We start from the raw sequence: 56,035 nt of genomic DNA on the forward strand, positions 1-56,035 counted from the left end.
GCCATGCCGAAGCGCAGCCAGGCCAGCAGCAACACCGGAAACGCCGCCAGCAGCAGCTTGCTCAGGCCCACATAGCTGCCCACCAGGGCCATGCTGGCGGCCAGGCTCAGCCAGGCCCAGGCCGGTACTTGCGACGGTGCATGGGCCGGCGCGCCGCCCTGGCCTGTGGCGTCGCTCAACGCGCGGCGGCGCCCAGGGCCAGGGCCTGGGGCGGATGGGCGATGGACTGCATGCGCATCACCGTCACCGCGTTGCGGTGTCTATGGCTCATCAGCGCCATCAGCCCGGCCTCGAGCAAGGCCTGGCCGGCCTGCTCGCCCAGGTACTGTTCGGCGCAGGCCTGCAGTTCCTGCTCGCCGTCGCGCTCGAAGGTGTAGGCCGGCAGATCGCCGATCTCGCGCTCGTCGCCCGGCTCCATGTCCCAGCCATTGAGGGTGAAGGCGCGGCCGATGAGCAGCGCCACCGCCAGCGAACCCGCACCCCACAGGAAATGGGCGTGGGTGGGCGTACCGGCAAACTCTTCGAAGGCGAAGGCGCTCACCGGGTCGCTGCGCTTGCCATAGGGCAGGCGCAGCAGCACGCGCGGCGCCGCCAGGCCCAGCCAGGGTGCGGCCTCGCTGCCGCGCAAGGCCTGCCAGCCGGCCAGCGCCGCCGGCTCGGCCAGTGCCAGAGCCGGGTCGCCGGCGGCGATGAAGGGGCCGCCGGCCTGGGATGCGATCAGGCCCAGCGCCGCGAGCAGGCCGACATCAGCATCGCCCGGTCCGAAGCCATAGAGCCCGCACAGCAGCGACCAGCCCTGGCCGCCGGGCACATTGCGCCAGCGGTCGGCCAGCGCGTGGTGCAGGCCGGTCTGGGCCAGCCGACCCTGGGCCGCCACCACATCGGCCAGCAACTCTTCACGCGTGACGTCGAAGAGGTGCAGCTCCAGTGTCTCGTCCAGCTCCAGGCCCGAGACCAGCCATTGCACGCCACGCCAATGGGCTTCAAGCGACTGGAAGTCTGGTGCATGCAGCACGGCGCGCATCTCGGCCGCGATGGCGGCGTCGACCGAGGCCACCAGCGTCTTCTGCTGTGGCGCGGTGTCGGGGACGATCTGGTGGCCGACGATGCTGCGGATGAAGGCGTCGATGCCGGTGGCTGCAGGCTTGGCGGCCGTGGGTGCCGCAGTTCCCGCGGGCTTGCCACCCAGCAGGCCGGCCAGCAGATCGCCGCCGCCACCGCCGCCGCCACCGCCACCGCTGCCGCTGGCCGCCGCGGGCGCCACGCCCAGTTCGGCCGCCGCGGCGGCGAACTGCGCCGGGTCCAGCAGGCGCTGGCGCAGCGAGCGCAGCGCGGCGAACAGCGGCACGCGGGCATAGAGCGCGTCGGGGTGGAAATCGTCGAGCTGGGTGAATGCGATTTCGGCACCGGCATGGCTGCAGCGTGGCGCCAGGCGGGCGAGTTGCTCGTCGAAGTTGTCGAGGTCGACCTTGAAGGTCTTGCGGCTGGCCAGCGGCGGCCTCTCGGTGGCCGGCCGGGCGCTGAAATCGCCCAGCAGCAGGATGCGCAGCGGGCCCTTGCCATCGCGCGGACGCGGGCGCGGGCCGGGGGAGAAATCGAATTGAAGTCGGGTGGGCATGGGGGGCTCCAGGGCCAGGGGTGGCGCCTTGACTGTGGCCCAGAGCGGGCGCGCAGCGCAACGCCTAGCAAGTGCGTGGAAGGGCTAGAAGGCGGCAGCGTAGCGGTCCAGCTCCCAGGCGCTGACGTGGCGGGCGTAGGCGGTCCACTCGGCGCTCTTGAGGCGGATGAACTCGGCCGCCAGCGGCTCGCCCAGCGCGCCACGGACCACCTCGTCGGCGTGCAGCGCGGCCAGGGCCTGGGCCAGCGATTGCGGCAGCTGGGGCAGGCCGAGGGCGCGCAGGCGTGCCGGGCTCTGCTCGAAAAGATCGTCGTGGCAGTCGGGGCCGGGGTCGAGGCCACGGTCGACCCCGTCCAGGCCGGCGGCGATGAGCGTGGCCGCGGCGAGATAGGGGTTCGCACTGGCATCGGGCAGGCGCCACTCGAAGCGGCCGGGCAGGGTGCGCACCGTGGCCGTGCGGTTGTTGGGGCCGTGGGCGACGACGGCCGGCGCCCAGCTCGTGCCCGAGAGCGACTTGCCCACCGTGAGCCGCTTGTAGGAGTTGACCGTGGGCGCGGCCAGCGCGCACAGCGCCGGCGCATGGGCCAGCACGCCGGCGATGAAGTGGCGGCCCAGCGGCGACAGCGTGGCGCCGGAATCGGCCGCCGGGTCGAGATCGGACTCAGGGGCGAACAGGCAGCGCTCGCCCTGCCACAAGGAAACATGGAAGTGCAGCCCGCTGCCCGGCTGGTCGGCAAAGGGCTTGGGCATCATCGAGAAGACCATGCCGCGCGCCTCGGCCAGGCCTTGAGCCGCCAGCTTGAACAGCATCAGGTGGTCGCAGCTGGCCAGGGCCTCGTCGTGGGCGAAATTGACCTCGTACTGGCCGTGGGCGTCCTCGTGGTCGATCTGCAGCACGTCCAGCCCGCAGGCCGTGAGCGATTGCTGCAGCGCCTGCAGAAAGCCAAGCTGGCGCGGCAGCGACTGCAGGTCGTAGGACGGCTTGTCGAGGCGGTCTTGCGCGTCGGCCGGTGCCCAGCCGCCGCCTTCAGTGCGCCGCAGCAGGAAGAACTCGGGCTCGATGCCGATGCGCATCGTCCAGCCGCGCTCGGCCAGCCGCGCCAGCGCCCGCCGCAACACCTGGCGCGGGCAGGACTCGAAGGGCCGGCCGTCGACAAAGCCGTCGCCGACGATGCGCGCCAGGCCCGGCATCCAGGGCAGGGGCCGCGCGGTGGTGGCGTCGCCGCGGGCGTAGTACTCGGCGCGCGGGCCGGTGCGCGGCAGCGCCGTGCCCCAGATGGAGGGGCCGGCAAAGCCGGCGCCCAGGCGCAGCACGTCTTCCAGGTGGGCCAGCGGCACCAACTTGCCCTTGGCGCAGCCATGCACATCGGTGAACTGCACCAGCAGGGTGTGGACGTCGGCGGCCTCCAGGCGCTGGCTCAGCGTCTGCGGCGTCTTGGCAGGCATCGCGGTCATGGGATTCGCCGTTCTGCGGGACGCTCAGCTGGCCGCATCGGCGCAGGCGTCGTCACGGGTTGTTGATGCGCAGCCAGGTGGTCTTGAGCTCGCTCACCTTGTCGAAGGCGTGCAGGCTCTTGTCGCGGCCATTGCCGCTCTGGCGATAGCCCCCGAAGGGCACGGTGATGTCGTCTTCGTCGTACTGGTTGACGTGTACCGTTCCGGCGCGCAGCGCCCGCGCCACGCGGTGGGCGCGGTGGATGTGGTCGCTCCAGACGCTGGCCTGCAGGCCATAGGGGCTGGCATTGGCCAGGCGCACGGCTTCTTCCTCGGTCTTGAAGCGGATCACGCTCAGCACCGGGCCGAAGATTTCTTCGCGGGCAATCTTCATCGCAGGGGCCACGCCGTCGAAGACCGTGGCCTCGACATAGCTGCCGCCGCTTGCGGCCCGGGCCTGGCGGCCACCGGTGGCGCAGCGCGCGCCCTCGGCGCTGCCAGCCGCGATATAGCCGAGCACGGTGCGCAACTGGGTGTCATCGACCACGGCGCCCATGGTCGTGGCTGCATCCAGCGGGTCGGCCGGCTGCCAGCCGGCGGCCTGGGCGCTGGCGATGGCGACGAAGTCGTCGGCCACGCTCTCGTGGACCAGCACGCGCGACGGCGCGTTGCAGCTCTGGCCCTGGTTGAAGAACATGCTGTCGGCGGCGGTGCGCGCGGCGCGTTCGAGTTCGCCACAGTCTTCGAACACCAGGTAGGCCGACTTGCCGCCGAGCTCGTTGTAGACGCGTTTCAGGTTGCTGCGGCCGGCGTACTCGAGCATGCGGCGGCCGGTGCGCGTGCTGCCGGTGAAGCCGATGGCGTCGACATCCATGTGCAGGGCCAGCGCCTCGCCGGCCTCTTGTCCAAAACCGGGCACGACGTTGAACACGCCTGGCGGCAGGCCGGCTTCGAGCGCCAGCTCGGCCAGCCGCAGCGCGGTGAGCGGGCTCTTCTCGCTGGGCTTGAGCACCACAGAATTGCCGGCCGCCAGCGCCGGGCCCAGCTTCCAGGCGGCCATGATCATGGGGTAGTTCCAGGGCACGATGGCACCGATCACGCCCATGGGCTCGCGTGTGATCAGGGCCAGGGCCGTGCCGGCCGTGGGCGCGATCTCGCCATAGACCTTGTCCACCGCCTCGCCATACCAGGCGAGGCAGCGTGCCGTGCTGGGCACGTCGACCGCCAGCGACCACTGGATGGGCTTGCCCATGTCCAAGGTCTCGAGCAGGGCCAGCTCTTCCTTGGCGGCCAGCACGCCCTCGGCAAAGCGCTGCAGCACGCGCTTGCGCGCCGCCGGCGCCTGGCTGGCCCAGCGACCATCGTCAAAGGCGGTGCGGGCGCTGGCGACGGCGGCATCGATATCGGCCTGGGCGCCGCGCGCCACCGTGCCGAGCACGCGGCCGGCGATCGGCGAGATGCAATCGAAGCCCTGGCCGCTGGCGGCCTCGCGCCGCTGTCCGTCAACGAGCATGCGGCCGTCGATGCGCAGCGCAGCGGCGCGCTCGTGCCAGTTCACCCCGGCCATGGCCGTGCCGCTCAGAAGCTCACCACCATGGACGCGCCCAGCAACTGGTTGCTCTTGTAGAAGCGGCTGCCGTCGGCATTGCCGAACACCGGCTGGGTGGCGCCGTCCCAGCGGTACTCGAGCTTGAGTGTGGCGTTCTCGTCGACGCGGTAGCTCATGCCCAGGCTCAGCGCGTAGCGGTTGGTGCCCACGCTCTCGCCCTTGGCGAAGCTGCCGTCGGCCAGCAGGCCGCGGCCTATGCCGTTGACGCTGTCGTCGGCGGTATAGCCCAGCAGGCCGCCGCCGTTCTTGGTGTTGTTGATGTAGTCGGCGCGCAGCACGGCCTCGAGCCGCGGCGTGACCATATAGCCCACGGTGGTGGACAGGCCCCACCAGCGCGCGTCGCGCAGCTGGCCGTCGCTGTTGAAGATGGCGGCCTGCTTCTGCTGGCCATAGCTCACCTGGCCGTACAGGCTCCAGTCGCCACGGATGTAGTAGGCGTCGGCCTCGATCAGGTGGATTTCGGTGTGCTTGCCGGCGGTGTCGAAGAAGGCTTCCTCGAAGGTCGGGTCGCCGTTGCTGTCCGGAACGCCGGTGTCGCGCTGCCAGCTGCCATCGGCAGCGAAATTGGCCGCCTTGCCGTGCAGGCCGCTGAAGCCGAAGCCGTCGTACTCGCCCTTGGAGTAGTCGACGCGGTAGATCAGTGCCGGCGACCTGTTGCCCGAGGCATAGCGCGGCGAGTTCATGTTGGCGATGCCGCCGCGTATCCACCACTTGCCGCTGGTCACGTCCATCACCGCGCCGGTGTAGGCGGTGGGCGCCATGAAGTCGAACAGCAGGTTGTGGGTGATGAGCTTGTTGCCGGCGGGCAGGGTGATCTCGTAGCCTGTCCAGTCGGGGATCTGGCCTATCCACAGCCGCGTCTGCAGGTCCGACAGCGGAATCGACACCGAGGCCTCATGCACGATGGAGCCGTTGTTCACCAGCGCGCCGGTGCCGCGCTCGGGCGCCAGGGTCAGGCGCCACTTGGTGCCGCTCTCGGTCTCCTTGTCGATGTCCAGCACCAGCATGCCGAAGTAGCTGTTGTCGTAGGTGTAGCGCGCGCCCTCGCCGTTGAGGAAGACGAAGGAACTGCTGCCCTGGCGCTGGTTGTAGATGAAGCTCGGGTCCATCTGCCCGCTGATCTTCAGGCCCTTGTAGCCCTGGTCGGTGAAGCTGTCCTGCAGCGCCTCGGTCTTGACGGCGATGCGGGAAAGCTCCTTGGCCTGCTCGGGCGTCATGCCCCACTGGCCCGCGGCCGGCCTGCCGGCGGGTTGCTGCAGCTTCTGCTCGAGCTGGTTGACGCGTTCGCGCAGTGCGCGCAATTCCTTCAACAGCTCGTCGTTGCTCTGCGCCGCGGCCGGAAAGGCGGCGGCCAGGGCCAGCACGGCGGCCGTGGGTGTCAGGGTGAGGGCGAGGCGTTTCATGATGGACTTCTCCTCCGTTCGGGTTTCGGGTGGCGCGCTCGGCGGCTTCAACCGCGGCTGGCCAGGGTCATTTCGCGCAGGCGCCGGCGCTCGGCGCGGGCGATGAAATAGCTCGCGGCGACGACGCCGACCGAGACGATGACGATGATCAGCGTGGCGACCGCGTTGACGCTGGGGTTGAGCCCCAGGCGGGCGCGCGAGAAGATCACCAGCGGCATGGTGGTGGAGCCGGGGCCGGACAGAAAGGCCGAGAGCACGACGTCGTCGAGCGAGAGCGTGAAGGTCAGCAGCCAGGCCGAGACCAGGCTCTGGGCAATCATCGGCAGCGTGACCAGCCAGAACACCTGGTGCGGGCGCGCGCCCAGGTCCATCGCCGCCTCTTCGAGCTGGGGGTTCAAATCCTGCAGCCGCGCCTGCACCACCACGGTGGCATAGGCCATGCCCAGCAGCAGGTGGCCGAACCAGATGGTGAGCAGGCCGCGCTCGGGGAAACCGATGGCGCGCTGCACGCTCACCAGCATCAGCAGCAGCGACAGGCCCACCACCACCTCGGGCATCACCAGCGGCGCATTGACCATGCCGCTGAACACCGTGCGGCCCCAGAAGCGCCGGTACTTCACCAGCGCGAAGGCCGCGAAGGTGCCCAGCACCACCGAGCCGCAGGCGGTGAGAAAGGCGATCTTCAGGCTCAGCGCCAGGCCAGCCAGCAGTTCCTCGTCGTGCATGAGCGCGGCGTACCACTTGAGCGTGAAGCCGCGCCAGACGTTGGGGATGGGCGAATCGTTGAAGGAATAGATCACCAGCGCCACGATGGGCACGTACAGGAAGACATAGCCCAGGCCCAACCAGCCGCGGCCGAACCAGCGGTTGAAGGTGGCGGCAGTCATCGTCCCGCCTCCTGGGCCTCGGCCTGGTACTTGTTGAAGATGGCCAGGGGCACGATGATGAGCAGCACCATCACCACGGCCACGCTGCTGGCCATGGGCCAGTCGTTGTTGCTGAAGAACTCGTCCCAGAGCACCCGGCCGATCATCAGGGTCTCGGGGCCCCCCAGCAACTCGGGAATCACGAATTCGCCGACGCAAGGTATGAAGACCAGCATGCTGCCGGCGATGATGCCGGCCTTGGACAGCGGCACCGTGATCTTCCAGAACGCCACCCAGGGCGTGGCACCCAGGTCGGCCGCCGCTTCGAGCAGGCGCAGGTCCATCTTGGCCAGGTTGCTGAACAGCGGCAGGATCATGAAGGGCAGGTAGGTGTAGGTCATGCCCAGCACCAGCGAAAAGGGCGTGTGCATCAGCTTGCCGGGTGCGCTGATCAGGCCGGCGGCCAGCAGCAACTGATCAAGGCCCAGGCCGGTGATGAGATCGGCCACCCAGCCGCCTTCGGTGAGCAGGCCGCGCCAGGCGTAGACGCGCAGCAGAAAGCTGGTCCAGAAGGGCAGCATCACCAGCATCAGGAGCGCCGGCTGCAGCGTGCCGCGTGCCCGCGCCATGAAGTAGGCGAAGGGGTAGCCGATGAACAGGCAAAGCAGCATCGTCGCCAGCGCGTACTTCAGGCTTGCCAGGTAGGTCTTGAAGTAGAGCGCGTCCTCGGTGATGAAGACGTAGTTGCCGAACTTGATGCTCAGCGTCATCACGCCGTCGGCGAAAGTGAGCAGGCTCTTGAAACTCACCGCCTCCATCTCGGAGACGCTGATCTTGCCGACGATGACAAAGGGCAGCAGGAAGAAGACGAGCAGCACCACGAAGGGCACGCCGATGACGAAGCGGCGCCCGCTGAAGAGGGCCTTCAGGCTGTCCATCGCGGCTACTGCGTCAGCACCACATGGGCCGAGCGCGACCAGTGGGCCCAGACCTGATCACCCCAGGTGAACTGGTCGTCGCGGTGGCGCTGCAGATTGGCCTGGCTCACCTTCAGCTTCGCCCCGCTGGCCAGCAGCAGGTGGTAGACCGTGTGGCTGCCGAAGTAGGACATCTCCTTGATGGTGCCGACGGCGCGGTTGTACTCGTCGGCCGGCTGCTGGCGCGAGAGGTGGATCTTCTCGGGTCGCAGCGCCACCGTGACCGCCATGCCGGCGGTGCCGGTGATGCCGTGGCCCACGTAGTGGCGGGTGTCGGCGCAGCCGATCACGCAGTGGTCGGCTTCGTCGACATCGAGCGTGCCTTCCATCAGGTTGACGTTGCCGATGAAGTCGGCCACGAAGCGCGTGGCCGGGGTTTCGTAGATCTCGCCCGGCGCACCCACCTGCAGGAAGCGGCCCTCGCTCATCACCGCGATGCGGCTGGCCATGGTCATGGCTTCTTCCTGGTCATGCGTCACCATCACGCAGGTCACGCCCACCTGCTCGATGATGTTGACGAGTTCGATCTGCGTCTCTTCGCGCAGCTTCTTGTCGAGCGCGCCCAGCGGTTCGTCCAGCAGCAGCATCTGCGGCTGCTTGGCCAGGCTGCGCGCCAGCGCCACGCGCTGCTGCTGGCCGCCCGAAAGCTGGTGTGGCTTGCGCTTGGCGTACTTGGCCAGCTGCACCAGCTTGAGCATGGCCTCGACACGCGCGTCCACCTGCTCGCGCGGCAGGCCCTCGCGCCGCAGGCCGAAGGCGATGTTGTCCCACACCGTGAGGTGGGGGAAGAGCGCATAGCTCTGGAACATCATGTTCATCGGCCGCTCGTAGGGCGGCAGATCGGCGAGGTCGCGCCCGTCCAGCACGATGCGGCCCGAGGTGGGCGTCTCGAAGCCGGCCAGCATGCGCAGCAGCGTGCTCTTGCCGCAGCCCGACGAGCCGAGCAGGGCGAAGATCTCACCCTTGGCGATGTCGAGGCTGACGTTGTTGACGGCCTTGAAGCCGCCGAAATCCTTGACGATGTCGCGGATCTGCAGGAACGCGGGCGCGGCGGACGGGTCTGACATGGGGTCGCTTCGGATCTCGATGGGACTCAGTGGCTGTCGATCAAAGCCCGGTCTTGAAAGACGTGTAGGTGCGCGTCATCAGGCGGCGCAGGTCGTTGTTCAGCGAATCGGGCGGCACCATCCTGGACAGTTCGGCCGGCGCGAGGAAGACGGTGGGGTTGCTCGCGACCTCGGGCTTGACGAACTTGCGCGATTCGCTGTTCGGGTTGGCGTAGAACACCTTGTTGGTGAGGCCGGCATGCACCTCGGGGCGCAGCATGTAGTTGATGAACTTGTGCGCGTTGCCCGGACGTGGTGCATCGGCCGGGATCACCATCACGTCGAAGAAGAGCAGGCCGCCGGTCTTGGGCAGCAGGGCCTGGATGTTCTGGCCGGTCTTGCCGTCGATGGCACGCTGGCGCGCGATGTTGATGTCGCCGCTCCAGCCCAGGGCCACGCAGACCGAGCCGCTGGCCATGTCGTTGATGTAGCCCGATGAACTGAACAGCGTGACATGGGGACGCACCGACTTCAGCAGCGCGGCGGCAGCGGCGTAGTCGCCGGTGTTCTTGCTGAACGAGGCCTTGCCCAGGTAGTGCAGGGCGGCCGGCACGACTTCGGTGGCCGAGTCGAGGAAGGACACGCCGCAGCCCTTGAGCTTGCTGATGTACTCGGGCTTGAAGACCAGGTCCCAGGCGTTCTCGGGCATGGGCGTGCTGCCCAGCGCCGCCTTGACCTTGTCGACATTGATGCCCACCGTGGTGTAGCCCCAGAGCCAGTTGACCATGTAGTCGTTGCCCGGGTCCATGCGCGCAAGCTGCGCCTGCACCGCGGTGTCGAGGTTCTTCAGGTTGGGAACCTGCGCCTTGTCGATCTTGCGCAGCAGGCCGCCGTCAATCTGCAGCTTGGCCCAGTGCGACGAGGGCACGACGATGTCGTAGCCCGTCTTGCCCGCCACCAGCTTGGCGTGGACGATTTCGTTGTTGTCGAAATTGTCGTAGCGCACCTTGATTCCGGTTTCCTTCTCGAAGTTGCGCAGCGTGTCCTCGGCGATGTAGTCGCTCCAGTTGTAGATGTTGAGGACCTTGTCCTCCTCCTGGGCCATCGGCGCGGTCGCCGACAGGGCCAGTGCGAGGGCGAGGACGAGCGACTTCGGGTTCATGCGGCAACCTCCGGGACGGCGTGGAATGGGGTTTGTTGGGCGGGGAGTCTAGGCAAACATGGGGGGCGGGCCATCGGGGGGAACGATCAGCACAGCCAGCCTTCGCGCTGGGCATCGGCCAAGGTCAGGTCCAGGCAGCGGCGGATGAGGGCCACCATCTCGTCGATCTGGGCGCGCGTGATCACCAGCGGTGGCGCCACGATCATGCGGTCGCCGACGGCGCGCATGATCAAGCCTTCGCGGAAGCAGTGGCCGCGGCAGACCATGCCGATCTCCAGTGCCTCGGGGAAGGCCTCCCCGGTGGACTTGTCCTTCACGAGCAGCAGGGCCCCCATCAGGCCGCAGGTCTCGGCATCACCCACCAGCGGGTGCGCCCCCAGCGACGCATAGGCTTCAGCAAGATACGGGCCGACATCGTCACGCACGCGCTCCACCAGGCCCAGCTCGCGGATCAGGCCCAGGTTGGCCAGGCCCACGGCGCAGGCCACCGGGTGGCCTGAATAGGTGTAGCCGTGGTTGAACTCGCCGCCTTTCTCGATCAGCACGCGGGCGATGCGCTCGCCCACCAGCACGCCGCCGAGCGGGATGTAGCCGCTGGTAACGCCCTTGGCAAAGGTCATCAGGTCGGGCCTGAAGCCCTGGGTCTCGCAGCCGAACCAGCGCCCGGTGCGGCCGAAGCCGCAGATGACCTCGTCGCTGACGAGCAGGATGCCATGGCGATCACAGATGCGCTGCACCTCGGGCCAGTAGGTGGAAGGCGGGATGATCACGCCGCCCGCGCCCTGGATGGGCTCGCCGATGAAGGCCGCCACGTTCTCGGGGCCGAGGGCGAGGATGCGCTCTTCCAGCCAGTGCGCCGCCATGAGGCCGAAGGCCTCGCGGGTGAGGCCCTGCGGCCGGCCGTGCTCCCACCAATAGGGCTGCTGGATGTGCTCGATGCCGGGTATCGGCAGGCCGCCCTGGGCGTGCATGCCGCTCATGCCGCCCAGCGAGGCGCCGGCCATGGTGCTGCCGTGGTAGGCGTTGTGGCGGCTGATGATGATCTGGCGTCCGGGCTGGCCCAGCAGGTCCCAGTAGCGGCGCACCATGCGCACCACGGTGTCGTTGCCCTCCGAGCCCGAGCCGGCGAAGAAGACATGTTCGAAGCCGGCAGGCGCCACCTCGGCCAGCAACTCGGCCAGCGCGATGGCCGGCGGGGTGGCGGTCTGGAAGAAGGCGTTGTAGAAGGGCAGTTCGCGCAGCTGCCGGGTGGCGGCATCGATCAGCGCTTGCTGGCCGTAGCCGACATTGACGCACCACAGGCCGCTCATGGCGTCGAGGATCTTGTGGCCCTCGCTGTCCCAGATGTAGATGCCTTCGGCGCGCGTGATCACGCGCGAGCCCTTGCGGGCCAGGCCCTGGAAATCGGTGAAGGGGTGGAGGAAATGTGCCGCGTCGGCGGCCTGCCACTCTTGGGTGCTGCGGGTCATGGGCGGGGCTCCTGGCGGGGTCAGACGTGGAGAAGCAGGTGCTCGCGCTCCCACGGCGAAATCACCTTCATGAACTCGGCGTACTCGATCTCCTTGACCTCGGTGTAGACGGTGACGAAGGACTCGCCCATCACCGCCGCCAAGTCGCGCTCGGCGCGCAGCAGGATCAACGCCTCGCCCAGGCTGCGCGGCAGCTGGAAATCGCCCAGGTAGGCGTCGCCCTTGCACTCGGCCGTGGGCTCGATGCGGTTCTTGATGCCCAGGTAGCCGCAGGCCAGGGTGGCAGCCAGCGCCACATAGGGGTTGGCGTCGGCGCCGATGACGCGGTTCTCGATGCGCCGCGCCACCGGCTCGGCCACCGGGCTGCGTATGCCCACGGTGCGGTTGTCCGTGCCCCACTGGATGTTGATGGGCGCGGCCACGCCGCGCACCAGGCGGCGGTAGCTGTTGACGTAGGGCGCAAACAGCGCCATGGCCGCCGGGATGTATTTCTGCAGCCCACCGATGAACCAGTAGAACTCTCGGCTGGCGCTGCCGTCTTCGTTGCTGAACAGGTTGCGGCCGGTGGCCTGGTTGATGACGCTCTGGTGAATGTGCATGGCGCTGCCGGGTTCGCCGGCTATGGGCTTGGCCATGAAGGTGGCGAACATGTCGTGGCGCAGCGCCGCCTCGCGCACCGTGCGCTTGAACATGAAGACCTCGTCGGCCAGGCCCAGCGGGTGGGCGTGGAAGAAGTTGATTTCCATCTGCCCGGCGCCGACCTCGTGGATCAGCGTGTCCACGTTCAGCTCCATCTTGTCGCAGTAGTCGTAGACGTCCTCGAACAGCGGGTCGAATTCGTTCACTGCGTCGATGGAATAGGCTTGGCGGCTCGTCTCGCTGCGCCCGCTGCGGCCGATGGGCGGCTTGAGCGGAACGTCGGGGTCGGTGTTGCGCGCCACCAGGTAGAACTCGAGCTCGGGCGCGACCACCGGGTCCCAGCCCTCGGCGGCGTACAGGTCGCACACGCGGCGCAGCACCGAGCGCGGCGCGAAGGGCACGAGCACGCCCTGGCGGTCATAGCAGTCGTGGATGACCTGGGCCGTGGGGTCGGTGGCCCAGGGCACGATGCGCACCGTGGTCGGGTCGGGCCGCAGATGCATGTCGCGGTCGGTGGGCTTGATGACGTCGTAGTAAGGCCCCTCTTCGGGGAACTCGCCCGTCACGCCCATCGCCACCACGGCCTCGGGCAGGCGCATGCCGCGGTCTTCGGTGAACTTCTGGCGCGGCAGGATCTTGCCGCGGGCCACGCCGGTGAGGTCGGGCACCAGGCACTCGATCTCGGTGACGCGGTGCTGGTCCAGCCACTGTTCCAGCTCGGCAAAGGTGAAATGGTCTCTCGATGTCATGTGCGGTCTCGGCAGTCTGGCTCAATCGGCATGCCGGGACCGGCCCGGCGCTCAGGTGCTGGCGGCAGCCGCTGGCAAGGGGCCCCGCACGCGGTCGCGGTACTGGCGTGCAGCCGCACCAAAGCCCTGCAGCAGGCGCATCGAAACCGGGTTGTGGGCCGCCTGCCATTCAGGATGCCATTGCAGGCAGAGGTTGAAGCCGGGCGCATCCGGCACCGAGAAGGCCTCGACCACGCCGTCGGGCGCCACGGCCTCGATGCGCAGCCCCGGCGCCGGTATCGCCACGCCCTGGCCGTGCAGCGAATTGACCTCGAACTCGCGCAGGTCGCCCAGCAGCTTTTCCAGCACGCCGCCCGGGTACACCTTGACGCGGTGCGCCGGTGCGTACTGCCGGGCCGCCGGCAGGGCGTCGTCGGCACGGTGGTCGGCCAGGCCCGGCACCGCATGCACCGCCTGGTGCAGGCTGCCGCCGAGCGCCACATTGGTCTCCTGCGTGCCGCGGCAGATGGCCAGCAGCGGCAGGCCGCGCGCCAGCACGCGGCGCACGAAGGGCAGCACCCAGGCGTCGCGGGCCGGGTCCAGAGGCAGGCGGGGGTCCAGCACGGCCTCGCCGAAGTGCGACGGGTGTACGTTGGAGGGCGAGCCGGTGAGCAGCACGCCATCGGCCAGATCGAGCAAGGCCTCGGCATCGTCTTCGGCCAGGCCCGGCACCATCAGCGGCAGGGCGCCGGCCAGGCGCACCGCGTCCACGTACTTGTGGCCGGCGATGTGGAAAGGGTGCTCGCCCAGCGTCCGGTTGCAGGCCGGCACGAGGACGACGGGGCGGTGGTTGGGGACTGCGGGCATGGTCGCGATCACGCAAGCATATCGCGCAGACGGTACCAGGCCATGCCCAGCACCAGGGCCGGCGTGCGCAGCCGCGTGCCGCCGGGGAAATTGCGGTGGCCCAACTGCGCGAAGACATCGAAGCGCGAGGCGTCGCCCGCCATGGCCTCGGCCACCAGACGGCCGGCCAGGCCGCTGAGGGCCAGGCCGTGGCCCGAGTAGCCCTGCAGGTAATAGATGTTGCGTTGCTCGCCCAGGCGGCCGAAATCGGGCGCGCGGTTCATGGTGATGTCGACGAAGCCGCCCCAGGCGTACTCGATGTGCCTGCCCTCGAGCTGGGGAAAGGTCAGCACCATGCGCTGGCGCATGCTCTCGGCCAGGCGGCCGGGCGTGCGCGTGCTGTAGCTGACGCGCCCGCCGTAGAGCATGCGGTTGTCGTCGGTGGTGCGGAAGTAGTCGAGCACGAAGTTGTTGTCGCACACCGCGCTGCGGCTGGGAATCAGGCTGTCGGCCAAGGCCTCGGGCAGCACCTCGCTGCAGGCGATATAGGTGCCCACCGGCATGATGCGCGGTGCAAGCTGGGGCGCCAGCGCGCCCAGATAGACATTGCCGGCCAGCAGCACCTGGCTGGCGCGCAGGCTGCCCCGGGCCGTGCGCAGAATCGGCTGCGTGCCCTGTTCGAGCACCAGCACCTCGCTGCCCTCGTGCAGGCGTGCGCCGGCCGCGGCAGCGGCACGGGCCAGGCCGCGCGTGTACTTGAGCGGGTGCAGGTGGCCCGAGCGCGGGTCGTAGAGACCGCCGTGGAATTCGGGGCTGGCGATCCAGTGGCCCAGCTCGCCGGCAGCCAGGCCCTGCATGCGGTAGCCGTAGCGCTTCTCGGCCCTTTCGCCCGAGCGCAGCAACTCCCGCGCCTTGCCCGGCGTGCGCGCCACGCCCAGCCAGCCGTCGCGCCATTCGCAGGCGATGGCGTGCTCCTTGATGCGCTCGCGCAGCAGGTCCAGGGCCTCGATGGACATGTCCCACACAAGGCGGGCATCGGTCGCGCCGAGCTGGAATTCGATCAGTTCCTGGTCGCAGGCCAGGCCGTGGATGGCCTGGCCGCCGTTGCGCCCGCTGGCGCCCGAGCCGATTTCGCGTGCCTCGAGCAGAGCGACATCGAAGCCGCGTTGGCGCAGATCCAGCGCCGCCGCCAGGCCCGAGAGGCCACCGCCAACAATGGCCACGTCGCAGCGGGCGTCACCCTGCAGCGGCGCAAAGGCCGGCTCGCGCGGGGAAGTGGCCGCGTAATAGGAGTTGCGCGCGAGGCTGAGGTCGGTGTCCAGCAACGCCATGGAGGCTCAGGCCGCCCGGCGGATGGCGCTGCGCAGCGCGTCGACGATCCGAGCGATCTGGCCCGTCTCGATGATGAGGGGCGGCGACAGCGCCACCGTGTCGCCGGTGGTGCGCACAAGCACGCCCTGTTCCCAGCAGTCGAGGAAGACGTTGAAGGCGCGTTTGGCCGGCTCGCCCGGCAGCGGCGCCAGCTCGATGCCGCCGACGAGGCCGATGTTGCGCACATCAATCACGTTGGGCTCGCCGCGCAGCGAATGCACCGCCTCGGCAAAGGCCGGCTCCAGCGTTGACGCACGGGTCAGCAGGCCTTCCTCGGCATAGGTGTCCAGCGTCGCCAGGCCGGCGGCGCAGGCCAGCGGGTGGGCCGAATAGGTGTAGCCGTGCATGAACTCGATCAGGTGCTCGGGCCCATTCATGAAGGCGTCGTGGATGGACTGGCGCACCAGCACCGCGCCCATGGGCACGGCGCCATTGGTCAGGCCCTTGGCGCAGGTGATGAGGTCGGGCACGACGCCGAAGGTCTGGGCCGCGAAGGGCTGGCCGGTGCGGCCGAAGCCGGTGATGACCTCGTCGAAGATGAGCAGGATGCCGTGGCGCGTGCAGATCTCGCGCAGGCGCTGCAGATAGCCCTGGGGCGGGATCAGCACGCCGGTGGAGCCGGCCACCGGCTCGACGATGACGGCGGCGATGGTGCTGGCGTCGTGCAGCGCCACCAGGCGTTCGAGGTCGTCGGCGGCCTCGGCGCCATTCAGCGGTTGACCGATGCTGAAGGCGTTGCGCGGGTCGTGGGTGTGGCGGATGTGGTCGACGCCGGCCAGCATCGTGCCGAACATCTTGCGGTTGCCGACGATGCCGCCCACCGAGATGCCGCCGAAATTGACGCCGTGGTAGCCGCGCTCGCGGCCGATCAGGCGGGTGCGGGCGGCATCGCCGCGCACGCGGTGGTAGGCCAGCGCGATCTTGAGCGCGGTCTCCACCGCCTCGGAGCCCGAGTTGGTGAAGAAGACCCGGTTCAGCTCGGTCGGCGCGATGGCGGCCACGCGCTCGGCCAGTTCGAAGGCCTTGGGGTGGGCCATCTGGAAGGGCGGCGCGAAATCCATCTCGGCGGCCTGCTGCTGGATGGCCTGCACGATGCGCGGCCGGCCATGGCCGGCATTGACGCACCAGAGGCCGGCCACGCCGTCGAGCACCTGGCGCCCGCGGTCGTCGCGGTAGTGCATGCCCTCGGCCTGGGTGAGCAGGCGCGGCGCCTTCTTGAACTGCCGGTTGGCCGTGAAGGGCATCCAGTAGGCGTCCAGCGCCTGAGTCTGTGTCGCGTCGGCCTGCAGCAGGGCCGGGTCCAGGGCTTGGTTCATGCGGTCTCCTGAAGGCGCAGGCGCCGCCTCTGGGGCAACGCCGGATGGTCGCCGCATCGTACAGCCTGCCTCGGGCGCTGCATTAAGAGAGGCGCCACCCAGGCCGGGCTGACCCAAGCAAAACGGCGCCCCTGGGGGCGCCGTTGCATGGGGGCAGGGGGCCGCCGGAACTCAGGCGGTGCGCGCCTTCTCGCCGGCATCCAGGGCCTCGCGCGCACGTTTGGCGGCCGGATAGACCACGGTCTCTTCGAGCGCAATGTGCTCGTGGTGCAGCGCGGTGTAGATGGGCAGGGCGTTGCGAAGCATGGCCAGGTCGTACCAGTTGTAGCCGGCGGCGATGCCTTCAATCTGGGGCGAGAGTTCGTGCCAGTCTTCGTCGAGCCAGCCGTGGTCTTGCTGCAGGCGGTGGACATGCTGCACCAGTTCGGCGTCGCCACTGGCCAGCAGCACCGGGAACACCTGGGCTTCTTCCTGCGCGTGGTGGTCGCGGCCGGGGCCGTTGAAGAAATCGAGGATTTCGCGGGCGCTGGCACGGGCGGTGTCGTCGAGGCCGCGGTCGTCGAGATGGGCAATCAGGCGGTCGAAGGCTTCCAGCATCTCGAGGGCGGCGCGGTGGGCCTGGTCGAGCTTGGCAAACTCCGGCAGCGGCGGGGCCGGCGAACGGGCTGCACGGGGCTGGCGCGGGGCGCGCGGGGCGGGGGCGGCGGATGCGGCGTTCATGACTTCTCCTGGGGAATGTCGGTATTCTTCGGAGGCGGCCGGCGCGGGGCTTGCGCCGGATCAAACGAAGCGTTCAGGCCCTTGCGAGACGCCCGCAGAGGTAGGTCCAGACGAAGGCCGCCGCGGCCTGGCTGGTGATCTCGGCATGGTCGTAGGGCGGCGCCACTTCCACGCAGTCCATGCCCACGAAGGGCAAGTCGGCCAGTTCCTCCAGCAGCGTCAGCACCTGGGCCGTGCTCAGGCCGCCGGGCTCGGGCGTGCCGGTGCCGGGGGCGTAGGCCGGGTCCAGGCAGTCGATGTCCAGGCTCAGGTAGACGGGCGGGTTGCCGTGCGCCGCCAGCCGCCGGCGTATGGCGTCGGTGATGGGCTGCAACTGGGACGGCGCAGCCAGGCCGCGCAGCGCGCGTGCGGTGAAGATCTGGCCGCCGCGCCGGGCGACGAACTCGCGCGCCTCGCGCAGCCCGGCCGAGCGGATGCCGATCTGGGTGAAGCAGGCGTCGACGACCAGGCCTTCCTGCATGGCCTCGTAGACCCAGGTGCCATGGCCGCTGGGCTCGCCGAAGTGGTCTTCCCAGGTGTCGCAATGGGCGTCGAAGTGGATCACCGCCAGCGGCTGGCCCAGCCATTGCCGGTAGGCGCGCAGCAGCGGCAGCGTGATCGAGTGGTCACCGCCCAGCCAGGCCATGTGGTGGCGGCGCAGCAGGGCTGCCGCTGCCGGCACCAGGGACTCGCGCATGGCGGTCAGCGAGGTGTTGGGCAGGGCTAGGTCGCCGACGTCACCGAGCCGGCCGATGGGACTGGTGTCGAAAAGCGGGTGGGTGCCGTCGCACAGCATGTGGCTGGCCTCGCGGATGGCACGCGGGGCGAGGCGGGCGCCGGGCCGGTTGGTGGTGGCGCCGTCCCAGGCGATGCCGGCCACGGCATAGGGCGTGGCCGCATCGGGCACGCCGACCTTGAGAAAGCGCTGGTCCGAGAGGAAGGCGAAGCTGGACATGCGGGCCCCGGTGGCTGGATGGCGGCGGATCATAAGCAGCACGCACATGCTGTCCGGCCGCCAGGCTGAGCCGGCCGGCCCAAGCCCCGGGGCCGGGCGAGAGCCCGCTCGCCAGACGCAGGCGCTGGCGTGTGCCAGTGGCCGATTTCGCCCTTTTTTCGCATCGTGCGGATGATTTCATATTGCGGGAAATCCCTGCGCTGCACTGCAGCATAATTCGCCATATGGAAAAACGCCGTTCCGCATTGCGGGATGTGCGCCTAAGTCATTGATTTATAAGTGTGAAATCTTTTGTCTTATATAAGACATAAGCCTTCACATCCATCGCGCCCCGCGTTACGCTGACGGCATGGATCGATGACTTCAACCCGGTCTTTTTTCAGCAACCCAGGAGAACCGCCCATGACCAAGCTCACCCGCCAGCAACAAGCCGCCGCCCTCGAGAAGGACTGGGCCGAGAACCCGCGCTGGAAGGGCATCAAGCGCAGCTACAGCGCCGACGACGTCGTGCGTCTGCGTGGCAGCGTGCAGATCGAGCACACCCTGGCCAAGCGCGGCGCCGAGAAGCTGTGGAACCTGATCAACACCGAGCCCTTCGTCAACAGCCTGGGCGCGCTCACCGGCAACCAGGCCATGCAGCAGGTCAAGGCCGGCCTCAAGGCCATCTACCTCAGCGGCTGGCAGGTGGCGGGTGACGCCAACAGCGGCGGCGAGATGTACCCCGACCAGAGCCTCTACGCGGTGGACTCGGTGCCGAAGGTCGTCAAGCGCATCAACTCCACCTTCAAGCGCGCCGACGAGATCCAGTGGAGCGAGGGCAAGGACGACATCGACTTCTTCGCCCCCATCGTGGCCGATGCCGAAGCCGGCTTCGGCGGCGTGCTCAACGCCTTCGAGCTGATGAAGGCCATGATCGACGCCGGCGCCTCGGGCGTGCACTTCGAAGACCAGTTGGCCAGCGTCAAGAAGTGCGGCCACATGGGCGGCAAGGTGCTGGTGCCGACCCGTGAGGCCGTGGCCAAGCTGACCGCAGCCCGTCTGGCGGCCGACGTGATGGGCACCCCCACGATCCTGCTGGCCCGTACCGATGCCGAGGCCGCCGACCTGGTGACCAGCGACGTCGACGCCAACGACAAGCCCTTCCTCACCGGCGAGCGCACCGTCGAAGGCTTCTTCAAGAGCCGCAACGGCCTTGAGCAGTCGATCAGCCGCGGCCTGGCCTACGCGCCCTATGCCGATCTGATCTGGTGCGAGACCGGCAAGCCCGACCTGGCCTTCGCCAAGGCCTTCGCCGACGCCATCCACGCCAAGTTCCCGGGCAAGCTGCTGGCCTACAACTGCAGCCCGTCCTTCAACTGGAAGAAGAACCTCGACGACGCCACCATCGCCAAGTTCCAGCGCGAGCTGGGCGCGATGGGCTACAAGTTCCAGTTCATCACGCTGGCCGGCTTCCACAGCCTCAACCACGGCATGTTCGAGCTGGCTTATGGCTACGCCCGCAACAACATGACCGCCTTCGTCGAGCTGCAGGAGAAGGAATTCGCCGCCGCCGAGCGCGGCTTCACCGCGGTGAAGCACCAGCGCGAGGTCGGCACCGGCTACTTCGACGCCGTGACCACCACCATCGAGAAGGACGCTTCCACCGGCGCGCTCAAGGGCTCGACCGAGAACGAGCAGTTCTTCGACGGCACCCACCACTGATCCCGCGCGGGCCGATCCGGCCCGCCGGTCGACAGCCAGCCGCCTGGCGGGAGCGCTCCCGCCAGGCGGCTTTTTCTCGTGCGGGGCGCTTTCATCCGCGGGATGCCCGGGGCACGGCAGAAGCACCAGAATGCGCGGCGACGCGGCCCTTGCGCCGATGCCCCGCAGCCCTTCAGGAAGGAAACGCCATGCCACTGCCCGCCGACATCCGCTCCGAAGTTGCCCGCAAGCTCGAGGAATACGAGGGACGGCTCAACCACCTCTACCTCGACTCGGTGGGCAAGGTCACGGTGGGCGTGGGCCACCTCGTCGCCTCGCGCGCCGCCATCGCCGCCGTGCCGCTGTACCAGGCCGTCAACGGCGTGGCCACGGCACAGGAGGCCACGCTGGCCGAGAAGCAGGCCGATTACGACGCCGTGGCCGCCCAGGCCGTGGGCTTCAAGGCTTCGAACTACCGCAAATACACCAAGCTGGTGATGCGCGAGCCTGACATCGATGCCCTCAACCTCAAGCACATCGATACCTTCTATGGCGAGTTGTCCAACGCCTACCGCAAGAGCGCGGGCGCGACGATGGATTTCGACGCCATGCCGCGCAGCGTGCAGATGGCCCTGTTCGACATGGCCTTCAATCTGGGCGTGCCCAAGCTGGTGAGCGTGTTCCAGAACTTCACCAAGCAGATCCGCGCCGGTAACTGGAAGGGTGCGGCCGAGCAGTGCGACAGGCCGCAGATCGGCGCCGCGCGCAATCAGTACGTCAAGGGCCTGCTGCTGGCCGCGGCACAAGCCGCCGCCAAGTGATGCGCCTGGCCCCTCTGAAGCCTGTCCTGGCGCTGGCCCTGGCGCTGCTGACCGCCCATGCGGCACAGGCCGAAGCGCCGCCGCCCACTCGCAACTTCAGCAGCTTCAACCTGCGCGCCTTTGCCGGCCTGGTGTCGGCGCCGGATGCCGGCGAGGCGGTGCTGGACATTGCGCTCGACGACAGCGCCGGCGTCGAGATCACCTTCAAGAGCTGCGCCCAGGTGCAGGTCACGCCCGAGGCGCGCATCGCCGAAAGCCAGTTCGCGCTCTTCCGCCTGCTCACGCTCAACTGCCTGGCGCTGGCGCGCTGGCAGCATAGCCAGCCGGCGCGCGGCAGCCACTTTCCGGCGCAATTGAATGCCAGGCTCCTGGCCGCCCTGCCAGCCGCGGCCGTGCCGCGGCTCAACGACGAAGACCTGGCGCGCCGCGCCGGCAAGACGCTGGGGGCTTTTGAGAAGGCGCTGCGCGTCGAACTGCGCCCCGATGGCTCGGCCCTGGCGCGCTCGCGCGGCGACGAGCGCGTCTACACCGTGATGGCGCGCGCCGATTTTGACGGCGATGGCTTCGAAGACCTGCTGCTGCGCGCCCAATCGCGTGCGGGGCGCGCCAGCGACCTGTTGCTGGTGGCCAAGACCACGCCCACCGGCGCGATCAAGCTGATCTGGCGGCCCTGATCAGGCCCCGCGCTGGCGCCAGACCACCAGCCCGGCAAAGCAGGCCACGGCGAGCAGCAGGCCGCCAACCAGCGTGGGCGAGGCCAGTGCCGCCAGCGCGGCGCCAAGGTCGTGCCAGGCCCAGCCCGGCAGGCCTTGAAGCGCTGTCGAGGGCCCCGAGCCGGTGGGAACCGCCAGGCTGCGCCCGCCGGCGCCAATCAACGCCTGGCTGCCGCCACGCACCAGCGTGGCCAGGGCATCGGCCAGCATGGGCTGGCCGAAGATGCGTTCAAGCACCACGCCGCCCAGGCCCAGGCCCACGGCCAGGATCACCAGGCCCCAACGCTTGAACAGCGCCGTCGCCAGCATCACCAGCAGCATCAGTGGCAGCAGCCACAGTGCCGCCAGGGGCACACCGGCCAGCAGGCGCATGCCCAGCGCCAGGCTGGCCGCCAGCAGATCGCCCCAGGGCAGGGTGAACCAGTCGGCGAAGCCGGCCACGCGCGCCACCAGGGCCAGCGAGAGCGCCAGGCCGCCCAGCGCCCCGGCCGCCAGCGCCGCGGCCGGCACCAGCAGCATGTGTACCAGCAGCGGCACGGCCAGGCTATGCGCGTGGCCCACGGGCAGCGAGAGCCAGAACTCGATGGAGCGGTCGTTGTGGTCGCGTCGCGGCAGGCCGCTCAGGATGACGGCCGAGGTGGTGAGCAAGGTGAGGAAGACGAGGGTGGTGCCGCCGGCGATGCCGGCCATGGCCACCAGGGGCAGCGGCAACTCGGTCAGGCCGTCGTCGTCGTCGAACTGCACCTCGCCGAAGGCCACCAGCACCAGGGCCAGGGCCAGCGGCACGAGGGTCAGCAGGGTCCAGCCGGTGCGGTGCTGCAACCATTCGCGGCGCATCAGGGTCTTGATCAGCAACATGGGGGGCCTCCGGCTCAGAACTGGGTGCGGTCGAGTTCGGGCTTGCGCGTGAGCGCGACGAAGAGATCGGCCAGGCTGGGCCGCACGCGCCGGCCCAGGGCCTGCAGGTGCGCCGGCGGCTCGCCGTCGAAGAGCGACGCGCTGGCCCCCGGCCCGGTGCGGTAGCGCAGCAGCGGGTGGGCCGCCGCCATCTCCTCGGCCACGGCAGCGTCGTGGCTCAGCGCGACGAAGCGGCGGTCGATGTCCTCGAGGCTGATGGAAAGCGCCAGGCGGCCCTCGTTGAGCATCAGCACGTCGGACAGCAGGCTCTCGATCTCCTCGACCTGGTGGGTGGAGATGATCACGCTGCGCTGACCGTCGCACCACTCGTCGATCAGCATCTCGTAGAAGGCCTTGCGCGACAGCAGGTCCAGGCCCAGCGTGGGTTCGTCCAGGATCATCAGCCGCGCATCGATGGCGGCGATCAGCGCCAGGTGGGCCTGTACCACCATGCCCTTGGACAGCGTCTTCACCTTGTCGGTGAGGCCCACGCTGGTGCGGCGCAGCAGGGTGCGTGCGCGCTCGGCCGAGAAGCGCGGGTGCAGGCCGCCCATCAGCTCGATCAGGTCGCCGACGCGTGCCCAGCGCGGCAGGATGGCGACGTCGGGGATGTAGCAGGCCGATTGCAGCAGCGCGACGCGCTCGCGCCGGGGGTCCAGGCCCAGCACCTGCAGTTCGCCTTCTGCGCGGGCAAGGCCGACCATGGCCTTCAACAACGTCGTCTTGCCAGCGCCGTTGTGGCCCAGCAGGCCGACCACGCGGCCCGGGGCGATGCCGAAGTTGAGGTCGTCTACGGCGCGGCGGGCGCCGTAGCTGATGCTCAGGCTTCTGGCCTGCACCAGCAGGGCGCCATCGGTGGCGGGGGCGTTCATGGCTTGTCCTCCCAGTTCAATTCGTTTGCGGCAATGCCCAGCCGGCGCAGCCTCTCGCGCAGGCGCGGCCATTCGGTGGCCAGGAAGCGCTGGCGCTCGGCGGCACGCAGCCGCTCGCGGGCGCCCGGCATCACATAGAGGCCGAGACCGCGGCGGCTTTCGAGCAGGCCCTCGTCGCCCAGGGCCTGCAGTGCGCGGTTGACCGTGAGCGGGTTGAGCAGGTAGCGGCCGGCCAATGCCCGCACCGAGGGCATGGCCTCGCCCTCGGGCGGTTCGCCGTCCAGCAGCGCGGCGGCCAGCATGTCGGCGAGTTGCTGGTAGATGGGCTGCTTCTGGTCCCAGGCTTGCATGGAACCCCCTCGGGCGTGTTGCTGATGTAGCACACCATAGCAGCGGGGCCCGCCCCGGCACCAGTTCGGCGCGACGAACTGCCGATCACGCCGATGAGCGGCAGTCAATCGCGCCGGCGCGGCGGCGGCATCTCGGTGGCCGGGTCCTGGCGGTAGCAGGTGGCGAGCAGGGCGTAGAGCGCCGGGTGTGCCGCCTGCAGCTCGCGCGGCAGCACGAAGAAGGCCTCGCTGGCGACGGCGAAGAACTCCTGCGGCGCCACCGCGCCATAAGGGTCGAGCAGGGTGTCTTCCTCGTTGACTTCACCGCCATCGACGCGGGCGCAGAAGCGCTCGTACTCGTCGTCGAGCACAGCCAGGCCCTGCTCGGGGATGAGGCCGGCGTAGTCCAGCACATGGGCGAATTCGTGGATGACCACGTTGTAGGCGCCTTCGCGGCCGGCGCTGTACACGTCGCGCCAGGACAGCATCACCGGCCCGCCGTCCACCGCCTCGCCGGCCAGGGCCTCGTCGTATTCGTGGACGACGCCGTCGTCGTCGGCCACGCTGCGGCGGGCGTTGACGGCGTCGGGGTGGACGACGATGCCGACGAAGCCGTCGTAGCGCGCCAGCCCCAGCCGCAACACCGGCAGCACGGCCTGGGCCGCGATGGCCACGACGATGGCGTCGGTCAGGCGCAGGCCACCGGCGGCGGCGAATTCCTTGCGGTCGAGAAAGAGGCTGCTCAGCCGGCGCAACTCGGCCTCCGCGGCGGCGTCGTGGCGGCGCAGAAAGGGGTAGCGCACCAGGGTGCGCTTCCACAGGTCGTCGGGGATGGCGCGGCGGGCCAGCGCCTCGTCTTCGCGCCGCGCACGCAGGCCCCGCCACCAGCGCGCCAGCATCGCGCTCAGGCGGCGGCGGGTGCCACGCGCTCGAGGCGGTCGCGCGTCAGGCGCAAGACTTCGGCGCGCTGGCCGTGGTCCAGATCCCAGTCGCTCAGCACATGGCGCTTGAAGCCGGGCGCCAGCAGGCTGCTGCCCGGGCGGTGGGTGTGGCCATGCACCAGCTCGGCCGCGCCCAGAGCGTGCAGCCAGCGCACCGCCTCGCCGGCATCGACATCGGCGCCGGCCATGCCCTCGAAGCGCTGGCGCTCGCTGCTGACGCGGCGGATCTCGGCCGCGATCCGCAGCCGCTCGGCCAGCGGGCGGGCCAGGAACTGCGCCTGCCAGGCGTCGCTGCGCACCTCGGCGCGAAAGGCCTGGTAGGGCGCGTCGTCCAGGCACAGTGCGTCGCCGTGGCTGAGCAGCAGGCGCCGGCCCCAGGCGCCCAGCACCGTGGGGTCGGGCAGGCCCATCATGCCGGTGGTGCCAAGCACGCCGCAGCTGGCCAGGAAGTCGCGGTTGCCCACCATGAAGCCGATGTGGCGGTGGCTGGCGGCGGCAGCCAGCGTTTCCAGGCAATGGCGCTCGAAAGGCCGTGTCGCAGCGTCGTCGCCGACCCAGACCTCGAACAGGTCGCCGAGGATGAAGATGGCGTCGGCCGGCGTGTGCTGCAGATGCGCGGCAAAGGCCTCGAAGGTGGCCGGCATGGACTCGTTGAGGTGCAGGTCGGCGATGAAGTCGATGCAGTGCCAGGCGCGCGGCGCCTCGAACTCGTTCAGCGAGGGCAGCGCCGCCGGGCCGCCGCCAGCGGCGCGCTCGCCCATCAGTCGACGACGCTGGCGGTTTCTATCACCACGTCTTCCAGCGGCACGTTCTCGTGGCCGCCGCGGTTGCCGGTGCGCACGCCCTTGATGGCGTCGACGACCTCGGTGCCCTCGACGACGCGGCCGAACACCGCATAGCCCCAGCCGCTGGCGTTCTCGGCGCGGAAGTCGAGGAAGTCGTTGTCGACGACGTTGATGAAGAACTGCGCCGTCGCCGAATGCGGGTCTCCGGTGCGCGCCATCGCCAGCGTGTACTTGCGATTCTTGAGGCCGTTGTTGGCCTCGTTCTTGATGGGCGCGGCGGTTGCCTTCTGCTTCATGCCGGGGGCGAAGCCGCCGCCCTGGATCATGAAGTTGGAGATGACGCGGTGGAAGATGGTGCCGTCGTAATGGCCCTTGGCGACGTAGTCGAGGAAGTTGGCCGCTGACAGCGGGGCCTTCTCGTCGTCGAGTTCGATCCGGAAGGCTCCGGCGCTGGTCTGCATCTGGACGAATTTGCTCATGGCTTCAGTTCTCCACGGTGGCCTTGCGGATGACGACGGGGGTGACCGGCACGTTCTGGTAAGGGCCGGCATTGGCGGTGGGCACGGCGCGGATCTTGTCGACCACGTCCATGCCCTCAAGCACCTGGCCGAACACGGTGTAGCCGTTGCCGTCGCGCGAATTGGCCTGGTCGAGGAAGGCGTTGTCGACGACGTTGATGAAGAACTGCGAGGTCGCCGAGTTGGGCGCATTGGTGCGCGCCATCGCCAGCGTGCCGCGCACGTTCTTGAGGCCGTTGCCGCTTTCCAGCGGGATCGGCGGCCGCGTCGGCTTTTCCTTCATGTCGGCGGTCATGCCGCCGCCCTGGATCATGAAGCCGGCGATGACGCGGTGGAAGATCGTGCCTTCGTAGTGGCCGGCCTTCACGTATTCGATGAAGTTGGCGGCCGACTTGGGCGCTTTGGCGGCGTTGACCTCGACCACGATGTCGCCAGCCGACGTGGCCAGTCTCACCTTCTGTGCCCAGGCGGGAAGGGCGAGCGCCAGTGCCGCGGCCAGCAGCAGGAAGCGGGGGTTCTTCAAGGGTTCACCTCTGAGGGTTTCAAGGGATGGGAGATCGGGGGCGAGTCTAGCGGGCCGTGCGCGGCGCACCGCCGGCGAGCAGGGCGCGCGCTTCGTCGAGCTGGCGCTGCAGCGCCACGTCCAGCGGACCCTGCGCGCCCAGCTGTTCCCAGGCCTGCACCGCCAGCAACAGGTGTACGCGGCCGAGATTGGCGCGTGCAATGCGGTGGCCGGGGTCGTTGCGCAGCGCTGCTTCCAGCGCCAGGCGCGCCGCCTCATAGTCACCGCGGCGGGCGCGCAGCAGCGCGATGTTGTTGTAGGGGTCGGGCAGTTCGGGCCAGCTCTCGGCCATGCGGATGTAGAGCGCCAGCGCCTCGGTATCGCGGCCCTGCTCCATCAGCACCAGGCCCAGCAGGAACTGCGCCGCCGCGTCGCCGGGCTGGGCCGTGGCCGCCTTCTCGGCGCGCTGCAGCGCCTGGGTCAACTCGCCGCGGGCCATCAGCGTGCGCACCGCGGCGGCCTCCTCGGCCATCCTGTCGGCACGCACAGGCGCGGCGGCCAGCAGCAGCGCGGCCAGGGCCAGGACAAGGGAGAAACGGGGCAGGGGCATGTGGGGGGATGGGGCTTGGCCGGACCTTGCGTCGGCGGCGGGCGGCAGCGTGGCCGCCGCTATACTGCCCGCGCATTCTATCGACGGCCCGGCCGCAGCCCTGCGCAGCCGGCCGCCGTTCCTCGGCGCAGTCCCCGGCGCCCCGTCCTGCGAGCGCCGCCTCGCACCAGCCATGACCCTCCGCATCCACAACACCCTCACGCGCCGCCTCGAGGCCTTCACGCCCATCACGCCGGGCCAGGTGCGCATGTATGTCTGCGGCATCACGGTCTACGACCTGTGCCATCTGGGCCACGCGCGCTTCATCCTGGCCTTCGACGTGGTCTACCGCTGGCTGCGTGCCAGCGGCTATGCGGTGAACTATGTGCGCAACATCACCGACATCGAGGACAAGATCATCCGCCGCGCCCTCGAGCGCGGCATCAGCATCCGCCAGCTCACCGACGAGATGATCGCGGCCATGCACCGCGACTTCGCCGCACTCGGCGCCGCCGTGCCCACCCACGAGCCGCGCGCCACCGACTACGTGCCGCAGATGCTGGACATCATCGGCCGCCTGCAGCAACGCGGCCTGGCCTACCAGGTGGCGACGGCAAGCAATGGCGGCGGCGACGTCAACTTCTCGGTGCGCCGCTTTCCCGGCTACGGCAAGCTCTCGGGCAAGTCGCTCGACGAGTTGCGCGCCGGCGAGCGCGTGGCGGTGCAGGACGGCAAGGAAGACCCGCTGGACTTCGTGCTCTGGAAGTCGGCCAAGCCCGACGAACCCGCCGACGCCCAATGGCCCAGCCCCTACGGCCCCGGCCGCCCGGGCTGGCACATCGAGTGCTCGGCGATGAGCTGCGCCCTGCTGGGCGAGCCCTTCGACATCCACGGCGGCGGCCAGGATCTGCAGTTCCCGCACCACGAGAACGAGATCGCGCAGAGCGAGGGCGCCAGCGGCGGTGCCGAGTTCGTGCGCACCTGGATGCACAACGGCTTCCTGAACATCGACGACACCAAGATGTCCAAGAGCCTGGGCAACTTCTTCACCATCGCCGATGTGCTGAAGAAGTTCGACGGCGAGACGCTGCGCTTCTTCATGCTGCGCACGCATTACCGCAGCCCGTTCAACTTCAGCGACAGCCTGCTCGAGGAATCGCGCAGCGCGCTCAAGCGCCTGTACACCGCGCTGGAGGCCGCGGGCGACCCCCCGGCGCTGGAGCACATCGACTGGGACGAGCCGCGCGCCGCCGCCTTCAAGGCGGCGATGGACGAGGACTTCAACACCCCGGGCGCCACCGCCGTGCTGTTCGAGCTGGCCAGCGAGATCAACCGTGGCCGCCATGAAGACGCCGCGCTGCTGCGCGCGTTGGCCGCCACCGTGGGCCTGCTCGCCAGCCGCGCCGCCGACTATCTGCGTGGGGGCAGCGGCCTGGACGCCGCGGCCATCGAGGCCCGCATCCAGGACCGCATCGCGGCCAAGAAGGCGCGCGATTTCGCGCTTGCCGACCGCATCCGCGACGAGCTGGCGGCCCAGGGCATAGAGCTCAAGGACTCGGCCCAGGGTACGAGCTGGGTCAAGGCCTGAAGCCCATGCCCCGGCTCCAGCGCGAAGCCGCGGCTGCGGCGGTGGATGCCGCGGTGGCGGCCACGCCAGCGCCAGGAGCGCCAGCCGTCACGTCGGTCGAGACCCCCGCCGAAACTCCCGGCTACTGGGACGAAGCCTGCCGCCACCTCGGCCGTCGCGACCGCGTGATGAAGAAGCTCATCCCGCGCTTCGGCGAGGCCCGGCTCAGCACCCGTGGCGATGCCTTCACGACGCTGGCGCGCTCCATCGTCGGCCAGCAGATCTCGGTGAAGGCGGCGCAGTCGGTGTGGCTGCGCTTCGTCGCCATCGCCAGCCCCCAGGGCCTGCCGCTGCGGCCGGCCGTGGTGCGCGAGCTGGCGGTGGACGCGATGCGCGGGGCCGGTCTCTCGGCGCGCAAGTGCGAGTACCTGCTTGACCTGGCGTGCCACTTCGGCGACGGTGCCGTGCACGAGGCCGACTGGCTGGCGATGGACGACGAGGCCATCATTGCCGAGTTGGTGGCCATCCGCGGCATCGGCCGCTGGACGGCCGAGATGTTTCTCATCTTTCACCTGCTGCGCCCCAATGTGCTGCCGCTCGACGACGTCGGCCTCATCAAGGGCATCAGCCTCAACTACTTCAGCGGCGAGCCGGTCTCGCGCGCCGAGGCCCGCGAGGTCGGCGAGGCCTGGGCGCCTTTTCGCTCGGTGGCCACTTGGTATATTTGGCGCAGCCTCGACCCCCTACCAGTGGAGTACTGATTTGTCCAAACGCCACTTCCTGGAATTCGAGCAACCCATCGCCGACCTCGAGTCCAAGATCGACGAGCTGCGCTATGTGCAGAACGAATCGGCGGTCGACATCTCCGACGAGATCGAGCGCCTGAGCCAGAAGAGCCAGCAGCTCACGCGCGATATCTACGCCAGCCTCTCGCCCTGGCAGGTGACGCAGATTGCGCGCCACCCGCAGCGTCCCTACACGCTGGACTACGTGCGCGAGATCTTCACCGACTTCGAAGAGCTGCACGGCGACCGCCATTACGCCGACGATCTTTCCATCGTCGGCGGGCTGGCCCGCTTCAACGGCCGCGCCTGCATGGTGCTGGGCCACCAGAAGGGTCGCGACACGAAGGAACGCACCCAGCGCAACTTCGGCATGAGCCGCCCCGAGGGCTATCGCAAGGCGCTGCGCCTGATGAAGGTGGCCGAAAAATTCGGCCTCCCGGTCTTCACTTTCGTCGACACCCCCGGCGCCTATCCCGGCATCGGCGCCGAGGAACGCGGCCAGAGCGAGGCCATAGGCCGCAACATCTTCGAGATGGCCCAGCTTGAGGTGCCCATCGTCAGCACCATCATCGGCGAGGGCGGCTCCGGCGGCGCCCTGGCCATCAGCGTGGCCGACCAGGTGCTGATGCTGCAGTTCAGCGTCTACTCGGTGATCTCGCCCGAGGGCTGCGCCTCCATACTCTGGAAGACTGCCGAACGCGCCTCTGACGCCGCCGAGGCCCTGGGCATCACCGCCCACCGCCTCAAGGCCCTGGGCGTGATCGACAAGATCGTCAATGAACCCGTCGGCGGCGCTCACCGCGACGTGCCCTGGATGGGCGCCCAGCTCAAGCGGGCGCTGGCCGATGCGCTGCGCCAGAGCGCCGACCTTTCGGTCAAGGAATTGCTGCAGCGCCGCTACGAGCGCCTGCGCTCCTACGGCCGCTACAGCGACACCAAGGAAAGCTGATGCCGCCACCGCGCCGGGTGGCCGTGGCCGCCAGCGCGGGCCGCGACTCGACGGCGCTGCTGCACTGCACGCTGCGCGCCGCCCAGCCGCTGGGCATCGAAGTGCTGGCTCTGCATGTCCACCACGGCCTGATGGAGCAGGCCGATGACTGGCTGCAGCAGGTGCGCATGCAGGCCCGGCGCTGGGGCGCGGTCTTCGACCACCGCCGCCTGCAAGGCGGCCCGGCCGCCGGCGACAGCCTCGAGGCCTGGGCGCGCCAGGGCCGCTATGGTGCGCTGGCCGAGATGGCGGCAGAGGCCGATTGCCCGCTGGTGCTGCTGGCCCACCATCGCCGCGACCAGGCCGAGACCTGGCTGCTGCAGGCCCTGCGCGGCGCCGGTCCGGCCGGGCTCTCGGCCATGCCGCTGCAGGCCCATCGCGCCGGCATCGTCTGGGCCCGGCCCTGGCTGACGCTGCCGCGCGAGGCCATCGAGGCCTATGTGCGGCGCCACCGCCTGCGCCATGTCGACGACCCCAGCAATGCCGACCGCGATCTCGCACGCGGGCGCCTGCGGCGCGAGGTCTGGCCAGCGCTGCGGGCGGCCTTTCCCCAGGCGGAAACGGCGCTGGCAGCCGCAGCGGCACGCGCCCAGCAGTCGGCGCAGCTGGCCGAGGAAGTGGCGGCACTCGACCACCCCGCGGCCGTCGTCGAAGGTCTGCTCGCGATCGCCCCCTGGCGCGAACTGCCGCCGGCGCGGCGCCGCAACCTGTTGCGCGCCTGGCTGATCGACGCCACGGGCGTGCTGCCGCCCGAAACCCTGCTCGTCCGGCTGGAGCAGGAGCTGCCCGGCCCCGGCGCTCGGCGCTGGCCGGCCCCGGGCGGCGAACTGCGCCTGCAGCGCGGCCACTTGAGCTTCACGGCCGGGCCGGTCTGGCGGCGGGGCGCGCCCGGCTAGAATTGCCAGCTTTTGTGCATGGCAGCAAGCGCAGCGCGCTGCAAACAGACCGCGATGGCATTGATCGTTCACAAGTATGGCGGCACCTCGATGGGCTCGACCGAGCGCATCCGCAGCGTGGCGCAGCGCGTCGCCAAATGGGCGCGCGCCGGCCACCAGATGGTGGTCGTGCCCTCGGCCATGTCGGGCGAGACCAACCGGCTCCTGGGCCTGGCCAAGGAACTGCTGCCCAATGCCAACACGCCGGAGGCGCTGCGCGAGCTCGACGCCGTGGCCGCCACGGGCGAGCAGGTCTCGGTGGGCCTGCTGGCGCTGGCGCTGCAGGCCCAGGGCGTGCCGGCGGTCAGCTACGGCGGCTGGCAGGTGGCCATCGAGACCGATTCGGCCTTCACCAAGGCGCGCATCTCGCGCATAGACGACGACAAGGTGCGCGCCGACCTGTCTGCGGGCAAAGTGGTCATCATCACCGGCTTCCAGGGCATCGACAGCGAAGGCAATGTCACCACGCTGGGCCGTGGTGGCAGCGACACCTCGGCGGTGGCCGTGGCGGCGGCGCTCAAGGCCGACGAATGCCTGATCTACACCGACGTCGACGGTGTCTACACCACCGACCCGCGCATCGTGCCCGAGGCCCGGCGCCTGGCCACCATCAGCTTCGAAGAGATGCTTGAGATGGCCAGCCTGGGCAGCAAGGTGCTGCAGATCCGCTCGGTCGAGTTCGCCGGCAAGTACCGGGTGCCCCTGCGTGTGCTGTCGAGCTTCACGCCCTGGGACATCGACATCCAGGAAGAAGCCAATTCGGGCACCCTGATCACTTTCGAGGAAGACGAGAAGATGGAAAAAGCCGTGGTGGCCGGCATCGCTTTCAATCGCGACGAAGCCAAGATCAGCGTCATCGGCGTGCCCGACAGGCCCGGCATCGCCTTCAGCATCCTGGGGCCGGTGGCCGATGCCAACATCGACATCGACGTCATCATCCAGAACGTCTCGCACGACGGCAAGACCGACTTCTCGTTCACCGTACACCGCAACGACTACACGCGCACGGTCGACGTGCTGCGCAACAAGGTGCTGCCGGCCATCGGCGCGGCCGAGGTGCGCGGCGACACCAAGATCTGCAAGGTCTCCATCGTCGGCATCGGCATGCGCAGCCATGTCGGCGTGGCGAGCAAGATGTTCCGCACCCTCAGCGAAGAGGGCATCAACATCCAGATGATCACCACCAGCGAGATCAAGACCAGCGTCGTGCTCGACGAGAAGTACATGGAACTCGCGGTGCGCGCGCTGCACAAGGCCTTCGGCCTCGACAACGAAGCCATCGCCGAAGGCTGAGGGCTCAAGGATGCGGCTAGAATGGCCGTCTTCGCCGGAGTCGTGACCGAGTGGCCGAAGGTGCTCCCCTGCTAAGGGAGTATGCGCCAAAAGCGCATCGAGGGTTCGAATCCCTCCGACTCCGCCAAGTGCCCTGGCCCTGGTTCCAGGCACTTTGAAATCAACGCCCCACCGGGGCGTTTTTTCATGGTGGTGCACGATGTTCTGCAATCCGCCCCAAGCCCTGACGCGCCTGCGGCTGGCCCCCGATGTCGAATGCCGCATCGCGGATGGCAAGGCCGAGATGGTGGTCGGCGGACAGACTGCACTGGCGACCCATGATGAGCCCTCGCTGCGCCTGCTGGCTGCCCTACGGGCCGGCACCCAGCCCGCGGGCCATGGCCATGAACTCGCGGTGGCCGTGCGGCAGTGGTTGTCCGCCGGCGTTCTCTGCGTCGAGTTCCTGTCCACCGCTGCAGGCCCGGCCCTTGCGCGGCTGCATTCCACCGGCTATGCCCAGGCCCTGCGCATCGATGAGCCGCCCGCAGGCTGGCGCTTGCGGAGGGGCGCGGTGCTGTGGGCCGAAGATGAGGGCTGGCGCCTGCGCCATCCGCTGTCGCGCTTTGAGGTGTGGTTCATGCGGGCGTCGATGCTCGATGAGTTGCGGGCCGGCGCAGGCTCGAATGCGTCGCTGGCGCGCGCTCTCTGGGCTGCCAACTTGCTGGAGGCCGCCGGCGAAAGCGCACCGCAGGCGACAGGCTGGAGCGCCGAAGACCTGCTCTTCCACGCCGCCACCCGTCGCCACGCTGACCATCGCGCCCGCGGCAAGCGCCTGATCCGGCCCGACTGGGCGCCACCACGGCCGGCGGTCGTGCCCAGCGCCGCCCCGAGCGAGGCCTTGCGCCAACGCCTGCGGGCCGTCTCTTTCGAGTCTGTGCTGGCCGCTCGCCGCAGCGTGCGCGGCCCCTTGCCGCCGCCATCCAAAGATGAATTGCTGGCCCTGCTCAACGCGGCTCAGGCCGAGCGTGGCGACAGGCCTACGGCACCCTGCCGCGCCTACCCGATGGCCGGCGGCCTGCAGGCCTCGGACTTTCATCTGGTGATGGCGGCCGATGCGGACGCGCCGGCCATGCTCTACCGCCACGATGCCGCGGCAGGCCTCCTGCAGCCGGTCGCCGCGCCGGCCGGCAGCGCCGAGCGCCTGCTGGAAGAAGCCGGTCAGGCCTGGGGAGCCAGCCACGGCCGGCCTTGCGCGCTCATCGTCATCAGCACCCGCCTGGCCGAACTGGGTGCCCGCTACGAGGCCACGGCCTACCGCCTGGCCCTGCTGGAGGCCGGCGGCGCGCTGCTGCTGCTGAATCAGTTGGCCACGGCCTTGGGCCTGGGCGCCTGCGTGCTGGGCAATGGCGACAGCGAACTCTTTGCGCTGGCCTCGGGCCTGCCCGAGCATGAGGCGCCCGCCATCGCCGAGATCGCCATCGCCGGCCGCTTGGGCTGAGGCTCAGCGGTAGGGATGGGGCCCCGGCGCGGGGGGCCAGCCCGCGGCCTGCCGGTCGGCCTCGGGCGTGCCGATGCGGCCGAAGTTGAACAGCGGCCAACCTGGCGCCAAGACGCGGTGAACATGGAAGCCGGCCGCCGCGATGTCGGGCGACTGGATCGCCACGACCACGGCGGAAGGGGCCGCCTCGGCCATCAAGGCCTGCAGCGGCGCCGCCCCTGCTTCGGTCGGCAGCGGGCCGGTCGGCCGCGTCGCGCGCCGAATGGCATCGACCAATGCGCGCCCGCGCTGCGGCCCGGCATGCCAGCGATGGTGCGAGGCGGCATCGTCCAGCATGCGCAGGCGCGGCTGCTTGCGCAGGGGCTCGGGGTTCCTGACCAAGCCCTGCCAGCCCGACGCCGCTTCGAGCAGGGCGGCATCGGCCGCGGCCTCGATGTGCAGGCGTGCCGCGCTGCCGACCAGGAACCACGGCGCCTCGTCGTGCCACAGCAGGGCGAGAGCGACAGCCGCCTGCGGCGCCCGGCCCAGCAGCGAAACTTGCCACTGCACGCCCGCCGCGTCCAGGCGCTGGCCGAGTTCTCGCGCCGCCGCACCCAGGTGGGCGGCACCCAGGGCCTGGCCGAAGTCCTGCAGATGCCAGGCGCGCGTCATCGTGCGGCGTTCCCACAGTTCCAGCAGCGCGCGTTCGGTGGCCTGGGCCGCGCTCAGGTGGGCGGCCGTGCCGTGTGAGTTCTGCGGGGCGTAGCGCGGCTCGTCGGGCCGCCATTCGCGGCTGAGGTAGGCCGCCGCGGCCGGCACCCAGACCTTGGCGCCGTCGCGCAGCCGTTCACCGCGCACCCAGCCTATGCGCTGGCGGCCATCGAGCCGGGTCAGGCCCGCGGCTTCGCGCTGGGCCTCCGAGAGGCCGAAAAGCTCCGCGCCCAGGCTTTCTCCGGGCGCCAGTTCGCCGCGCCGCGCCAGGCGGATGCGCGACAGATCGGGCCGCAGCGCGCTGTAGCGCTCGACCGCCTCGCCCAGCAGGCCTTGCGCTGCCGCCTCGGGCGTGAAGCCGTGGCCGCGCACGCCGATCTGGTCTTGCAGCCGCGGCATGTGGACACGGCCCGAGAGGCCGTGGCACAGCGCGTCGGCATCGACGCCCGGCGTGCGGCGCTGCAGGTCCGACACCAGGCCCAGCAGCGGGTCGCGCAGCGCGGCCAGCGGCACGGCGGGCGCACCCTTGGTGGGACTCTTGGGTGCAGCCGAACAGGACGGGCAGCCAGGCACGGCCAGCAGGGCATGGACGAAGGCCTGGCCGCCGTCCAGGCGCAGCACCGGCGCCAGCCAGCCGGGGCCGGGGTCCTGGGCCGCCAGCAAGGCCTGCAGTTCGGCATTGGGCGCGGGTTCTATCGGGCCCTGGGGCGCGAAGCCGGCCTCGCGCAGGCGCTGGCCCAGGCAGGCGATGCAGGGGCCGCCGCGCCGCCGGCGCATCAGGCAGAGGCCGGCGCGCGTGCGCCAGCCCATCAGGGCAGGGGGCTTCACCGGGGCGGCGGAGCGTCCAGATCTTCCAGATGGCGGCGCACACCGTTGCGGAAGGTGGCGCGCATCATCAGGCAGAAGTCGTCGTGCGGCTTGCCGGCGATGGAGCCGGTGGCGGCATGGCTTTGCGCCATGCAGCCGCCGCCGCACAGGCCTTCGACCTCGCAGCCGGCGCAGCCTGCCATGCCGCCGGCATGGCGGGCAGCCACGTCGTCGGGCACGGGGATGCGGTGCTCGGCGGCGACGCTGGCGAGATCGGCGTATTCACTGTCAGGCACGGCATGGCAGACCATCAGGCCGCCCGCCGGCGTGACGTAGAGCTCGCGCCCGGTGACGCCGCAGAAGTGGCCGGTGGGCGTGCTGTCGGCGAGCAGCATCTCGTCGGCCACGCGCAGCTCGCCGGTGACCGGCAGGCCCAGGCGCCGGCCCTGCGCCCAGGCGGCTTCCAGCGCCTGCAGCATCTCCTGCGCCTGGCCGGGCTGCAGCGCCGGGCCTATCACCGGCTTGATGCCGACCGACAGCGGCGCATCGGGGTGCTGGTAGCGCAGCGCCGCGACATGGTCCAGCAGAGCCGGCAGGCCGGCGGCGTTGAAGGGCGTCAGCGTCACCGCGATGACCAGCGGCACGCGCGCCGCCACCAGGGCACGCGCGGCGCGGTCCACGCGCTCGAAGCTGCCGCGCTGGTTGCGGAAGACGCGATCGCGGTCGTTCACCGCGCCCACGCCGTCCATGCTGAGGTAGACCAGCACGTCGCCGCCCAGGGCCTGCAGCGCTGCCACCTGTTCGTGGTGGATCAGGGTGCCATTGGTATTGACCAGCCAGCGCACCGCGCCCGCCGGCAGGCCCGCGGTGGCGGTGGCGAAGAGATGCTGCATCAGCGGCCAGTTGAGGAAGGGCTCGCCGCCGAAGACGCGGATGGTCGAGCCCGGCAGGTCGCGCGGCTCCAGCAGGTCGCGCCAGGCGGCGACGGCGCGGTCGGCGGTCTCCACGCTCATGGCCTGCCGCTTCTTGTCGCCCTCGTAGCAGTAGCTGCAGCTCATGTTGCAGCCGCCCTCGATGGTCAGGCGCAGGTGGTAGCCGCGGCGCGGCGCCAGTTGGCCGGCGCGCCAGCGGCGCAGCAGGTCGGGGCCATTGGGCAGGGGGCGCACCAGGGCTTCGATGTCCTCGACCTCGAGATTGCGCTCCTGCAGCGCCGGCCAGGCCGCGGCGGTGGCAGGGTCCAGTTCCACGGGCCCGCCGATGATGCGGTGGTAGACGAGGGCGCGGCTGCCAAAGGCCAGCAGGCGCATGGGCCGGGCAAACTGCGCCGGCGGGCGCAGGCGTGCCGCCAGTTCGGCCTGCCAGGCGGCCAGCAGCGACTGCAGATCCTGCCCCGCCAGGCCTTGCACGCCAGCGTGCAGCGGGAAGGCCGCGCTGCGCCCGCGCAGGCCGCGCGCCAGCAAGGCGTCCAGCAAGCCATCGAAGCCTTGGCCCAATCCCCGCACGAGGAAGTCGACGAAATCGTGCGCCAGCCGGTAGCCGGGGTTGTCGTCCACCGGCAGTTCGGAGAACTGCAGCAGCGTGCTGGCTGGGCTGCAGCCCTCGGCACCGGCCAAGCAGGCGGTGACGAATTCGGCAAAGGCCTCGGCATGGGGCAGGGCGCCGGCCAGGCGCTCGGTATCCATGGTGGCGCCGGAGGCCCATTCGCACAGGCCTTCCTCCAGCCAGGTCGGCACGCGCAACCCGCGTTGGCGCAGCGCGACGTGGGCGAGCTCGTGAGCCAGTTGTTGCTGAAAGACGCGCAGCCGCGTGCGCCCACCTTGCCGCAGCACGGCGACGCAGGCCGGCCCCTGCAGCACCACCACGGAGGAGGCCACCGTGCCCGCCATCCAGCGCAGCCAGGGGGCATCGTCAGGCAACTGGGCGGCACGGGCAAAGCAGGCGGCATCGGCGGCAATGAAGACGGCGATGGGATCGACCACCGGCCGCAGCCGCGACGGCAGGCAGGCCACGGCCTGTTCCAGATGCGGCGCCAGTGCCTGCGCGGTGGCTGCAGTGGGTGCATCGGCGGCACCCAGGAGCAGGCCGCAGAGGCGGGTGAGCGAGGCCTCGTGCGGCGCCAGCGTCTCGAAGCGCTGGAGATCATCGCTATCCGTGCCGGGCTGCAGGGCGCCCAGCAAGCGCAATTCAGCCAGCGATTCAGCCAGCGCCTCGGCGTCGAAGATCTCGGCCGCTGCTGCTGGCGTGGCGCCGGGCAGGAAGAAGTCGAGCAGGTCGACCACGCCCTCAGAGACCTCGATGCCGGCCGCCGGCCAGGCCGGGTGCTGCAGCCGCCATTCGCCGTCCTGCTGCGGCGTGGCCGCCAGGTGCAGCGCAGTGCGCAGGCGCTCGTGCTCGGGGCTGGCAAACATGCGGGCGGCTCCTCGGGCCAGTTGGCATTCGGCGTCGGGCTGGGCCTGCACGCCGGCGTGGTAGCGCACCATCATGCGCAGATAGCCGCGGCATTCGCGCTCGATGGCGCAGCCGCGGCAGGGCGCGCAGACGGCGCGCCACTCGCGTTGCAGCTGTTCCTGCATGTCAGGTGCGATGGCCGCCGCAACGTGCTCGAAATGGCGATCGGGGAAGTGAGGGCGGAAGACGCGGCCATCGGGCCGCACCACCACGCTCACTGGCAGCGCGGCCGCCTCGCCGGGTGGGCGGCTGCCGCTGGTCCAGGGCCCGCTGACCGAGATTCCCAGTGCCAGGGCGCGGGCGCGCGCCGCCATCAGTGCCGGCAGCACCTGCCCGGGCTGGCCTACGCCCTGACCCACGGGGTCGTCGGGCAGGGCCAGGAAGACCTGGTCGCAGCCGGCTTCATGGGCGCGTTCCATCAGTGCCACCAGCCGGTGCAGATTGCTGCCGGTGATGACGACATTGAGCTGCATCGCCACACCGGCCTGGTGCAGCAGGACCAGGCCGCGCAATGCGGCGCTCAGGCTGGCGGCGCCGCTGTGCAGGCGGCGCTGGGCGTTGGATTCGAGGTCGGGCCCGTCCAGGCTGACATGGGCCCGCGCGCCCAGCGTGGCCAGGCGCGCGGCCAGCGCCGCCGTCACCAGCGTGGCATTGGTGTTGACGATGGGCGTGAGGCTCAGGCCGCCAGCGCGCAGGGCCTGCACCGCGGCTAGCGCGGCCTCCAGGCCCTTGGGGTTGACCAGGGGTTCGCCGCCATACAGCGATAGATCGAAATGCGCCACGCCGCGCTCGCCCACGCACTGCGCGAAATCGTTGATGGCCCGGCGCACCAACTCCGGGCTCATCACGCGCCGCCCCGGCCGCTGGCCCTCGGGTACGGCGCTGGCCTGCTGCTCGGCGTGGAAATGGCAGTAGCTGCAGGTCAGGTTGCAGCCGTCAGCCAGCAGCAGGCGCAGATAGGGCGCACTGGCCGTGCGGGTCTGCTCCACATGGGCCAGGGTGCCGGGCGCGGCGGCCACGTTCAGCCCCCGGCGCCCGCGCCACTCAGCCGCGCACGCAGCAGGCTATGCAGTCGGTCAGGCCCACGCGGCGCCCTGTGGTGAGCCACTGCGAGGTCTTGGCCGTGGTGAGGTCCATCTCGAGGCTGGCAGCGGCCAGGTCCGTGCCCCGCGCTGGCGTGAAGGCCAGCTCAGCGGGCACCGGCACCAGCTCGGTCACCACGGTGACATTGGCGGGCACCTTGATGCGCAGCTTGACGACCTTTTTGATCGGAGGTTGGGCCATGAATTCCTCGCTTGGGTTGACGGACGCTGGGTCCGGGTGAAAGACAAAGTATGGAGCGGCGCCGCGCGCCCTGTCCATCCCCGCGCCGCCGGAGATCCCCGCGGGCCGCGGGCGACTATGCTGCGCCACTCCCATCCCGGACGGCGCCGCCCGTGAAGCTCTGCCTGCTGTCGATCAACTGCAACCACCGGCACTATTCGCTTGGCGTCTACGTGCTGGCGGCCATGGTGCGCCAGCACCTGCCGGAGGTGGGCGTGCGCGTCCACAACCATTCGGTGCGCACGACGCCGCGCCAGTTGCTGTTCGATGTGATGGCCGAGCCCGCCGACGTCTACGGCTTGTCGGTACACCACGGCCATGGCGACAGGGTGGTGGCGCTGGCGCGCGACATCCGGCGCCTGCAGCCTGGGGCGGTGGTCGTGATCGGCGGCGTCGATGTCGCGACGCTGGACGGCGCCAGCCTGGGTGGCTGCGTCGACTGGTGCGTGGTCGGCGAGGGCGAATGGGCCCTGGTGCATCTGTTGCAGGCGCTGCAGCGCGGCGAAGAGCCGGCGCCGCGGCCGGGCCTCGTGCGGCCGGGCCAGGCCACCGCGGCCGTGGGTGCCAAGCTGCTGCAACAGACCCATCTCGACGACTTCCCGTCGCCCTACCTGAACGGCGCCTTCGACGCCTGGGACCGCCACCCCACGGCCTATGTCGAGACCTACCGCGGCTGCGTCTGGAACTGCAATTTCTGCCACGAGGGCCGTGGCCGCAGCGGCATCGCCAGCTATTCCGAGGCTCGCATTCGCGCCGAGCTCAACCTGCTGCTGGCGCGGCCCGAGGTCAGGCTGATCGAGTTTTACGACACCATCTTCAATGTCGAGGCGGCGCGCACGCGCTGGCTGCTGCGCCACCTGATCGAGCACAACGCTCGCGGCGTGCGTTTCATCGGCGAGTTCATGCTCGAATGGCTGGACGACGAGGAGATCGCGCTGCTGGGCCAGGCCCGCTTCGCACTGATGGAAGTGGGCCTGCAGAGCAGCAATCTGCGCACGCTGCGGCGCAGTGGCCGCAAGACCGACCTGGACCGCTTCGCCGAGCGCGCCCGCGCCGTGCTGGAGCGCACCGACACCGATTTGTGCATCGACGCCATGTACGGCCTGGACGACGAGACGCTGGACGACTTCACGGCCACGCTGGACTGGATAGGGCACCTGGAAGGCAGCAACGGCCGCCGCCCCACGCCCATCCTCTTTGCCACCCATGTCCACCCGGCGACGCGGCTGTTTCGCCGCAAGGGCCAGACCATGCTGCTGGACGCAGCCCGCGGCGGCCGCCCGCTGACGACGGCCACGCTCGCGCTGCGCGACACCGAGCGCTTCTACGAGATCTTCTACGGCTACCTCTGCCTGCGTGCCACCTTCCCGCGCAGCATGAACCGCGTCACCGGCGCACTGCTGCACCTGGCCGGCATCGAGCTGTCGCAGGTCTATGCCGGCGTGGCGCGCGTGCTCAAGGCCGATGCCGAGACGCGCGTGGTCTTTGAGCAGGCCGACTGGAGCGAATTCCGCTCCAACCCCATGCTGCGGCTCTACCTCGACGCCATCGACCGCCGCTACCTGCTGGCGGTGGCCGATGAACTGGGCGCCGCGGGAGATGGCCTGATCGAGGAATTGCAACGCTGCATCGCGCTGGAGCAAGGCGAGCCCGCCGCTCCATTGGAGCCCGACCCGCGCGGGGCCAGCACCGCCGCCGCGTGAACGACGCTGGCGTGACATCCTGGCGCCCCCGCCGGCCGCCCCTGGCCTAAGCTCGGCCCATGGGTAGTTTCTCCTCCATCGCCGTGTCCGGCATGAATGCCGCGCAAGCGCGGCTGGACGCGGCGGCGCACAACATCGCCAATGCCCAGACGCCGGCGCTGCGTCGCCTGCAGGTGGTGTCGGCCAGCCAGCCCCAGGGCGGCGGCGTGTCGACCGCGGTGTCGCAGCGCGAGGTCGACAACGGTTCGCTGGAATCCGACATGGTCGACCAGATCGTCGCCAAGCACAGCTTCCTGGCCAACCTGGCGGTCTTCCGCGCCGGCGACCGCATGCTGGGAACGCTGCTCGACGAGCGCGCCTGAGCCCTGAGCCTGGGCGCCGCGCATCGCGGCAATCCCGGGGGCGACAGGGTCGGCGCAGCCCGCACAATCGCCAGCCATCACCTCCGCCACCCGCCGCTGCCAGGAGCTGTCTTGCCCGACAACGACATCGATATTGCGCGCGCCGCGCACTTGCACCGCATCACCGACATTGCCCGCCAGCGCCTGGGCATAGACGACGAACACCTCGTCCCCTACGGCCACCACAAGGCCAAGCTGGCACTGCCTTTCATCGCCTCGTTGGCGGCGCGGCCACGGGGCCGCCTGGTTCTGGTGACGGCGATCAGCCCGACGCCGGCCGGCGAAGGCAAGACCACCACCACCATCGGTCTGGGTGATGCGATGGCGCAGATCGGCAAGAAGACGCTGATCGCGCTGCGCGAGCCCTCGCTGGGCCCGGTGTTCGGCCTCAAGGGCGGCGCCACCGGCGGTGGCCGCGCCCAGGTGGCGCCGATGGAGGACATCAACCTCCACTTCAACGGCGATTTCCACGCCATCGCCTCGGCCCACAACCTGCTGGCCGCGGCCATCGACAATCACATCCACCACGGCAACGCGCTCGACCTTGACCTGCGCCGCATCAGCTGGCGCCGCGTGATGGACATGAACGACCGCGCTCTGCGCCAGACCACCATCGCCCTCGGTGGCCCGGGCGCGGGGTTTCCGCGCCAGGACGGCTTCGACATCGTCGCGGCCTCCGAGGTGATGGCCATCCTCTGCCTGTCGGAATCGCTGGCCGACCTGAAGCAGCGCCTGGCGCGCATCGTGGTGGCCGAGACACGCTCGCGCCGGCCTGTGCTTGCGGCTGAACTGGGCGTACACGGCGCGATGGCGGTGCTGCTGAAGGACGCGCTGGCGCCCAACCTCGTGCAGACGCTCGAGAACAACCCGGCCCTGGTACATGGCGGGCCCTTCGCCAACATCGCCCACGGCTGTAACAGCGTGCTCGCCACGCGCGCTGCGCTGCACCTGGCCGACTATGTGGTTACCGAAGCCGGTTTCGGTGCCGACCTGGGGGCCGAGAAGTTCATCGACATCAAGTGCCGCGCCAGCGGCCTGCGCCCGGCGGCGGCGGTGCTGGTGGCGACGGTGCGCGCGCTCAAGTTCCACGGCGGCGTCGAACTCGCCGACCTTGGCCGCGAAGACCTGCCGGCGCTGCAGCGCGGCATGGCCAATCTCGAGCGCCATCTGCACAACCTGCGCGAGGTCTTCGGCCTGCCCTGCGTGGTGGCCATCAACCATTTCGCCGGCGACACCGAGGCCGAGCACGCGCTGCTGCGCCAGCACATCGGCGGCCTTGGCGTGGCGGTACACACGGCGCGCCATTACACCGAGGGCGGGCGCGGCGCCACCGCACTGGCGCAGGAAGTGGTGCGCCTGTGCGAGCAGGTGGCCGAGCCGCGCCTGGCCTATGCCGACGGGGAGACCCTGTGGGACAAGATCAACCTGCTCGCCACGCGCATCTATGGCGCCGCCGGCGTGCGCGCCGCGCCCGCGGTGCGCGCCCGCATCGAGGCGCTGCAGGCCGCCGGCCATGGCCATCTGCCGGTCTGCGTGGCCAAGACCCAGTACAGCTTTTCCACCGACGCCAAGCTGCGCGGCGCGCCCAGCGGCCATCTGCTGGACGTGCGCGAGGTGAGGCTGGCGGCCGGTGCCGGCTTCGTGGTGATGATCTGCGGCGAGATCATGACCATGCCCGGACTGCCGCGCTCGCCCGCGGCCGAGCGCATCGATCTGGACGAGGCGGGCGAGATCGTCGGCCTGTCCTAGGCGGCGCGCTTCATGCCGATTCGGCCTCGGGCGTCAGCACCGGCCCGCGGCCGCTCCAGCGGTCGAGCGCGAGGTAGATCACCGGCGTGATGTAGAGCGTGATGGCCTGGCTGAAGACCAGGCCGCCCACCACGGCCAGGCCCAGCGGCTGGCGCAGTTCGGCGCCGGCGCCAATGCCCAGCGCGATGGGCAGGGCGCCCATCAGCGCCGCCAGCGTGGTCATCATGATGGGGCGGAAGCGCAGGATGCAGGCCTCGCGGATGGCATCTGCCGGCGCCATGCCGCGGTGGCGCTGGGCATCGAGCGCGAAGTCGATCATCATGATCGCGTTCTTCTTGACGATGCCGATCAGCAGCAGGATGCCGATGGTGGCGATCAGCGTCAGATCCTGGCCGAAGAGCATCAGCGTGGCCAGCGCGCCTACCGCGGCCGAGGGCAGGCCGGCCAGGATGGTGAGCGGGTGGATGTAGCTCTCGTAGAGCACGCCCAGCAGCACGTAGATGACCAGCAGCGCGGCCACGATGAGGATGGCCTGGCTGCCCTGCGAGCTCTTGAACACGGCCGCATCGCCGCCATAGCTGGTGATCACCGAGGCCGGCATGGCGATGGCCTCGCGCACGCGGTCGATGCGCGCCGTGGCGTCGCCCAGGGCGGTGCCGGGGGCCAGGTTGAACGACACCGTCACCGCCTGCAGCTGGCCGACGTGGTTGATGGCCGTGGGGCCGACGCCGCGCTCCACCGTGGCAAAGCTCGACAGCGGCACCAGGGCGCCGCCGCTGGCGCGCACGTAGATGCCGGCGAGTGCGCTCTCATCCTGCCTGGCCTCGGGCGCCACTTCCATGATGACCTGGTAGCTGTCGGCGGCGCCGTAGATCGTCGACACCTGGCGCTCGCCGAAGGCGCTGAACAGCGCCGAGCGCACCGATTCGATGGAGACGCCCAGGGTGTTGGCGCGGTCGCGGTCTATCTTCAGCCGCGCCTGCAAGGCGCGCAGCTGGGCATCGCTGGTGACGTCGCGGAACAGCGGGTCGGCGCGCAGGCGGTCCTGCAGCTTGTTGGCCCAGTCATTGAGACCTTCGGACTGCACGCTCTGCAGGATGTACTGGTACTGCGCCCGGCTCTGGCGGCCGCCCAGCTGCAGGTTCTGCACCGGGCGCATGAAGACATTGATGCCGGCCACCTCGCGCAGCTTGCGCCGCAGGCCTTCGACCACCTGCTTCATGGCCGCCCGCTCGGCGCGCGGCTTGAGGCTCACGAACATGCGGCCGGTGTTCTGCGAGCCGCTGCCGCCGTTGAAGGAGCTGACGGCAAAGACATTCGGGTCGGCGCGGAAGATGGCCGCGGCGCGCTCCTGCAGGCGCACCATCTCGGGGAAGGACGTGTCCTCGGCGGCCTCGGTGCTGACCTGGATCTGGCCGATGTCCTCTTCCGGGAAGAAGCCCTTGGGGATGAGCACGAAGAGCACCGCGGTGGCGGCAAAGGTGGCCAGGGCCACCAGCAGCACCGTCTTGCGGTGGCGCAGCGCGGCGTCCAGCGTGCGCGTGTAGGCGGCCAGCAGGGCCAGGAAACCGCGCTCGAAGCCGCGCACCAGGGCGCCAGGCGGCTTCTTGTGCGCCTCGTCCCCCAGGAAGCGGCTGGCCAGCATGGGCACCAGGGTCAGCGACACAAAGGCCGAGACCAGGATGGCCAGGCCCACCACCACTGCGAACTCGTGGAACAGCAGGCCTATCACGCCCGGCATGAAGAAGATGGGAATGAACACCGCCACCAGCGAGGTGGAAATGCTGATGATGGTGAAGCCGACCTCGCGCGAGCCACGCAGCGCCGCCTGGAAGGGCGGCACGCCGTCCTCGACGTGGCGGATGATGTTCTCGAGCATCACGATGGCGTCGTCGACCACCAGGCCCACGGCCAGGGTCAGGCCCAGCAGCGAGATGTTGTCCAGGCTGTAGTTCAGCCCCCAGAGCAGGGCCACCGCGCCCACCAGCGAGACCGGCAGGCTCAGGGCCGGAATCACGGTGGCGACGAAGCGGCGCAGGAAGAGAAAGATCACCAGCACCACCAGCGCGATGGTGCCGGCCAGCGTGAGGCTCACGTCGTGCAGCGCGTCGCGCACCGAAACCGAGCGGTCGTTCACCGGCGTCAGCGCCACCGACTGCGGCATCTGGGCCTTGAGCGCCGGCAGCGCGGCGCGCACGGCGTCGACCACGCGCACGGTGTTGGCGCCGGGCTGGCGCAGCACGGCCAGGGTGATGGAGTTCTCGCCGTTGAGCGTGGCCCAGCTCTTGAGTTGCTCGACGCTGTCCAGCACCGTGGCCACGTCCTTGAGCCGCACCGAGGCGCCGTTGCGGTTGGCGACGATGAGCTCGGCAAACTCGGCCGCATTGGCCAGCTGCCGGTTGGCCTGCAGCGTGAGTGTCTGGCGCGGGCCATCGAGCGTGCCCACCGGCGTGTTGACATTGGCCGCGCGCAGCGCCGCGCTCAGCTCATCGAGGCCGATGTTGCGCGCCGCCAGCGCCTCGGGCAGCACGCGCACGCGCACCGCGTAGCGCTTGGGCCCGAAGATGTTGACCTGGGCCACGCCGTCCAGCGTCGACAGCGTCGGCGTGATCAGGTGCTCGGCATAGTCCTGCAGCTCGCTCGGCGCCAGCGCGGGCGAGGTGAGGGCGATCAGCAGCACCGGTGCATCGGCCGGGTTCACCTTGCGGTAGGAAGGCGGCGAGGTCATGTCCTGCGGCAAGGCGCGCTGCGCACGCAGCAGCGCCGCCTGCACGTCCACCGCCGCCGCATCGACCGAGCGGCCTTCCTCGAACTCCAGCGTCAGCGAAGTGCTGCCCAGGGTGCTGGACGAGCTCAGCGTCTTGAGGCCGGGGATGGTCTGGAACTGCTTCTCGAGCGGCAGCGCCACCGAACTGGCCATGGTTTCCGGGTTGGCACCGGGCAGCGCGGCCGAGACATTGATGACCGGCGTGTCGTAGCTGGGCAGGGCCGCCACCGGAATGCTGCGGTAGCCGATGACGCCGGCCAGCACGATGGCGGCGTTGAGCAGCACCGTCGTGACCGGGCGGCGGATGAAGAGCTCGGACAGGTTCACGGCGCGGCGTCCTGGCCGGCCGGCGCGGTGCGGCGCGGCGCTGAGGCGCCCGACGCGGCGCTGGTGCCACCGCGGGCACCGCTACCGCCGCCACCAGCGCCTTTTTCGCCACCCTCGCGATTGCGTTCCACCACGGCGGCGCCCGGGCGCAGGTTCTGGCGCCCGTCGAGCACCACGCGCTCGCCGGCGCGCAGGCCGCTCACCGCCGCATCCTCGCCCTGGGCAAAGAGCAACTGCACCGGCCGCGCCGCGGCGCGGCCTTCTTGCACCACGTAGACCAGGGGGCCGCGCGCACTCTGCACGATGGCCGCCTGCGGAACCACCACGGCGCCAGCCAGCGAACGCACGGTGAGCGCCACGTTGACGAAGGCACCCGGCCACAGCTTGCCGCCGCGGTTATCGAATTGGGCCTTGACCTTGACCGTGCCCGAGGTGGCATCAACCGCGTTGTCGACGAAGCGCAACCGCCCGGAAAGCGGCGTGCCACCCTCAGGCAGGGTGGCGCTGACCGCGGCGCCGCCGCCCTGCAGCGCCACCAGCGCATCGGCCAGATGGCGTTGCGGCAGGTTGAAGGCGATGGCGATGGGGTCGAGCTGGGTGATGGTGACCAGCGTCGTCTGGTTGGCCTGCACCGAGCTGCCGACATAGACATTGATCGCGCCCACGCGCCCGGCGCCGGGCGCGCGCACGCGGGCATAGGACAGCGGCACCAGGGCGGCGTCGACGGCGGCGCGGTCGGCCGCCACCAGTGCGGCCTGGGCATCGACCGCGGCCTGGTTGGCGTCGAGCGCGCCCTGCGAAACGAAGTTCTGAGCCAGCAGCTCACGGCTGCGCGCGAGCTGGCGCCGCGCGTCGGCCAGGCCGGCCTCGTCGCGCGCCAGCTGGGCGCGGGCGCGGGCGACATTGGCCTCGTCGGCACGGGCGTCGAGGGTGAACAGCGGCTCGCCCGCGCGCACGAACTGGCCTTCGCGGATGTGAACCTGGGTCACCACGCTGCTGACCTGGGGCTTGACCTCGACGCTGGACAGCGGCGCCACAGTGCCGGTGGCGGTGAGTTGCACCGGCACGTCCTTGAGCTGCGCGCGCACGGTGGTGACCGACACCGGCGGAGCCGAGGCCGCCGCGCCCGTGCCTGACGCCGGGCTCGATGCGGCGCTGGCCGCCGACGACACCGGCGCAGCGGCATCTCGCGGACTGCAGGCGCTGCACAGCAGCGCCAACAGCAGGGCACAGGTCAGGCGGTGGGTCAGGGGGCGGGGCGGGGGGAAGGGAAGGGCAAACGGGGCAGTCATCGCGCCCATCATGCGCGAAGCGCCGTCTTCGGCACGCAACTTTGCGAAGTGCAACACGGGCCCAGGGTGGCCACGGCCGCAGCTCACAAGGTCGCCAGCGCGATGAGCGGGGCCACTCCGTCGGCTTCGCCGACCGTCAGCGCTGCGGTCCAGGCGCGCGCCGCCTTGTCGTCGCCCAGCACCGGCGCGGCCTGGTCGACGAACTTGGCGCGCAGCTGGGCCTGGCTCAGGGGCCGCTGCTGGCTGCCCACCGCGTGCTCGACGAAGCAGTGCAGCTCGCGGCCGTCGCGCAGCTTCACCGTGATGTCGGCCGCGGCCTCGTCGATGGCCTCGTCGACGATGGCCTCGACGCGGTCGCGCAGCGCAATGACCTCGGGCCGCCGCACCACCTCGTCGCTGTACTCGTGCTCGCCGGCACGGCCGTAGATCAGGCCCACGGCGCAGGAGTGGTAGACGCTGAACTTGGCCAGCAGGCCATCGGTGGGCGTCTTCTTGCCGGTGAGCTCGAGCACCAGCGAATGCACGCGCAACCTCACCTTGGCAATGTCTTCCGCACGCAGGCCGTGGGCCTCGCGCAGCTGCACGCAGCCATCGATGCTGGGGTGGATCACGATGCCGCAGGCGAAGGGCTTGTAGGTGTTGAGCGACACCTCCCAGGTTTCGCCCAGCCCGTCGACGATGGCCGACCAGTCGGTCTTGTCCGAGAACACCTGCAGCAGGCCGCGCGGCGCTTCCAGCGCACGGGGCGACGCGGTATAGCCGTGGCGCGCCATCAGCGCCGACATCAGGCCGGCACGCGCCGCACCGCCCGGGTGGAAGGGCTTGGTCATGCTGCCGAACTGCTCGCGCACGCCGATGGGTTGCGAGGCTGCAATGCCCAGAGCCATCTGGGTGGCGCGGGCGTCCAGGCGCAGCAGGCGCGCGCAGGCGGCGGCGCTGCCCAGCATGCCGGTGGAGCCGGTGATGTGCCAGCCACGGTCGTAGTGGTCGGGGTAGATGGCATTGCCGACGCGGCACGAGACCTCGATGCCCAGCACCAGCGCGTCGATCAGCTCGCGCCCGCTGCGCCCCAGATGCTCGGCCAGCGCCAGCGCTGCCGGTGCCACCGGCCCGGCGGGGTGGATGATGGTGCGCAGATGGGTGTCGTCGAAGTCCCAGGTGTGAGAGGCAATGCCGTTGACCAGGGCGGCACTGGCGATGTCGACGCGCTCGCGCCGCCCCAGCACCGCGGCCTGAGGCGCTGGCGCCAGTTCCTGCACTGCGGCCAGCGCCGCCTTGACGGTCTCGTGGCCACTGGGACCGATGGCGCAGCCCATCCAGTTGGCAAAGGTGCGATGGGCCTCGGCCTCGACCGCATCGCTCCAGCCGCGCGAAGCATGCTGGGCGACGAAGCGCGCCAGCGCCGCGGTGACGGGCGGGGCCTGGGTGTCGGCCTGGACGACCTGGTTGCGGACCATGTGCTGCTCCTGTCCTGTGGGGTTGCTCAGGCAGCGATGCGCATCGACAGATCGACGGCGCGCACATCCTTGGTCAGCTTGCCGATCGAGATGCGATCAACGCCCGTGGCGGCAATGGTACGGATGCTGTCGAGATCGACGCCGCCCGAGACCTCGAGCACGGCGCGGCCTGCGTTGATCACGCAGGCCTGGCGCATGTCGGCGAGCGAAAAATCGTCGATCAGGATGTTCTTGGCGCCGGCGGCCAGGGCCTGTTCCATTTCAGACAGGCTCTCGACCTCGATCTGCACCGAGACGCCGGCATCGAGCGCGAAGGCCGCCTGCAGCGCCGGTGCGATGCCGCCGGCGGCCGCGATGTGGTTTTCCTTGATCAGGATGCCATCCCACAGCGCCAGGCGCTGGTTCTGGCCGCCGCCGACGCGCACCGCGTACTTCTGCGCCTGGCGCAGGCCGGGCAGGGTCTTGCGCGTGTCCAGCACGGCGCAGCCGCGCGGATTGGGCGAGAGCCCGGCGATGGCGTCGACGTACTGGCGCGTCAGTGTCGCCACCGCTGACAGCATTTGCAGGAAGTTGAGGGCCGGTCGTTCGGCGCTGAGCAGGGCGCGCGCACGGCCTTCGATGCGGCACAGTTCGGTGCCGGCGGCCACGGCCTCGCCCTCGCGCACCGCCCAGGCCACGCGCGCCTCGGCATCGAGCGCGGCGACGCAGGCCTCGAACCAGGGCTGGCCGCAGACGACCGCGGTCTCCTTGGCCACCACGCGCGCCAGCGCCTGTCGATCCATGGGCACCAGCAGCGCGGTCCAGTCGCAGCGGCCTATGTCTTCCAGCAGCGCATCTCGCACATTGCGTGCGCGCGCCTCGCTCAGGGTTTCGTTGTGTTCGTGCATGGGCTGGCGATTGTGCCGGCTGTTCATGGTGGACATCGGCATGCTTGCCCTTGAGGCTGTATGTATGTACAGTCAATTGCGTGGAGGTCAGCATGAAGCACTCGTTCAGACAGCACTACCAACCCAAGCACAGCCGCGTCCCGGCCTGGCTCAGGCGCATCTGGCTCTGGCTTTGAGAGGGCATTGGGCCGCCATGTGCCGCAACATCAAGACGCTCTTCAATTTCGAGCCCCCGGCTTCCGAACTCGAGATCCGCGATGCCGCGCTGCAGTTCGTACGCAAGCTCAGCGGATTCAGCGTGCCGTCCAAGGCCAACGAGGCCGCCTTCGAAGCCGCCGTCGACGAAGTCGCCGCAACGGCGAGGCGCTTGATGCAGGCGCTGGTCACCAGCGCCGAACCTCGGCAGCGCGAGGTCGAGGCCGCCAAGGCCAGGGCACGGTCGGCGCAGCGCTTCGGCGACTCGACCACGCGCTCGACGTGAAGGGTAAGCCGATAGCCGAATTGCCAAATTTCGGCCCCAAGTCGCAGCAGATGCTGGAGCGGGCCGGCATCAAAACGCTGGAAGAACTGCGGCGCCTGGGCTCGGTCGCGGCCTATGTCCGGGTCAAGCGCTGCGGCGCGAGCACCAGCCTGAATCTGCTCTGGGCCATGGAGGGGGCGTTGACCGGCATCTCCTGGCAGGAGGTTGCACGCGAGCACAGAACCAGCTTGATCCTGGCGCTGGATGAGTTCGAGCGTGGTGGCCGCGATTGACTTGGCAGTACGACACAGGCCACTCCTTGGCATGCCTCTGCCGAGTCACTGATTCAGGCATCATTGCTTTTTTGTAGTTTACATAATATACATTGTGCGAAATTAAATAGAGCGTGGCTATCATTCCAACTGTCGATGCGCTTGACAGCCGCCAGGCCTGTCGTCCCCCCATGTGCCGCAAGTCGCTGCCAAGGCGACGGATTTTTGAGCCGGATCAACATTTGCTTGTGCCTGCGCCCAACAGCCCGCGGCCTCGCGCGGTCGAGCTCCCGATTTGAACGTGAACAGTCCTCGCCACCCACGCCCGCTGATCAGCCTTGCCATCGCTTGCGCGGCGATGTTGGGTGCTGGCGCGACCGCCAGCCCCGAGCGCCGGGTGGATGAGTTCTTGCCGGCCCAGCCCCGACGCGCAGCCGAAGCCTTCCCCCTGGTACCGCAACGGCCTGAACTCGCCGGGCTGCAAGAGCCGCCTCAAACTGCCGCTTCCAGCCCTGATCCAGGCTTGAAGCGCCATGCCGCGTTGGCGGGCATGGACGCCCGACGACGTGCCACCGAAGGCCAGGCTGGCGCCGATCCGGCAATGGGCAGCAGACGGAGTTCAGGCGGTGAGAGCAAGCAGCCGGAGCAGAAGTTCGCGCTCTTCGGCCTCGGGGCCATTCCTCTGGCAAGCGCGAGGGAAATGCCAAGGCGACGATCCGAGTCAGACAGCGATGGCATCGAAGCCCGCCCGCCCGCGCGTGACCCCGCGCCGCGTTGGCGCGCCACGCAAGAACCGGCCTTCGAGCTTCAATTGGGCGAGGCCATGCCCGTCATCCAATCGGTTGGCCTCTGGACCCGCACGCATCGCGAACTGGTGATGGCGTTATCTGCGGGCGTGCTTGCCCTGGTCTGGGCCTGGGCCCGGCGTGCGGAGCGGCGCCGATTGGCAACGCCGCGGCCTGCGGAGCTGGCCTCCCGCTCCCGCGGCTCACGCCGGCGGCGCCACGGCAGCCGCCATCCGGCTCATTCGCGGGGTACGTCGTCCTCGTCGTCGCGTTCGAGGCTGGACGTCGCCTGATTGCCGCCCGGCGCGGGCCTGTCGAGCGGACGGCAGAGATGCCGGTTCAGCTGCCCGAGCCGCTCGGACTTTTCCACGGCGGCAATGATCACCTCCGGGTGCAGCATGAGCATGAAGGGGTTGCGCTCCGCGATGGGATGGGCCATTTCGACGCTCCTCAGGCCAGTACCGGCCTGGGTTCACTCTACGCCGCGAGCGCGGATTTTCATTGTCACCGCAGCGCCAAACGGCTTGTCGGATGACTTCTGACACGAAGCGTCCCGAGCGGCCGGGGCTCGCTGCGCGATTTCTAGGCCGGCGCAGCGCCCGATGGGGCCGCGCGGTCGAAAAGCCTTTCGAAATTCGCGCTCGTGACACGGGCCACGTCCTCGACCGACAGGCCCTTGATCTGCGCCAGCTTGGCTGCGACGTGCGCCACCCAGGCAGGCTGGTTGCTGCGGCCTCGGTGCGGCACCGGAGCCAGATAGGGGCTGTCGGTCTCGATCAGGCAACGCTCCAGCGGCACCATGGCCGCGACTTCCTGGATCTCGACCGCGTTGCGGAAGGTCAGAATGCCTGAGAAGGAGATGTAGAAGCCCAGGTCCAGTGCGGCGGCAGCGATGGCCGGGGTCTCTGTGAAACAGTGGAAGACACCCGAGGTCGCCCCTTCGTCGGCCAGCATCGTCACCGTGTCGGCACCGGCGGCGCGGGTGTGTACCACCAAGGGCAGGGCCGCATGGCGGGCGGCGCGGATGTGGACGCGGAAGCGCTCGCGTTGCCAGGCCATGTCGGCCAGGCTGCGGCCGTTGAGGCGGTAGTAGTCCAGCCCGGTTTCACCGATGGCCACGACGCGCGGCAGGGCGGCGCGCCCGAGAAGATCGTCCAGCGACGGTTCCAGCACGCCCTCGTTGTCGGGGTGGACGCCCACGGTGGCCCAGAAGTTGGTGTGGGCGAGCGCGATGCCGTGGACCTCGTCGAACTCTTCCAGCGTGGTGCAGATGCACAGCGCGCGATCAACCCTTGCGGCGGCCATCTCGGCACGGATCTCGGGCAGCCGCTCGCGCAGGCCGGGAAAGTTCAGGTGGCAGTGCGAATCGACGAACATGCGCAAGGCGGGCCTGGCTCCGTCCGGCTCATGCCGGTCAGGCCACGCCGCTCAGATGGTCTGGGTGGGCTTGGACGAAGAGATCTGGGTGCCCAGCGCTTCTTCGATCTTGATCTTGAGCTGGCGCGATTTTTCGTCGTTGGGGAATCGCACGCCCACCCCTTGTGTGCGCCCGCCCGACGCGTTGGCCGGCGTGATCCAGGCCACCTTGCCGGCCACCGGAAAGCGTTGCGGATCGTCGGGCAGCGACAGCAGAAGGTAGATGTCGTCGCCGAGCCGGTATTCGCGGTTCGTCGGCACAAAGAGCCCGCCCTCGGTGAGAAGCGGGATGTAGGCGGCATAGAGCGCGCCCTTCTCGCGGAACATCAGCTGGATGACGCTGGGGCGGCCAGGGGCACCGGCGGGGACGGGGCCTGCAGCGGGCGGGCCGAGGCCGCCGGATCGGGTGGACGCGCGATCAGTCATCGGGGAAGTGTATCCAAGCGCCGGACTGCGGGTGATGCTGCTGACCCGGCCTGTGGCGTGCGTCGCGCGCAAGCCGCCAGCGCCTGCGCGGCGCCCTGCACCAGGGCGTCGACCAGCAGGGCTTCCTGCCAAGGGTGTTCGTCATGGCGGGCAATGCGATCCAGCTCGCGCGACCACGCGCTCAGCGCCGGCAGCGCGGCCTGGGCCGGCACGGCGTCGGCGGCGAAGAAGGTGGTCGGCGCGCCGCAGGCGCGGGCCATCGCGTCATGGCAGAGCTTGTGCAGCGTGTCGACGACGCGCGGCACGGGCCAGCCCGCGAAGACACCGCCCTGCCCTCGTGCCACCGCCGGCGGCACCGCGGCCCAGGCGCGGGCGTCGACGCCCGCACGCGCCAGCGCCAGGGCATCGAGAGCGCGGCCGCTGCAGGCCGCCAGCAGCACCTCGGGCGCGGCCACGCCCTGGTGCGCCAGCCAGGCCGCGGCCTGCTCGCGCGGCGGGTCGGCCAAGCGCAGGCGCTGGCAACGGCTCAGCACCGTGGGCAGGATCTGCGCCGGGTCGGCCGTGGTCAGCAGCACGCGAGTGCCGGCCGGAGGCTCTTCCAGCGTCTTGAGCAGCGCATTGGCCGACTGCAGGTTCAACACATCGGCCGGATGCAGCAGCGCCACCTTGCCGTGGCCGCGGGCGCTGGTCTTGTAGACCCAGTCGATGAGGCCGCGGACCTCGTCGACGCGGATCTGGCGGCTCGGCTTGCGCTTGCCCTCGTCGCCCTCGGGCTTGTCGTCGGCCAGCGGCCAGTCGTGCTCGCGGCGCAGGGTTTCGGGCAGCAGCACGCGCAGGTCGGGGTGGACGCGGGCCTGCACCAGATGGCAGCTGCCGCAGCGGCCACAAGGCCGGCGCGCGCCCCCAGCCACCCCGCCCACTTCGCACAACCAGGCCTGGGCCAGCGTCAAAGCGAACGGCAGCGCGCCCGAGCCCGGCGCGGCGTGCAGCAGCAGGGCGTGACCACGCTGCGTGCCCAGGGCCGCGGCCAGTGCATCGGCGATCCAGGGCAGAGGCAGCTCGCCGTCCTCGCCCACCATCAAACCGGCGCCGGCGTCTACCACCATGCGCGCCGACGCATCTCGGCCTCGATCTGGGCCCAGACCGCGGCCCGCTCCTGCACCGCAGCGATGCGCGCGAAGCGCTCGGGCGCGGCGGCGGCGCGCGCTGCATAGCCGGCAATCACGCGCTCGAAGAAGGCGGCGTCCTGGGCTTCGAAGCGGTCGGGTGCGCGCGCCGCGCCGCGTCGCTGGGCAGCCGTGGCGGCGGGCAGGTCGAACCAGAAGGTCAGATCCGGCGTGCGCCCGGCCTGCACCCATTGTTCAAGTTGAGCCAGCACCGCCAGGTCGAAGCCCCGCCCGCCGCCCTGGTAGGCGAAGGTTGCGTCGGTGAAGCGGTCGCACAGCACGGTGGCGCCGCGCGCCAGCGCCGGTGCGATCAACTGGACGAGGTGGTCGCGCCGCGCGGCGAAGACCAGCAAGGCCTCGGTCAGCGCGTCCATCGGTGCGTGCAGCACCAGTTCGCGCAGCCGCTCGGCCAGTGGCGTGCCGCCGGGCTCGCGCGACACCACGACCTCGTGGCCACGCTCGCGCAGCCAGGCCGCCAGCGTCTCGATGTGCGAGCTCTTGCCGGCGCCGTCTATGCCTTCGAAGCTGATGAAGCGCCCGCCGCTCAATGCCGGGCTCGCTGGTATTGGTTCACCGCCCGATTATGTTCGGCCAGGGTCTCGCTGAAGGCACTGCTGCCGTCGCCGCGGGCCACGAAGTAGAGCGCTCGCGTCGCCTCGGGCTTGACCGCGGCCAGCAGGCTGGCCATGCCGGGCAGCGCGATGGGGGTGGGCGGCAGGCCGGCGCGCGTATAGGTGTTGTAGGGGCCGTCGGTGAGCAGGTCGCGCCGGCGCAGATTGCCGTCGAAGGCAGCGCCCAGGCCGTAGATCACCGTCGGGTCGGTCTGCAAGGGCATGCCGATGCGCAGACGGTTGCTGAAGACGCCGGCCACACGTCCGCGGTCGTCCGGTGCCCCGGTCTCCTTTTCGACGATGGAGGCCAGGATCAGCGCCTGGTCGGGACTCTTCAGCGGCGTGGCTTCGGCGCGCTGGGCCCAGGCCTCGGCCAGGCGGCGCTGCATCGCGGCGTGGGCGCGCCTGAGCACCGTGAGGTCGCTGACGCCGCGGCTGTAGACGTAGGTGTCGGGGAAGAAGCGGCCCTCGGCGGCTTGGCCTGCGGCGCCCAGCGCCTCCATCAGCTGGGCCTCGCTCAGGTCGGCAGTGGCCGGGCGCAGATAGGGCGCGGCGGCCAGCGCAGCGCGCAGCTGGCGCAGCGTCCAGCCCTCGATGACGCGCACTCGCTCCAAGGTCTCGTCGCCCTGCACCATCTTCTCGAGCAATCGGCGCGGCGTGGTGCCGGCGGCAATTTCATAGCTGCCGGCGCGGATGCGGCGCGCCTGGCCGGAGGCACGGAACCAGGCATAGAGCAACTCCGGCGAAGTCTGCACGCCGGCGTCGACCCAGGCCTGGGCCACCTGGCGCGGCGCCGTGCCGGGCTCGATGGAGAGCTCGGCGTGGGTCGCGGCCAGCGGCAGCGGGCGCTCCAGCCACCACCAGGCCGCACCGGCCATCGAAGCGGCCAGCAGCGCCATCACGGCCAGCGGGGCCAGTGCGGGACGAAGACCTGGGGAACGGCTTGCCATGGGGCGCCGATGATAATCAGGCCATGATCTCAACGACCCCTTCCGCCCTGCCCCAAGGCAGCGTCCGCCTGAGCGACTGGGGCCTGATCCGCGCCCGGGGCGAGGACGCCGCGAGCTTTCTGCATGGCCAGCTGACCCAGGACATGAGCCAGCTCCAGGCCGGACAGGCGCGGCTGGCCGGCTATTGCTCGGCCAAGGGCCGGCTGCT

The 56,035-nt window shown here is 70.0% G+C and carries 52 protein-coding genes and 1 tRNA gene (2 of these 53 running past the window's edge); 16 read left to right on the forward strand and 37 right to left on the reverse strand.

Annotated elements, in window-relative coordinates:
• The 16 genes from JMV16_RS00740 to speB all read right to left on the reverse strand — a co-directional run.
• Nucleotides 1-179, reverse strand: the start of a protein-coding gene (locus tag JMV16_RS00740) for a DMT family transporter (RefSeq protein ID WP_255511404.1). Its footprint begins 763 nt before the window's first position; 179 of the gene's 942 nt are visible here — the first part of the coding sequence; the start codon lies at nt 177-179; its stop codon lies off the left edge, out of view.
• Nucleotides 176-1,618 carry a type VI secretion system contractile sheath domain-containing protein gene (locus JMV16_RS00745; RefSeq protein WP_201492243.1) on the reverse strand — a complete coding sequence of 481 codons (1,443 nt, stop codon included), beginning with the start codon at nt 1,616-1,618 and terminating at the stop codon, nt 176-178. Before JMV16_RS00745 ends, JMV16_RS00740 begins: the two co-directional genes overlap by 4 nt.
• Before the next feature lie 84 nt (nt 1,619-1,702).
• Nucleotides 1,703-3,073 (reverse strand): type III glutamate--ammonia ligase, encoded by a 1,371-nt coding sequence (glnT, locus tag JMV16_RS00750; RefSeq protein WP_236580292.1) that lies wholly within the window; start codon nt 3,071-3,073, stop codon nt 1,703-1,705.
• A gap of 52 nt (nt 3,074-3,125) precedes the next feature.
• The gene (locus tag JMV16_RS00755; protein WP_201492244.1) at nt 3,126-4,619 is read right to left on the reverse strand and encodes an aldehyde dehydrogenase; all 1,494 of its coding nucleotides are present in this window, start codon (nt 4,617-4,619) and stop codon (nt 3,126-3,128) included.
• Between the two features lie 11 nt (nt 4,620-4,630).
• Nucleotides 4,631-6,064 (reverse strand): DUF3138 family protein, encoded by a 1,434-nt coding sequence (locus JMV16_RS00760; RefSeq protein WP_201492245.1) that lies wholly within the window; start codon nt 6,062-6,064, stop codon nt 4,631-4,633.
• Nucleotides 6,065-6,111: 47 nt separating this feature from the next.
• The gene (locus tag JMV16_RS00765; RefSeq protein ID WP_201492246.1) at nt 6,112-6,951 is read right to left on the reverse strand and encodes an ABC transporter permease; all 840 of its coding nucleotides are present in this window, start codon (nt 6,949-6,951) and stop codon (nt 6,112-6,114) included.
• Complete coding sequence (locus JMV16_RS00770) at nt 6,948-7,868, reverse strand: ABC transporter permease (RefSeq protein ID WP_201492247.1); 921 nt, start codon at nt 7,866-7,868, stop codon at nt 6,948-6,950. The genes JMV16_RS00765 and JMV16_RS00770 overlap by 4 nt, the downstream gene beginning before the upstream one ends.
• 5 nt (nt 7,869-7,873) lie before the next feature.
• Nucleotides 7,874-8,974, reverse strand: coding sequence for an ABC transporter ATP-binding protein (locus JMV16_RS00775; protein WP_201492248.1), 1,101 nt, complete (start codon nt 8,972-8,974; stop codon nt 7,874-7,876).
• A gap of 40 nt (nt 8,975-9,014) precedes the next feature.
• Nucleotides 9,015-10,115, reverse strand: a complete 1,101-nt coding sequence (locus JMV16_RS00780; protein ID WP_201492249.1) for a polyamine ABC transporter substrate-binding protein — start codon at nt 10,113-10,115, stop codon at nt 9,015-9,017.
• Nucleotides 10,116-10,201: 86 nt separating this feature from the next.
• Nucleotides 10,202-11,584, reverse strand: a complete 1,383-nt coding sequence (locus JMV16_RS00785; RefSeq protein ID WP_201492250.1) for an aspartate aminotransferase family protein — start codon at nt 11,582-11,584, stop codon at nt 10,202-10,204.
• A 20-nt stretch (nt 11,585-11,604) separates the two neighbouring features.
• Entirely contained in the window at nt 11,605-12,972 is a 1,368-nt protein-coding gene (locus JMV16_RS00790; RefSeq protein WP_201492251.1) for a glutamine synthetase family protein, read from the reverse strand.
• Between the two features lie 51 nt (nt 12,973-13,023).
• Entirely contained in the window at nt 13,024-13,818 is a 795-nt protein-coding gene (locus JMV16_RS00795; RefSeq protein ID WP_201492252.1) for a gamma-glutamyl-gamma-aminobutyrate hydrolase family protein, read from the reverse strand.
• 8 nt (nt 13,819-13,826) lie between these two features.
• A complete protein-coding gene (locus tag JMV16_RS00800) occupies nt 13,827-15,128 on the reverse strand; it encodes an NAD(P)/FAD-dependent oxidoreductase (protein WP_201492253.1) in 1,302 nt (433 codons plus the stop codon).
• A 6-nt stretch (nt 15,129-15,134) separates the two neighbouring features.
• Nucleotides 15,135-16,484, reverse strand: coding sequence for an aspartate aminotransferase family protein (locus JMV16_RS00805; protein ID WP_201492254.1), 1,350 nt, complete (start codon nt 16,482-16,484; stop codon nt 15,135-15,137).
• Between the two features lie 171 nt (nt 16,485-16,655).
• The gene (locus JMV16_RS00810; protein WP_201492255.1) at nt 16,656-17,204 is read right to left on the reverse strand and encodes a hemerythrin domain-containing protein; all 549 of its coding nucleotides are present in this window, start codon (nt 17,202-17,204) and stop codon (nt 16,656-16,658) included.
• 73 nt (nt 17,205-17,277) lie between these two features.
• Nucleotides 17,278-18,198, reverse strand: coding sequence for an agmatinase (gene speB / locus JMV16_RS00815; protein ID WP_201492256.1), 921 nt, complete (start codon nt 18,196-18,198; stop codon nt 17,278-17,280).
• Nucleotides 18,199-18,600: 402 nt separating this feature from the next.
• Between speB and aceA the strand changes: the two genes are divergently transcribed.
• From aceA to JMV16_RS00830, 3 genes are all read left to right on the forward strand, one after another.
• Nucleotides 18,601-19,899, forward strand: a complete 1,299-nt coding sequence (aceA, locus tag JMV16_RS00820; protein WP_201492257.1) for an isocitrate lyase — start codon at nt 18,601-18,603, stop codon at nt 19,897-19,899.
• 188 nt (nt 19,900-20,087) lie between these two features.
• Nucleotides 20,088-20,699: a hypothetical protein gene (locus tag JMV16_RS00825; RefSeq protein ID WP_201492258.1), complete on the forward strand. Its 612-nt coding sequence runs from the start codon at nt 20,088-20,090 to the stop codon at nt 20,697-20,699.
• Nucleotides 20,699-21,373 carry a hypothetical protein gene (locus JMV16_RS00830; protein ID WP_201492259.1) on the forward strand — a complete coding sequence of 225 codons (675 nt, stop codon included), beginning with the start codon at nt 20,699-20,701 and terminating at the stop codon, nt 21,371-21,373. The genes JMV16_RS00825 and JMV16_RS00830 overlap by 1 nt, the downstream gene beginning before the upstream one ends.
• Here the strand turns inward: JMV16_RS00830 and JMV16_RS00835 are convergent, their stop codons facing one another.
• The 8 genes from JMV16_RS00835 to JMV16_RS00870 form a co-directional block, all read right to left on the reverse strand.
• Entirely contained in the window at nt 21,374-22,270 is an 897-nt protein-coding gene (locus JMV16_RS00835; RefSeq protein WP_201492260.1) for a hypothetical protein, read from the reverse strand.
• 14 nt (nt 22,271-22,284) lie between these two features.
• Nucleotides 22,285-23,181 (reverse strand): ABC transporter ATP-binding protein, encoded by an 897-nt coding sequence (locus JMV16_RS00840; RefSeq protein WP_201492261.1) that lies wholly within the window; start codon nt 23,179-23,181, stop codon nt 22,285-22,287.
• Nucleotides 23,178-23,531: a GntR family transcriptional regulator gene (locus JMV16_RS00845; protein ID WP_201492262.1), complete on the reverse strand. Its 354-nt coding sequence runs from the start codon at nt 23,529-23,531 to the stop codon at nt 23,178-23,180. The genes JMV16_RS00840 and JMV16_RS00845 overlap by 4 nt, the downstream gene beginning before the upstream one ends.
• 104 nt (nt 23,532-23,635) lie before the next feature.
• Nucleotides 23,636-24,409 (reverse strand): zinc-dependent peptidase, encoded by a 774-nt coding sequence (locus tag JMV16_RS00850; protein ID WP_201492263.1) that lies wholly within the window; start codon nt 24,407-24,409, stop codon nt 23,636-23,638.
• A gap of 5 nt (nt 24,410-24,414) precedes the next feature.
• Nucleotides 24,415-25,212 carry a UDP-2,3-diacylglucosamine diphosphatase gene (locus JMV16_RS00855; protein ID WP_201492264.1) on the reverse strand — a complete coding sequence of 266 codons (798 nt, stop codon included), beginning with the start codon at nt 25,210-25,212 and terminating at the stop codon, nt 24,415-24,417.
• Nucleotides 25,212-25,715 (reverse strand): peptidylprolyl isomerase, encoded by a 504-nt coding sequence (locus tag JMV16_RS00860; protein WP_201492265.1) that lies wholly within the window; start codon nt 25,713-25,715, stop codon nt 25,212-25,214. The genes JMV16_RS00855 and JMV16_RS00860 overlap by 1 nt, the downstream gene beginning before the upstream one ends.
• A gap of 4 nt (nt 25,716-25,719) precedes the next feature.
• On the reverse strand, nt 25,720-26,277 hold the full coding sequence (locus tag JMV16_RS00865) for a peptidylprolyl isomerase (protein WP_201492266.1): 558 nt from the start codon (nt 26,275-26,277) through the stop codon (nt 25,720-25,722).
• Between the two features lie 46 nt (nt 26,278-26,323).
• On the reverse strand, nt 26,324-26,866 hold the full coding sequence (locus JMV16_RS00870; RefSeq protein ID WP_201492267.1) for a tetratricopeptide repeat protein: 543 nt from the start codon (nt 26,864-26,866) through the stop codon (nt 26,324-26,326).
• Nucleotides 26,867-27,038: 172 nt separating this feature from the next.
• On the opposite strand from JMV16_RS00870, the gene cysS reads away from it, so the two are divergent.
• The 7 genes from cysS to JMV16_RS00905 all read left to right on the forward strand — a co-directional run bounded on the left by cysS (nt 27,039) and on the right by JMV16_RS00905 (nt 33,890).
• Entirely contained in the window at nt 27,039-28,433 is a 1,395-nt protein-coding gene (gene cysS / locus JMV16_RS00875) for a cysteine--tRNA ligase (RefSeq protein WP_201492268.1), read from the forward strand.
• 5 nt (nt 28,434-28,438) lie between these two features.
• Nucleotides 28,439-29,173, forward strand: coding sequence for a DNA-3-methyladenine glycosylase family protein (locus JMV16_RS00880; RefSeq protein ID WP_201492269.1), 735 nt, complete (start codon nt 28,439-28,441; stop codon nt 29,171-29,173).
• A gap of 1 nt (nt 29,174) precedes the next feature.
• Nucleotides 29,175-30,146 carry an acetyl-CoA carboxylase carboxyltransferase subunit alpha gene (locus JMV16_RS00885; RefSeq protein ID WP_201492270.1) on the forward strand — a complete coding sequence of 324 codons (972 nt, stop codon included), beginning with the start codon at nt 29,175-29,177 and terminating at the stop codon, nt 30,144-30,146.
• On the forward strand, nt 30,146-31,081 hold the full coding sequence (tilS, locus tag JMV16_RS00890; protein WP_236580293.1) for a tRNA lysidine(34) synthetase TilS: 936 nt from the start codon (nt 30,146-30,148) through the stop codon (nt 31,079-31,081). Before JMV16_RS00885 ends, tilS begins: the two co-directional genes overlap by 1 nt.
• A 54-nt stretch (nt 31,082-31,135) precedes the next feature.
• A complete protein-coding gene (locus JMV16_RS00895; protein ID WP_201492271.1) occupies nt 31,136-32,413 on the forward strand; it encodes an aspartate kinase in 1,278 nt (425 codons plus the stop codon).
• Nucleotides 32,414-32,449: 36 nt separating this feature from the next.
• A tRNA-Ser gene (locus tag JMV16_RS00900) sits at nt 32,450-32,540 on the forward strand.
• Nucleotides 32,541-32,612: 72 nt separating this feature from the next.
• Nucleotides 32,613-33,890: a nitroreductase family protein gene (locus tag JMV16_RS00905; protein WP_201492272.1), complete on the forward strand. Its 1,278-nt coding sequence runs from the start codon at nt 32,613-32,615 to the stop codon at nt 33,888-33,890.
• 3 nt (nt 33,891-33,893) lie between these two features.
• On the opposite strand, the gene JMV16_RS00910 is transcribed toward JMV16_RS00905, so the two are convergent.
• The 3 genes from JMV16_RS00910 to JMV16_RS00920 are packed head-to-tail and all read right to left on the reverse strand — an operon-like array spanning nt 33,894 to nt 39,119.
• Entirely contained in the window at nt 33,894-35,408 is a 1,515-nt protein-coding gene (locus JMV16_RS00910) for a YcaO-like family protein (RefSeq protein ID WP_201492273.1), read from the reverse strand.
• Nucleotides 35,405-38,854 carry a radical SAM/SPASM domain-containing protein gene (locus JMV16_RS00915; protein WP_201492274.1) on the reverse strand — a complete coding sequence of 1,150 codons (3,450 nt, stop codon included), beginning with the start codon at nt 38,852-38,854 and terminating at the stop codon, nt 35,405-35,407. The genes JMV16_RS00910 and JMV16_RS00915 overlap by 4 nt, the downstream gene beginning before the upstream one ends.
• Nucleotides 38,855-38,879: 25 nt before the next feature.
• On the reverse strand, nt 38,880-39,119 hold the full coding sequence (locus tag JMV16_RS00920; RefSeq protein WP_201492275.1) for a hypothetical protein: 240 nt from the start codon (nt 39,117-39,119) through the stop codon (nt 38,880-38,882).
• 152 nt (nt 39,120-39,271) lie between these two features.
• Between JMV16_RS00920 and JMV16_RS00925 the strand changes: the two genes are divergently transcribed.
• From JMV16_RS00925 to JMV16_RS00935, 3 genes are all read left to right on the forward strand, one after another.
• On the forward strand, nt 39,272-40,861 hold the full coding sequence (locus JMV16_RS00925; protein WP_201492276.1) for a B12-binding domain-containing radical SAM protein: 1,590 nt from the start codon (nt 39,272-39,274) through the stop codon (nt 40,859-40,861).
• Between the two features lie 59 nt (nt 40,862-40,920).
• Complete coding sequence (locus tag JMV16_RS00930) at nt 40,921-41,223, forward strand: flagellar basal body protein (RefSeq protein WP_201492277.1); 303 nt, start codon at nt 40,921-40,923, stop codon at nt 41,221-41,223.
• Between the two features lie 111 nt (nt 41,224-41,334).
• A complete protein-coding gene (locus JMV16_RS00935; RefSeq protein WP_201492278.1) occupies nt 41,335-43,011 on the forward strand; it encodes a formate--tetrahydrofolate ligase in 1,677 nt (558 codons plus the stop codon).
• 10 nt (nt 43,012-43,021) lie between these two features.
• Here the strand turns inward: JMV16_RS00935 and JMV16_RS00940 are convergent, their stop codons facing one another.
• The 4 genes from JMV16_RS00940 to nadC form a co-directional block, all read right to left on the reverse strand.
• Nucleotides 43,022-46,105: an efflux RND transporter permease subunit gene (locus tag JMV16_RS00940; RefSeq protein WP_201492279.1), complete on the reverse strand. Its 3,084-nt coding sequence runs from the start codon at nt 46,103-46,105 to the stop codon at nt 43,022-43,024.
• Nucleotides 46,102-47,397: an efflux RND transporter periplasmic adaptor subunit gene (locus tag JMV16_RS00945; protein WP_201492280.1), complete on the reverse strand. Its 1,296-nt coding sequence runs from the start codon at nt 47,395-47,397 to the stop codon at nt 46,102-46,104. Before JMV16_RS00945 ends, JMV16_RS00940 begins: the two co-directional genes overlap by 4 nt.
• Nucleotides 47,398-47,480: 83 nt before the next feature.
• Nucleotides 47,481-48,854, reverse strand: a complete 1,374-nt coding sequence (locus JMV16_RS00950; protein ID WP_201492281.1) for an MmgE/PrpD family protein — start codon at nt 48,852-48,854, stop codon at nt 47,481-47,483.
• Between the two features lie 26 nt (nt 48,855-48,880).
• Nucleotides 48,881-49,741, reverse strand: coding sequence for a carboxylating nicotinate-nucleotide diphosphorylase (gene nadC / locus JMV16_RS00955; RefSeq protein WP_236580294.1), 861 nt, complete (start codon nt 49,739-49,741; stop codon nt 48,881-48,883).
• A 193-nt stretch (nt 49,742-49,934) separates the two neighbouring features.
• On the opposite strand from nadC, the gene JMV16_RS00960 reads away from it, so the two are divergent.
• Both JMV16_RS00960 and JMV16_RS00965 read left to right on the forward strand, forming a co-directional pair.
• Nucleotides 49,935-50,222 (forward strand): DUF2277 domain-containing protein, encoded by a 288-nt coding sequence (locus JMV16_RS00960; protein ID WP_201492283.1) that lies wholly within the window; start codon nt 49,935-49,937, stop codon nt 50,220-50,222.
• Nucleotides 50,219-50,494, forward strand: coding sequence for a TfoX/Sxy family protein (locus JMV16_RS00965; protein WP_201492284.1), 276 nt, complete (start codon nt 50,219-50,221; stop codon nt 50,492-50,494). Before JMV16_RS00960 ends, JMV16_RS00965 begins: the two co-directional genes overlap by 4 nt.
• Before the next feature lie 1,002 nt (nt 50,495-51,496).
• Here JMV16_RS00965 and JMV16_RS00970 read toward each other — a convergent pair.
• The 6 genes from JMV16_RS00970 to mltG all read right to left on the reverse strand — a co-directional run bounded on the left by JMV16_RS00970 (nt 51,497) and on the right by mltG (nt 55,827).
• Nucleotides 51,497-51,697 (reverse strand): hypothetical protein, encoded by a 201-nt coding sequence (locus JMV16_RS00970; RefSeq protein WP_201492840.1) that lies wholly within the window; start codon nt 51,695-51,697, stop codon nt 51,497-51,499.
• 143 nt (nt 51,698-51,840) lie between these two features.
• On the reverse strand, nt 51,841-52,635 hold the full coding sequence (locus JMV16_RS00975; protein WP_201492797.1) for a TatD family hydrolase: 795 nt from the start codon (nt 52,633-52,635) through the stop codon (nt 51,841-51,843).
• A gap of 51 nt (nt 52,636-52,686) precedes the next feature.
• Nucleotides 52,687-53,100, reverse strand: a complete 414-nt coding sequence (locus JMV16_RS00980; protein ID WP_201492285.1) for a PilZ domain-containing protein — start codon at nt 53,098-53,100, stop codon at nt 52,687-52,689.
• A complete protein-coding gene (locus JMV16_RS00985; protein WP_201492286.1) occupies nt 53,097-54,206 on the reverse strand; it encodes a DNA polymerase III subunit delta' in 1,110 nt (369 codons plus the stop codon). The genes JMV16_RS00980 and JMV16_RS00985 overlap by 4 nt, the downstream gene beginning before the upstream one ends.
• Complete coding sequence (tmk, locus tag JMV16_RS00990) at nt 54,197-54,814, reverse strand: dTMP kinase (protein WP_201492287.1); 618 nt, start codon at nt 54,812-54,814, stop codon at nt 54,197-54,199. Before tmk ends, JMV16_RS00985 begins: the two co-directional genes overlap by 10 nt.
• Nucleotides 54,811-55,827 (reverse strand): endolytic transglycosylase MltG, encoded by a 1,017-nt coding sequence (gene mltG, locus JMV16_RS00995; protein WP_201492288.1) that lies wholly within the window; start codon nt 55,825-55,827, stop codon nt 54,811-54,813. The genes tmk and mltG overlap by 4 nt, the downstream gene beginning before the upstream one ends.
• Nucleotides 55,828-55,850: 23 nt before the next feature.
• On the opposite strand from mltG, the gene JMV16_RS01000 reads away from it, so the two are divergent.
• Nucleotides 55,851-56,035 carry the start of a YgfZ/GcvT domain-containing protein gene (locus JMV16_RS01000; RefSeq protein ID WP_201492289.1) on the forward strand. The gene runs 763 nt beyond the window's last position, so 185 of the gene's 948 nt are visible here — the first part of the coding sequence; the start codon lies at nt 55,851-55,853; its stop codon lies off the right edge, out of view.

The sequence above is a fragment of the Rubrivivax sp. A210 genome (assembly GCF_904426505.1).
Lineage (GTDB): Bacteria > Pseudomonadota > Gammaproteobacteria > Burkholderiales > Burkholderiaceae_C > Rubrivivax.

Excerpts from the sequence above, each read along its gene's own strand:
- JMV16_RS00745 (WP_201492243.1), bottom strand. The coding sequence starts at position 1,618 with ATGCCCACCCGACTTCAATTCGATTTCTCCCCCGGCCCGCGCCCGCGT.
- glnT (WP_236580292.1), bottom strand. The coding sequence starts at position 3,073 with ATGACCGCGATGCCTGCCAAGACGCCGCAGACGCTGAGCCAGCGCCTG.
- JMV16_RS00755 (WP_201492244.1), bottom strand. The coding sequence starts at position 4,619 with ATGGCCGGGGTGAACTGGCACGAGCGCGCCGCTGCGCTGCGCATCGAC.
- JMV16_RS00760 (WP_201492245.1), bottom strand. The coding sequence starts at position 6,064 with ATGAAACGCCTCGCCCTCACCCTGACACCCACGGCCGCCGTGCTGGCC.
- JMV16_RS00765 (WP_201492246.1), bottom strand. The coding sequence starts at position 6,951 with ATGACTGCCGCCACCTTCAACCGCTGGTTCGGCCGCGGCTGGTTGGGC.
- JMV16_RS00770 (WP_201492247.1), bottom strand. The coding sequence starts at position 7,868 with ATGGACAGCCTGAAGGCCCTCTTCAGCGGGCGCCGCTTCGTCATCGGC.
- JMV16_RS00775 (WP_201492248.1), bottom strand. The coding sequence starts at position 8,974 with ATGTCAGACCCGTCCGCCGCGCCCGCGTTCCTGCAGATCCGCGACATC.
- JMV16_RS00780 (WP_201492249.1), bottom strand. The coding sequence starts at position 10,115 with ATGAACCCGAAGTCGCTCGTCCTCGCCCTCGCACTGGCCCTGTCGGCG.
- JMV16_RS00785 (WP_201492250.1), bottom strand. The coding sequence starts at position 11,584 with ATGACCCGCAGCACCCAAGAGTGGCAGGCCGCCGACGCGGCACATTTC.
- JMV16_RS00790 (WP_201492251.1), bottom strand. The coding sequence starts at position 12,972 with ATGACATCGAGAGACCATTTCACCTTTGCCGAGCTGGAACAGTGGCTG.
- JMV16_RS00795 (WP_201492252.1), bottom strand. The coding sequence starts at position 13,818 with ATGCCCGCAGTCCCCAACCACCGCCCCGTCGTCCTCGTGCCGGCCTGC.
- JMV16_RS00800 (WP_201492253.1), bottom strand. The coding sequence starts at position 15,128 with ATGGCGTTGCTGGACACCGACCTCAGCCTCGCGCGCAACTCCTATTAC.
- JMV16_RS00805 (WP_201492254.1), bottom strand. The coding sequence starts at position 16,484 with ATGAACCAAGCCCTGGACCCGGCCCTGCTGCAGGCCGACGCGACACAG.
- JMV16_RS00810 (WP_201492255.1), bottom strand. The coding sequence starts at position 17,204 with ATGAACGCCGCATCCGCCGCCCCCGCCCCGCGCGCCCCGCGCCAGCCC.
- speB (WP_201492256.1), bottom strand. The coding sequence starts at position 18,198 with ATGTCCAGCTTCGCCTTCCTCTCGGACCAGCGCTTTCTCAAGGTCGGC.
- aceA (WP_201492257.1), top strand. The coding sequence starts at position 18,601 with ATGACCAAGCTCACCCGCCAGCAACAAGCCGCCGCCCTCGAGAAGGAC.
- JMV16_RS00825 (WP_201492258.1), top strand. The coding sequence starts at position 20,088 with ATGCCACTGCCCGCCGACATCCGCTCCGAAGTTGCCCGCAAGCTCGAG.
- JMV16_RS00830 (WP_201492259.1), top strand. The coding sequence starts at position 20,699 with ATGCGCCTGGCCCCTCTGAAGCCTGTCCTGGCGCTGGCCCTGGCGCTG.
- JMV16_RS00835 (WP_201492260.1), bottom strand. The coding sequence starts at position 22,270 with ATGTTGCTGATCAAGACCCTGATGCGCCGCGAATGGTTGCAGCACCGC.
- JMV16_RS00840 (WP_201492261.1), bottom strand. The coding sequence starts at position 23,181 with ATGAACGCCCCCGCCACCGATGGCGCCCTGCTGGTGCAGGCCAGAAGC.
- JMV16_RS00845 (WP_201492262.1), bottom strand. The coding sequence starts at position 23,531 with ATGCAAGCCTGGGACCAGAAGCAGCCCATCTACCAGCAACTCGCCGAC.
- JMV16_RS00850 (WP_201492263.1), bottom strand. The coding sequence starts at position 24,409 with ATGCTGGCGCGCTGGTGGCGGGGCCTGCGTGCGCGGCGCGAAGACGAG.
- JMV16_RS00855 (WP_201492264.1), bottom strand. The coding sequence starts at position 25,212 with ATGGGCGAGCGCGCCGCTGGCGGCGGCCCGGCGGCGCTGCCCTCGCTG.
- JMV16_RS00860 (WP_201492265.1), bottom strand. The coding sequence starts at position 25,715 with ATGAGCAAATTCGTCCAGATGCAGACCAGCGCCGGAGCCTTCCGGATC.
- JMV16_RS00870 (WP_201492267.1), bottom strand. The coding sequence starts at position 26,866 with ATGCCCCTGCCCCGTTTCTCCCTTGTCCTGGCCCTGGCCGCGCTGCTG.
- cysS (WP_201492268.1), top strand. The coding sequence starts at position 27,039 with ATGACCCTCCGCATCCACAACACCCTCACGCGCCGCCTCGAGGCCTTC.
- JMV16_RS00880 (WP_201492269.1), top strand. The coding sequence starts at position 28,439 with ATGCCCCGGCTCCAGCGCGAAGCCGCGGCTGCGGCGGTGGATGCCGCG.
- tilS (WP_236580293.1), top strand. The coding sequence starts at position 30,146 with ATGCCGCCACCGCGCCGGGTGGCCGTGGCCGCCAGCGCGGGCCGCGAC.
- JMV16_RS00895 (WP_201492271.1), top strand. The coding sequence starts at position 31,136 with ATGGCATTGATCGTTCACAAGTATGGCGGCACCTCGATGGGCTCGACC.
- JMV16_RS00905 (WP_201492272.1), top strand. The coding sequence starts at position 32,613 with ATGTTCTGCAATCCGCCCCAAGCCCTGACGCGCCTGCGGCTGGCCCCC.
- JMV16_RS00920 (WP_201492275.1), bottom strand. The coding sequence starts at position 39,119 with ATGGCCCAACCTCCGATCAAAAAGGTCGTCAAGCTGCGCATCAAGGTG.
- JMV16_RS00930 (WP_201492277.1), top strand. The coding sequence starts at position 40,921 with ATGGGTAGTTTCTCCTCCATCGCCGTGTCCGGCATGAATGCCGCGCAA.
- JMV16_RS00945 (WP_201492280.1), bottom strand. The coding sequence starts at position 47,397 with ATGACTGCCCCGTTTGCCCTTCCCTTCCCCCCGCCCCGCCCCCTGACC.
- JMV16_RS00950 (WP_201492281.1), bottom strand. The coding sequence starts at position 48,854 with ATGGTCCGCAACCAGGTCGTCCAGGCCGACACCCAGGCCCCGCCCGTC.
- nadC (WP_236580294.1), bottom strand. The coding sequence starts at position 49,741 with ATGCACGAACACAACGAAACCCTGAGCGAGGCGCGCGCACGCAATGTG.
- JMV16_RS00960 (WP_201492283.1), top strand. The coding sequence starts at position 49,935 with ATGTGCCGCAACATCAAGACGCTCTTCAATTTCGAGCCCCCGGCTTCC.
- JMV16_RS00970 (WP_201492840.1), bottom strand. The coding sequence starts at position 51,697 with ATGGCCCATCCCATCGCGGAGCGCAACCCCTTCATGCTCATGCTGCAC.
- JMV16_RS00975 (WP_201492797.1), bottom strand. The coding sequence starts at position 52,635 with ATGTTCGTCGATTCGCACTGCCACCTGAACTTTCCCGGCCTGCGCGAG.
- JMV16_RS00980 (WP_201492285.1), bottom strand. The coding sequence starts at position 53,100 with ATGACTGATCGCGCGTCCACCCGATCCGGCGGCCTCGGCCCGCCCGCT.
- JMV16_RS00985 (WP_201492286.1), bottom strand. The coding sequence starts at position 54,206 with ATGGTGGTAGACGCCGGCGCCGGTTTGATGGTGGGCGAGGACGGCGAG.
- mltG (WP_201492288.1), bottom strand. The coding sequence starts at position 55,827 with ATGGCAAGCCGTTCCCCAGGTCTTCGTCCCGCACTGGCCCCGCTGGCC.